Here is a 54,313-nt window from a genome sequence, read left to right on the forward strand (position 1 = left end):
GACCATGATCTCCAAAATCCCCAAGATAGCCTTGCTCATTGGTGCACTCGCTGTCGCAGGCCAGGCTTCAGCCCACGGTGGTGGTGGCTGGGTCGGGCCCGCCGCCTTGGGTGCTGTTGTCGGCGCTGCCGTAGTGGGTTCGGTGATCGCCAACCAGGATCGCCCGGTCTATGTGCAGCAAGCGCCGGTGTATGTCCAACCGCAGCCGGTCTATGCCGCACCGCCACCACTGGTCTACTACCAGCCGGCACCGGTCTATGTGCAGCAACCGGTCTACTACCGCCCGGCACCGGTGTACTACGGGCCACCTCGCGGTTACTACGGCCACCCGCATTACTATTACGGCCCGGGTCCCGGCCGCTGGTAAGCACTGGCAGAATCAAACAACAGGCCCCGCCCCCAAAGCGGGGCTTGTTGCATTTTGCCACTATCCGAATGTCTGAATAATTCTCAAGCATGTCGTGACTGGAACAGTATTTGCGTTTAAATCCGGCAATAGTGTACTGATCCCACGGCTGCGGTGAGCGACATGCGACTGTCATGTTTGTGTCATTCAAGGACGACAAGATCGACACAGTCCGCTCGCCACAGGCCCATAACAACAAGGACGAATCCATGCCCACGCAAAACCCGCACCGCGTCGCCGGCCTCTGCACCTCCAGCCGGGTGTACGACGCCCTGACCGAACTCAAGCACCTGGAAGGCCACCGCAGCGCCAAGTTCCTCTCGCTGCTGGCCCAGAACCTGGTGCGCAAGGGCCTGCTCAACGAGCAGGAAGTGCTGCACATGCTCGACCAGGTGGTGGACTGAACTGCCGGCTGCGGTAGCACCGGCATCAATGTCCACTATCAGATTGGGTGATTTTTCGTAGCACTTGGGGCTTTGTAAGGTAACCCCCTCAGATCGAGGAGGTTGTCATGCCCAAGATTCAGATCATGTCCGTCATTGGCAGCGCGGTCCCCGCATCGCTCAGGGAACTGGGCTTGCTGGCTTGCTGGTACCTGGTGCGCGACGGCGAGATGGTCAGCGGCCCGCTGACCTCCCTGCCCGCCGCCCAGACCCTGTCCCGGCAACTGGCGCTGTGCATCGTCCAGCCCTAGGGCAACTGCACCCGGGGCCGGGTCTCGACGAAAAGGGCCCAGCTGGACATGAACAGCGCGGCAATCAGGGGCCCGATGACAAAGCCGTTGAGGCCGAAGATCGCCAGCCCTCCCAGGGTCGAGATCAGGATCAGGTAGTCCGGCATCTTGGTGTCCTTGCCCACCAGGATCGGCCGCAGCAGGTTATCCACCAGGCCGATCACGAACACCCCGAACAGCCCCAGCACCACCCCTTGCCAGATCGCTCCGCTGATCAGGAAGTAGGCCGCCACCGGCCCCCAGACAATCCCCGCCCCCACGGCCGGCAACAGTGACAGGAACGCCATCAGCACCGCCCAGAGCAAGGCGCTGGGAATGTCGAGAAACCAGAAGATCAAGCCCCCCAGGGCGCCCTGGGTCACCGCCACCAGCACATTGCCCTTGACCGTGGCCCGCACCACTCGGTTGAACTTCAATTGCAGGCGGCGCTTCTGGTATTCCGCCAGGGGCACGGCGGTGCGGATCTTGCGCACCAGCTCCGGGCCGTCGCGCAGAAAGAAGAACAGCAGGTAGAGCATGATGAAGAAGCTCACCACGAACTCGAAGGTGCCCTGGCCGAAGCTGAAAGCCTGGGTCGCCAGGTACTGGCTGCCCTGCATCGCGCTCTTGACCACCTTCTCCTGCAGCCCCTTGAGTTCGCCCAGGCCGAAGCGGTCCAGCAGGTGCTGGAAGTACGGCGGCAGGCTGTGCTTGAACTGAGCCAGGTAGGCGGCGATATCCAGCTGGCCGCTTTCGATTTTCTTGTACAGCTCGGCCCCCTCCTGCACCAGCAGCACGCTGGTGATGATCACCGGCAGAATCGCGATCACCAGGCAGATCAACAGGGTGCACAGGGACGTCAAGTTGCGCTGCCAGCCGAAGCGGGCCTGCAGCCGGCGCTGCAAGGGGGCGAAGACAATGCCCAGGATCACTGCCCAGAACAGCGCACCGTAGAACGGCAGCAGAATCCAGATAAAGGCCAGGGTCACCAGTGCCAGCAACAGCAGCAGGCTTTTGTTTTGCAGGTTGGTTTGGTTCATCTACAGGTCCAGGTCTGTCACGCGGAAAATCAGCGTCCTGAGGCTTAGTCCCCGGCCGCGGCGCCGAGTGCCGTTTTTTCTGCTGTCGGCATAGATCCAGATCAATGAATACCCTAGCGCACTGGCTTACCCTCGCGACCTTTTGCGACCGACAGCCCCATGACGCTCCTCGCCAAACCCGAACTCCTGGCCCCCGCCGGCACCCTGAAGAACATGCGCTACGCCTTCGCCTATGGCGCCGACGCGGTGTACGCCGGCCAGCCGCGCTACAGCCTGCGGGTACGCAACAACGAATTCGACCATGCCAACCTGGCCCTCGGCATCCGCGAGGCCCAGGCCCAGGGCAAGCGCTTCTACGTGGTGGTCAACATCGCCCCACACAATGCCAAGCTCAAGACCTTCCTCAAGGACCTGGCGCCGGTGATCGAGATGGCCCCGGATGCGCTGATCATGTCCGACCCGGGGCTGATCATGCTGGTACGCCGGCACTTCCCGCAGATGCCGATCCACCTCTCGGTGCAGGCCAACACGGTGAACTGGGCCAGCGTCGAGTTCTGGCAACAGCAGGGCCTGACCCGGATCATCCTGTCCCGGGAACTGTCCCTGGAGGAGATCGAGGAAATCCGCCAGCAGGTGCCGGGCATGGAGCTGGAAGTCTTCGTCCACGGGGCGCTGTGCATGGCCTACTCCGGGCGTTGCCTGCTGTCGGGCTACATGAACAAGCGCGATGCCAACCAGGGCACCTGCACCAATGCCTGCCGCTGGAAATACAGCGCCCAGGCGGCCACCGAGAACGCCGTGGGCGACATCGTGCAAAGCTACCAGCCGGAGCCGACCCTGGGCCTGGGCGCCCCCACCGACCAGGTGTTCCTGCTGCAGGAAGCCAATCGCCCGAGCGAGCTGATGCCGGCCTTCGAGGACGAGCACGGCACCTACATCATGAACGCCAAGGACCTGCGGGCGGTGCAGCACGTGGAGCGCCTGACCCGCATGGGCGTGCACTCGCTGAAGATCGAGGGGCGCACCAAGTCGCACTTCTATTGCGCACGCACCACCCAGGTCTATCGCCGGGCCATCGACGATGCCGCCGCTGGCCGCGAGTTCGACCGCCAGTTGATGAGCGATCTGGAGTCCCTGGCCCAGCGCGGCTACACCGAGGGTTTCCTGCGCCGGCATGTGCATGACGAGTATCAGAACTACCAGAACGGCAGCTCGGTGTCGGAGCGCCAGCAGTTCGTCGGTGAATTGACCGGCGAACGCCGCGACCGCCTGGCCGAAGTGAAGGTGAAAAACCGTTTCGCCCTGGGCGATCACATGGAACTGATGACCCCTCGGGGCAACTTCCACTTCGACCTGCACCAGTTGCAGAACGCCAAGGGCGAAGCCATCGAAGTGGCGCCAGGTGACGGCCATACGGTGTACCTGCCGATCCCTGATCAGGTGGACCTGCGCTTTGGCCTGCTGATGCGCGATATCAGCGCCTGAGCCGTGCAGGTGACACCCTGATGTAGCTGCTGACGGGGGCTGTGGGACCTTCTGGTAGGCTGCCTAAAGACCGCCACGCAAGGCCCTTCGGGCCTTTTCGCAGCCTCGCAGGCTCGGCAGCGGCTACACCAGCCCCAGCGCCCCTCAGATACGGAATTGCCCCACCAGCCGCCCCAGGCGCTGACCCAGGTCCGCCAGGCTGCGGGAAGTCTGGGCGCCGCGCTGGGTTTCATCAGCCACACTGTCCACCGCCACGGCAATCTGGTGCACGCTGCGATTGATCTCTTCGGCCACCGCAGTCTGTTCTTCCGCCGCACTGGCAATCTGCGCGTTCATCGAATTGATGGTGCCGATCAACTGGGCCATGGTGTCCAGCGACGCCCCGGCTTCGTTGGCCTTCACCGAGGTGCCGTCGCCCGCATCGCTGGAACGGCGCATGGCGTCCACCGCCACCCGGGTGCCCTGCTGCAGGCGGTCGATCATGCCCTGGATTTCCTGAGTGCTCTGCTGGGTGCGGCTGGCCAGGGCCCGTACTTCGTCGGCCACCACCGCAAAACCGCGCCCGGCCTCCCCGGCCCGAGCCGCTTCGATGGCGGCGTTCAGGGCCAGCAGGTTGGTCTGCTCGGCGATCGAGCGGATCACGTCCAGCACGCTGACAATCGACGTCACGTCCTGCTGCAGGCTGTCCAGGGAAGTGCCGCTGTTGCGGATATCGCTGACCAGCGCATGGATCTGCTGGATGCTGCCATCCACCACACGCTTGGCCGCCTGGCCCTCTTCATCGGTCTGCTGGGCGGCAACGGCTGCGCCCTGGGCACTGCGAGCCACCTCATGGGCTGCGGAAGACATTTCGTTGATCGCCGTGGCCACCTGATCGGTCTCGTGGCGCTGGCGCTCCATGGCCTGTTCCGAACGCTGGGCCTGATCCGAGACCTGGGTCACCAGCTCGGTGAGCTGGCCGGTCATCTCGGTGATCTGGCGCACCAGGCCGTGGATCTTGTCGACAAAGCGGTTGAACGAGCCGGCCAACTGCCCCAGTTCGTCCTGGCTGGTAATGGCCAGGCGCCGAGTCAGGTCGCCCTCGCCGGCGGCGATATCGTCGAGGTTGGCTTTCATCAGGTTCAGCGGGCGCAGCATGGTGTTGGCCACCAGCATGCCCAGGGCGGCGATCACCACCAGCACCACCGCGGCGATCCCGAGGATGCTCAGGACCATGCCTTCCATGCGCTGATTGACGCTGCTCTGCACTGCGGCGACCTGGGCGTCGATGCCATCGAGGTTGACCGAGGTGCCCAGCACCATGTCCCACTTGGGCAGGTACTCGGTGTAGCCCAGCTTGGGCACCAGCACGTCGCTGCCCGGCTGGGTCGAGCTGTATTGCACATAGTGGCTGCCGTCCTTGCCGACCCGCACCAGCTCGCGGTTGACGTACACACCATTGGGGTCGCGGTTGTCCTTGAAGCTCTTGCCCACGCCGTCCGGGCTGTTGCCCTTGAACAGGCGCACAGTCTCGGAGTCGTAGCCGAAGAAGTAGCCGTCCTTGCCATAGCTGATATTGGACAGCAGCTTGACCACTTCGGCCCGGGCGGCCTGATCGCCCTGCGCCGCCTCATCGTAGAGCGGCTTGACGGTAGTCAGCGCGACTTCCACATAACTCTGCAGGGTGGCCTTGGCTTCAGTCAGCAGCCGGTTGCGGGTTTCCTCGACTTCCTTCTGTGCCTGCTGGCGCAGCATGAGCACGGTGCTCAGGCTGATCACCAGGGCGAACAGCAGTACCGGGAGTACTGCCAGGGACAGGACTTTGGCCTTCAGGCTCAAGCGCATAGGGGGCTCACTCTTGGTTTTTTATTGGCGTGATATGCCGTTAACGGCACGCCAAAAAAAAAGTTGAGCCTGACCCCCTAGGAGCCGGCTTGCCGGCGAAGGGGCCCTCGAGCCTTGCACCGAGCTTGCCGATGCCTTCGCTGGCAAGCCAGCTCCTACGACAACCCCCGACGTCTACGAGAGCGAGATGATCAGAGGACCATGGCCGCCACCCAGCCAAAGGCCAGCAGCGGCAGGTTGTAGTGCAGGAAGGTCGGAACCACGGTGTCCCAGATGTGGTGGTGCTGGCCGTCGATATTCAGGCCCGAGGTCGGTCCCAGGGTCGAGTCCGAGGCCGGCGAACCGGCATCGCCCAGGGCACCGGCGGTGCCGACGATGCAGACGATGGCCAGCGGGCTGAAGCCCAGTTGCACACACAAAGGCACGAAGATCGCCGCGAGGATCGGCACCGTGGAGAACGACGAGCCGATACCCATGGTCACCAGCAGGCCCACCAGCAGCATCAGCAAGGCGCCCACGCCCTTGCTGTGGCCGATCCAGGCCGCCGAAGCCTGGACCAGGGAATTGACCTCGCCGGTGGCCTTCATCACTTCGGCGAACCCCGAGGCGGCGATCATGATGAAGCCGATCATGGCCATCATCTTCATGCCTTCGGTGAACAGCTCGTCGGTCTCGCGCCAGCGCACGATGCCCGACACCGAGAAAATCAGAAAACCGCACAAGGCACCGATAATCATCGAGTCCAGCAGCAGCTGGATCACGAACGCCGCGACTATGGCCGCCGCGGCCACCAGCAGGGTCCGCGGGTTGTACTGCACCGCCACCTGCTCGACCTTCTCGATGCGGTCCAGGTCATAGACGCGCTTCTTGCGGTAGCTGAAGAACGCCAGCAGCAAGCCGCAAAGCATGCCCAGGGCGGGAATGCCCATGGCGTGGGTGACGTTGACCTGGCTGATATCGACGCCGCTGCGGGCCACGTTGGCCAGGAGGATTTCGTTGAGGAAGATGTTGCCGAAACCCACCGGCAGGAACATGTAGGGGGTGATCAGGCCGAAGGTGATCACACAGGCGATCAGCCGGCGATCCAGCTGCAGCTTGGTCAGCACATACAGCAGCGGCGGCACCAGCAGCGGAATGAAGGCAATGTGGATCGGCAGGATGTTCTGCGAGGCAATCGCCACCACCCACAGCAGGCCGATCAGCAGCCACTTGACCTGGCCGCCGCCGGTGGCGTCCTGCCGGTCCACCAGCAGCAGGATCTTGTCCGCCAACGCGTGGGCCAGCCCGGATTTGGCAATCGCCACGGCGAAAGCACCGAGCAAGGCGTAGGACATGGCCACGGTGGCACCGCCCCCCAGGCCGCTATTGAAGGCCTTGAGCGTGGCCTCGATGCCCAGGCCGCCGGCCAGGCCGCCCACCAGGGCGCCAATGATCAGGGCGATCACTACATGCACGCGGGACAGGCTGAGCACCAGCATTACGCCAACCGCGGCAATTACTGCGTTAATCATCGTTACCTCATTACTGCGCCGCTAAAAATGGCGCAAAAGCCTGTGACCGACCGGAAGGCAGCGGGCTGCCGACATCGAAATGAAAGAGGTTCTTATTAGGGGGGCGCACTTTGCAGCAGCCGACCCGGCTTGTCAAAATCCCGCACCCCGCCGCCCGCAGGAGCGGGCTTGCTCGTAAAGCCCCCAAGACCAACCCCGTACCCGTGGCGAGGGAGCTTGCCCGCACCGGGCTGCACAGCAGCCCCAGCGCCTCGCGGTTTATTTCGAACAAGCGTTTAAAGAACGCCATTGGTCGGCCGCTACAGTGCAAAGTCTCAGATATTTATCGAATAAAGGACGTCTCCATGTCGCTCAGACAACTTTCCATCCAATGGAAAATCACCTTGCTGGCCGGACTCTGCCTGTTGGGCATCGTGTCGCTGTTGGTGGGGCTTTCGCTGTATCGCATGGAGCACAGCTCCGAGCTGGTGAAGGCCTCGAGCATGGAGATGCTCAACGAAGCCGCCCAGGCGCGGATCGAGGCTCAGGGTGAAGTCCAGGCACTGGGGATCCGCCAGCAATTCATGGACGCCTATCAATACGGCCACGGCTTCTCGCGCCAGGTGCTGTTCCTGCGGGAACAGGCCGAGAAACGCTTCCTCGACGCCTTCGACCTGCGCGAGGACCTGACCCGCCAGGTCAAGTCGGCGCTGCAGGCCAACCCCGACTTGCTGGGCCTGTCCCTGGTGTTCGAAGCCAACGCCCTGGACGGCAAGGACGAGTTGTTCGGCGGCCAGAGCGAACTGGGCAGCAACGAAAAGGGCCGCTTCGCCCTGTACTGGTCCCAACCCACCCCGGGCAAGCTGACCTCCATGTCACTGCCCGAAAGCGACATGAGCGACACCCGCACCGGCCCCAGCGGCCAGCCGGCCAACGCCTGGTTCACCTGCCCGCGCAGCACCCTCAAGCCCTGCGTGATCGAACCCTACTTCTATGACATCGACGGCCAGAAGGTGCTGATGACCAGCATCGTCTTCCCGCTGATGGTGGACGGCAAAGTCATCGCTTCGCTGTCGGTGGACATCAACCTCAACAGCCTCCAGGCCATCAGCCAGAGCGCCAGCAAGCGCCTCTATGCCGGCCAGACCAACGTCAGCATCCTGAGCCCGGTGGGCCTGCTGGCCGGCTACAGCCCGGACGCCAGCAAGCTCAGCCAGCGCCTGGACAGCGTCGACACCACCAACGGCGCCGAGCTGATCCGCCTGCTGGCCAACAGCACCCAGACCCAGAGCCTGCACAGCAACCGTGAACTCAAGGTGCTGGCGCCCTTCACCCCGATCCCCGGTGGCAAGGCCTGGGGCGTACTGCTGGATGTTCCGGAAAAAGTCCTGGTAGGCCCGGCCGAAGCCCTGAAAAGCGAGCTGGATGCGCGCAACAACAGCGGCACCCTGATCGAGCTCGGCCTGGGCCTGCTGGCCGCGGTGGTGGGCCTGTTGCTGGTGTGGCTGATGGCCCGCAGCGTGACCCGGCCGATCCTCGGCGTGGCCCACATGCTCGAAGACATCGCCAGCGGCGAAGGCGACCTGACCCGACGCCTGGCCTACGACAAGCAGGACGAACTGGGTCAGTTGGCCGGCTGGTTCAACCGCTTCCTGGACAAGCTGCAGCCGATCATCGCCGAGGTAAAACGCTCGGTGCAGGATGCTCGCGGCACCGCCGACCAGTCTTCGGCCATCGCCACCCAGACCAGCGCCGGCATGGAGCAGCAGTATCGCCAGGTGGACCAGGTGGCCACCGCTTCCCATGAAATGAGCGCCACCGCCCAAGACGTGGCCCGCAGCGCGGCCCAGGCCGCCCAGGCCGCGCGGGATGCCGACCAGGCCACCCGCCAGGGCCTGAACGTGATCGACCACACCACCCGCAGCATCGACTTGCTGGCCGCCGACATGAGCGCCGCCATGACCCAGGTCGAAGGCCTGGCCGCCAACAGCGAGCAGATCGGCACGGTACTGGAAGTGATCCGCTCGATTGCCGAGCAGACCAACCTGCTGGCCTTGAACGCGGCCATCGAAGCCGCTCGCGCCGGGGAAGCCGGCCGCGGCTTCGCGGTGGTGGCCGATGAGGTGCGCAACCTGGCCCAGCGCACCCAGGAGTCGGTGGAAGAAACCCGCCAGGTGATCGAGCAACTGCAGAACGGCACGCGGGAGGTGGTGGGTTCGATGAACAACAGCCATCGCCAGGCCCAGGGCAGCGTCGAACAAGTGGGCCAGGCGGTCACCGCCCTGCGCCAGATCGGCGATGCGGTAACCGTGATCAGCGACATGAACCTGCAGATCGCCAGCGCCGCCGAACAGCAGAGCGCGGTGGCCGAAGAGATCAACAGCAACGTGGCGACCATTCGCGATGTCACCGAATCGCTGTCGGAGCAGGCCAATGAATCGGCGCGGGTCAGCCAGTCGCTCAACAGCCTGGCCAACCAGCAACAGAGCCTGATGGACCAGTTCCGCGTCTGACCCGGCTGCCGCAGGCTGCGATAGCCGCCCTTGAGGACGCCAAAGGCCCTTCGGGCCTTGTCGCAGCCTTGCCGTGGCTCGGCAGCGGCTACAGGTCGGGGCCGAGCCGTCTGGTGTAGCCGCTACCGCAGGCTGCGGACGGTCTTTCCGGCACTGCGTCGCAGGGACGCAACGCTCCAGAGAGCGCCAGGGTTCGACGCTTGATCGACAGCCGCCACGGGCGCCGAACCTGGCGCCCGGCAAGTTCAGCGTCTGGGCAACTCGATCTCTACCCGCAAGCCGCCCCACTCGCTTTCCCCCAGGTTCAGGGTTCCACCGCAGGCGTCGACGATGTCGCGCACGATGCCCAGGCCCAGCCCGTGGCCGTGGGTCTGTTCATCCAGGCGCGTGCCCCGGCCGAATACCTCATCGCGCCGCGCTTCGGGAATGCCCGGGCCGTCGTCGTCCACCGCCAGGCAGAAGCCCTGCGGCCGCTCTTCCACGCTCAGGCGCACCTGGGCATCCGCCCATTTGCAGGCGTTGTCCAGCAGGTTGCCCAAGAGCTCCAGCAGGTCTTCCCGGTCCCAGGGCAGGCGCAGCCCCGGTGGCGCCTGGTAGCTCAGTTCCAGGTGCTGGCCATGGATCATGTTCAAGGTCGCCAGGAGCCCCGGCAGCTCGGCATCGCACTCGAACAGCACCCCGGGCAGCGCATCCCCCGCCAGCCGCGCACGGTTGAGTTCGCGATTGAGGCGCTGCTGCACCTGCTCCAACTGTTCCTGGAGCATCCTGCGCACCTCGGGGTGGCCGTCGAGCCTGGGGCTCGACGCCAGGCTCAGGAGCACCGCCAACGGGGTCTTCAAGGCATGGCCCAGGTTGCCCAGGGCATTGCGGGAACGGTTGAGGCTGTCTTCGGTATGGGCCAGCAAGTGGTTGATCTGCGCCACCAGGGGCTCCAGCTCCACCGGCACCTGGGCATCCAGTTGCGAACGCTGGCCCTGTTGCAACTGGGCGATCTGCTCGCGGGCGGTTTCCAGCGGGCGCAGGGCGCGGCGCACGGTCAGGCGTTGCAGCAGCAGGATCAGCAGCAGCCCGGCCAGCCCCAGCCCGAGGCCGATCTGGCGCATGCGCTGGAAGCTTTCACGCACCGGGGTGTAGTCCTGGGCCACGCTGATGGAGATCGACTGCCCGAGGCGCTTGTAGTCGCTGCGCAGCACCAGCAGTTGCTGGCCCTCCGGCCCCAGTTGCAGGTTGCCCTGCAGGCCGGCGCGCTCCAGTTGCGGCAGTTCCTGGTCCCACAGTGAGCGCGAGCGCCAGTGCACATCGGCAAAATCGATACGGAAATAGTGCCCGGAAAACGGCCGCTGGTAGGCCGGCGACAGACGTCGTTCATCCAGCTGCAGCCCCTGAGGGCCGCGCACCAGGGCCAGCAGCAGGCTCTCGCTGTCGTTGCGCAGGCCGGATTCCAGGTAGCGTTGCAGGCCCACCTCGAACAGCCAGAGGCTGGTCTGCGCCAGCACCAGCCCGACCACCACCATCACCGTGATCAGGCCCAGGCTCAGGCGGCGCTGGATCGATCTCACGAAGTGGTTCCGCCGAACAGATAACCCTGGCCGCGGCGGGTTTCGATCACACTGCGGCCCAGCTTGCGCCGCAGGTGGTTGACGTGAACTTCAAGGACGTTGGAATCGCGCTCGGTTTCACCGTCGTAGAGGTGTTCGGCCAGGTGGCTTTTGGACAGGATCTGCTGCGGGTGCAGCATGAAATAGCGCAACAGGCGGAACTCCGCGGCGGTCAGCAAGACATCCTGGCCGTCGCGGACCACACATTGCCGGCCCTCGTCCAGGTGTAGCCCGGCGGCCTGCAGGGTCTGCTGGTTGGCCTGGCCATGGGAGCGGCGCAGCAGGGCCTGGACCCGCAGGTGCAGCTCTTCGGGATGGAACGGTTTGCTCAGGTAATCGTCGGCGCCGGCCTTGAGCCCCTCGATGCGCTCGGCCCAGGAGCCGCGGGCGGTGAGGACCAGCACCGGCGTTGCCAGGCCATCGGCGCGCCACTTTCGCAGCACCTCCAGGCCCGGCACCCCGGGCAGGCCGAGGTCGAGGATGATCAGGTCATAGGGTTCGCTGGCGCCCTGGTACAGCGCGTCGCGGCCGTCGGCCAGCCAGTCCACGGCGTAGCCCTGGCGGTTCAGGCCTTCAAGCAGTTCATCGGCCAGGGATACGTGGTCTTCCACCACAAGCAGGCGCATCAGTCGTCTTCCTCATCTTTCAACAAACGCCCGGTGGCGGCTTCCAGGTCCAGCTCGCGAACCACCCCGTCCACGGTCAACAGCTCGACTTCATAGATGTACACATCGTGCTTTTCTTCCAGCTCGGCCTCCAGCAGCTTGGCCCCGGGGTAACGGTCCATGGCCTGCTTGAGCAGTTGCTCCAGGGGCAGGATCACCCCTTGCTGGCGCAGGCGCAGGGCCTCGTCCTGGTCCAGGTCGCGGGCCATGGCCAGGGAGCAGAACAGCAGCAGCGCCAGGGCTGCACGGCTGCCGGCGGTGCGCAGAGTGCGGTTCATTAGGTGTCCTGATGATCCTTGAGTACCTGGCCGCTCACGGCGTCCAGTTCCAGGTCCCATTCCAGCCCCTGCGGGTCGCGCAGTTCAACCTGGTAGATGTACTTGCCGTACTCTTCTTCGAGCTCGGTTTCACTGATGCTCGCTCCAGGATGCCGGGACAGGGCCGTGGCATTGAGTTTTTCAAAGGACACAATGGTACCAGCGTCGCGCAGTCTCAGGGCTTCGTCCGGCCCCAGGTCGCGGGCGTGGGCCAGGCTGGCGGTCAGGGCGACAAGGCTGGCGCCGAACAGCGCGGCAAGGGTCTTCATGGCAGTTCTCCAAAGTCGGTGGCCAAAGGCCGATGCCGCAGACCATACCCAAGGCAACTTAATTGAAACTGAATGGCCAGCATGGCCCCCGACATAAGTTTCACTCGGCCCCCGGCTCCTGGGTTCTCTATACTCGGCGGCTGATTCAAGAGTGAGCCCGGTATGACCGCCATCCATATCAAGTTTCCCGCCCTGACCCTCAAGGCCGGCCCCCGCGCCCTGGCCCGCATCCGCCAGCAAGGCCTGCACCCCCGTGAAGTCGGCACCTTGCCCGGCGCCGCCGGCGGCCCCAAGGCCCTGGGCATCCAGGGCCTGGACCTGGCGCTGTTCGGTGAATGGCTGCCATCGGCGCCCCGGGAACGCTCGCTGATCGGCGCCTCGGTGGGTTCCTGGCGCTTCGCCAGCGCCTGCCTGCCGGACGCCGCCGAAGGCATCCGCCGCCTCGGCCAGTTGTACAACGCCCAGAGCTTTGCCAAGGGCGTGACCATGGCGCAGATCAGCCAGAGCTCCCGGCGCATGCTCGAGGACCTGCTGGAGGGCCGCGACGCTTCGATCCTCGACAACCCTCACTACCGGCTGAACATCATGGTGGTCAAAAGCCACGGCCTGCTCGCCGACGACCATCGCGGGCGCCTCGGCCTGGGGCTGTCCTCGGTGATCGCCGACAATCTGCGGGGCCGCGCGCGCCTGGCCCGGCACTTCGAGCGCCTGGTACTGCACGACCCGCGCCTGGCCCCGCCCTTGCACACCCTGGAAGACTTCCCCTCGCGCTTCGTGCCCCTGGACCGCGGCAACCTGCGCCAGGCGCTGCTGGCCTCGGGCTCGATCCCCATGGTCATGCAGGGCGTGCGCGAACTGCCCGGCGCCGGGGCCGGCACCTTCCGCGACGGCGGCCTGCTGGACTACCACCTGGACCTGCCCTACAGCGGCAGCGACATCGTGCTCTACCCGCACTTCACCGACCGGGTGATCCCCGGCTGGTTCGACAAGACCCTGCCCTGGCGCCGGGCCAGCCCCGAACGCCTGCGGGACGTCTTGCTGCTGGCGCCGTCGAAGGAATACCTGGCGCGCCTGCCCTACGGCAAACTGCCGGACCGCAACGACTTCAAGCGCTTCATGGGCGATGACGCCGGCCGGCAAAAATACTGGCGCAGCGCCATGGACGAAAGCCGGCGCCTGGGGGACGAGTTCCTCGAACTGGCGGCGCAGAATCGCCTGGGCGAACGCCTGCAAAGCCTGTGAGGCTGCCCCAGGCCGCGCACTGACCCTTTAGTCAGGGTTTTTCCGCAAGCGCCGGGGCAAGCTGATAAACTCGCCGCCTGCCTCAACTCGCCCCCGGGCGATAGCCATCTGACAGAGCTGACCGACACTGTGGAAATCTTCAAAGAATTTACCTTCGAATCCGCCCACCGCCTGCCTTTCGTGCCCGAGGGCCACAAGTGCGGCCGCCTCCATGGCCACTCGTTCAAGGTGGCGATCCACCTCAGTGGCGAGGTCGACGCACACACCGGCTGGATCCGCGACTTCTCGGAAATCAAGGCAATCTTCAAGCCGCTGTACGAGCGCCTGGACCACAACTACCTGAACGACATTCCCGGCCTGGAAAACCCCACCAGCGAAGTCCTGGCCAAATGGATCTGGAATGAGCTCAAGCCCCTGCTGCCGGAGCTGAGTGCGATCCGCATCCACGAAACCTGCACCAGCGGCTGCATCTACCGCGGCGAATAAGCCCGCCGAAGAAACCACCCCACGGGGTGGTTTTTTTATGCCTATGATTGCCCCACCCCGCCGTTACCCGAGCACTCGCGCCCATGCCGCCGACCATTCGCCCCGCTGCCCTGCCCGACCTCGCCGCCATCGAAGGCATCGCCAAGCGCGCCTATGCGCCCTATATCGCGCGGATCGGCCGGGAACCGGCGCCCATGCTCGAAGACTATTCGTGCCTGGTGCTGGCCCGGCAGGTCTGGGTCCTGGAGGAGCAGCAGGCAATCGCCGGTTTCGTTGTCCTGCTGGACGCCCATCAAGCCCTGCTGCTGGACAACCTGGCGGTCCACCCCGAGGCCCAGGGCCGGGGCCATGGCCGGCAACTGCTGGCCTTTGCCGAACAACAGGCCGTGGCCGCCGGTCACAGTTGCGTGCGCCTGTACACCAACGCAGCCATGAGCGAGAACATCGCCCTGTACAGCCGCCACGGCTACGTGGAAACCCACCGCGTCGTGGAGCACGGCCTGCACCGGGTGTACATGAGCAAGCCACTGGACTGAACCCAGGAGCCCTCTCCATGCCTCCCCGTATCTACCTCGCCGGCTTCGACGTGTTTCGCGCCGACGCCCCGGCCCATGGCGAATACCTCAAGCAACTGTGCAGCGCCCAGGGCCTGCACGGCCTGTTTCCCCTGGATAACCAGGCGCCACCTCGCCTCACGCCAGAAGCCACCGCGCAGTGGATCTACCGGCAGAACCTGCAGATGATCCGCGGCTGCGATGCATTGCTGGCCAACCTGAATGACTTTCGCGGCCTGGAGCCGGATTCCGGCACCGCCTTCGAAGTGGGCGCGGCGGTCGCCCTGGGCAAACCGGTGTGGGCCTACTTCGAAGGCCCCGCCACCCTGCGCCGGCAGGTGCCCCACGATCACGCCGGGCGCGACACCCAGGGCTTTGCGGTGGAGGACTTCAACCTGCCGCGCAACCTGATGCTGGCCTGCAGCTGGAGCGGCCGCAGCAGCAGCGTGGAAGCCGCCATCATCGACCTCGGGCGCTGGCTGGGCGCTTCCCCTCCATCGGGCTGAGATAGCCGGCAACGTCACTTTCTGCCGAAAACGACCACCCTGGACAAAAGCCTTGTCTTGTCGCGAAAGCCGATGTTATGTTTCTAACACGAGATACAAAAATGAAACACAAATAACATTTCCAGCGAACGCCCGGCGAGATGGTCATGGACAAGAACAGTTTCCAAGTCACCCTGGAACAGCAGTTTGCAAGCCTGACCCCCACCGGCAAGCGCATCGCCACCTACCTGCTGGCCAACCTCCAGCAGTTGCCCTTCGAGACCGCCGACAGCATCGCCCAGCAAGCCGGCACCACGGGAATTTCCGTGGGGCGCTTCCTGCGCTCGCTGGGCTATCGCAACCTGGATGACGTCAAGCAAGGCCTGCGCGGCGATGCCCCGGCCTCCTGGCTGATCACCGACCGGCTCGGCGCCTTTCGCAGCGAAGCCCATCAGGACGATGCCCTGGAGCGCTCGATGCATCGCGAGATCGAGGCCATCCAGCATGTCTATGGCCTGGCCCGCAGCCAGCCCTTCGCCGCCATCGTGCAACAGATCGTCGAGGCCGACGCGGTGTTCATCATCGGCATCCAGTCGACCCGGGGCATCCTCAACGCCTTCCACAGCCACCTGGAATACATCCGGCCCAAGGTCTACTACGTGGACGGGCTTTCAGGCATCTACGCCGAGACCCTGAACTCCGGCTTTGCCAAGCCCTACGCGATCATCTCCGACTTTCGCGCCTACTCCAGCATCACCCAGACCTTCTGCGAAGTGGCCAATGCCAACGCCCTGCCCCTGGCCCTGGTCACCGACCTGCAGTGCCCCTGGGCCCGGGACTACCCGCTGGACCTGCTGCAACTGAAAACCGATGTCGGCCAGTTCTGGGATTCCCTCGCGCCCCTGACCTGCCTGTTCAACCTGATGGTGTCCGCCGTGGCCGAGGGCTATGGCGAGCGCCTGGACCAGCGCCTGGCCAAGAACCGACAGTTGCAGGAAGCCTTCGGCCAGTTCGAGTCCTGACCTTCAAGCGTTAACCCAGATGGAGTGAGTGAGTGAACAACAGCCCCCTTGTCGAAATCGACGCCCAGCGCCATCAGCTTCAGATCGACCTGATCTACGCCGGCGCCGACAACCTGGCCGGCCAGGTGATCTATCGCAACGCCCGCTGCCTGCTGCACAAGGACGCCGCCGCCTGCCTGTACAAGGCCAGCCAGCTGGCACGCATGGCCGGCCTGGGCCTGCGCATCTACGACGCCTACCGCCCGGCCTACGCCCAGCACCTGCTGTGGCAGGCCCTGCCCAACCCGGACTACGTGCGCGACCCGCGCCTGGGCTCGCACCACACCCGGGGCGTGGCCGTGGACCTGACCCTGGTGGATGAAACCGGCCAGCCGCTGGACATGGGCACCGCCTTCGACGCCATGGAGCCCAAGTCGCACCAGTTCTACAGCGACCTGCCGCCCCAGGTGCAGCGCAACCGCCTGATGCTGCTGGGGATCATGCTCAGCGCCGGCTTCGAGGCCATCCCCACCGAGTGGTGGCACTACGAGCTGCCCAACGCCGAGGACTTTCCCCTGATCCAGGAGCACGACCAGCCCTTCGAACACTGATTTCCCGCTCCCCACCGGCCACAACAACAGGCAGCTAACTGCCCCAAGCCGGTCCTACTGCAACACTGCTTCAGCAACAACTGCCCGGTTATAGCTTTTATAAAAAACCTGACGAACTTCCCAACATCGAATGATCAAGGAAACCGGCATGACCCCTAACCGCAATCACCCTGATGTGCGTCTGTCCACCCGTGTCGCCCTGTCCCTGCTGTGCGCCGCCCTGAGCCTGGGCGCGTGGCAGGCAGCCAGCGCCGCCGCGCCCAAGGACACCCTGATGATCGGCAAGGCCGCCGACCCGCAGACCCTCGACCCCGCCGTGACCATCGACAACAACGACTGGGCCGTGACCTACCCGGCCTACCAGAAGCTGGTGACCTACAAGGTCGAGAACGGCAAGGGCAGCACCGAAGTCCAGGGCGACCTGGCCGAGAGCTGGAGCACCTCCGCCGACAACCTGACCTGGGATTTCAAGCTCAAGCCGGGCAACAAGTTCGACGACGGCAAGCCGGTGGACGCCGCCGCGGTGAAGTTCTCCTTCGACCGCCTGATGCAGCTCAAGCAAGGCCCGTCCGGCGCCTTCCCGGATGACATGAGCGTGGCCGTGGTCGACCCGCTGACCGTGCGCTTCACCCTGAAGAAACCCTACGCGCCCTTCCTCTACACCCTGGCCCACAACGGCGGCGGCATCATCAACCCGGACGTGGCCAACAAGGGCGAGGACGTCAACGCCTACCTCTCGACCCACACCGCCGGCTCCGGGGCCTTCCGCCTGAGCAACTGGCAGAAGGGCCAGGCGCTGACGCTGGAACCCAACAGCTATTACGCCGGCCCCAAGCCGAGCCTGAACAAGGTGGTGATCAAGATCATCAGCGAGGCCTCGGTGCGCCGCCTGCAACTGGAACGCGGCGACCTGGACATCATCGAGGACATGCCCGAAGACCAGCTCGGCACCCTGGCCGGCAAGCCAGGCATCGTGATCCAGACCTTCCCCTCGCTGCGGGTCAACTACCTGTACCTGAACAACCAGCGTGCGCCCCTGGACAACGTCGAAGCGCGCCAGGCACTGGTCCAGGCCATCGACTACAAGGGCATCGTCGACGGCATCCTCAAGGGCCAGGCCAAGCTGATGAACGGGCCGATCCCCGACGGCATGTGGGCCCACGATTCGAGCCTGCCGCTGATGCAGCAGAACCTCGACGGCGCCAAGGCCAGCCTGGCCAAGGTCCCGCAGAAAATCAGCAACCTGACCTACCTCTACTCGGACAAGGACGCCAACTGGGAGTCCATCGGACTGACCCTGCAAGCGGGCCTGGCGCCCCTGGGCATCAACCTGAAGATGGAGAAGCTGGCCAACGCCACCATGCGCGAACGGGTGGGCAAGGGCGACTACGACGTGGCCATCGGCTCCTGGAGCCCGGACTTCGCCGACCCCTACATGTTCATGAACTTCTGGTTCGACTCCAGCCTGCAGGGCTTGCCGGGCAACCGCTCGTTCTACAGCAACCCCGAGGTGGACAGCCTGATCCGCGATGCCGCGGCCACCAACGACACCGCCAAGCGCATCGAGCTGTACCAGAAAGCGCAGAGGATCGTCCTCAAGGACAACGTCTACGCCTACCTGTACCAGAAGAACTACAGCCTGCCGATGCGCGATTCGGTGAAGGGCTACGTGTTCCACCCGATGCTGGAACAGGTGTTCAACATCGCCGAAATCAGCAAGTAGGACCGGCCCTGCGTTCCCCGTCGCCTGCCCCTGAAACGGGGTGGCGCCGGGTTGCCGTGTCCCCGGCGAGGGGCCGTCGTGCCCCCTGCCGTTCGTCAAGCGTTAACGAGGTTGCCTCATGGCCTTCCTGAATATGTTGCGCAAACGCCTGCTCGGCCTGTTGCTGGTCGTGGTCGGGGTTTCGCTGATTACCTTCACCATCTCGCACCTGATTCCCGGTGACCCGGCGCGGCTGATCGCCGGCGACCGGGCCAGCGATGCCATCGTGCAGAACATCCGCCACCAGCTGGGCCTGGACCTGCCGCTGTACCAGCAGTACGGGCGCTACATGCTCGACCTGCTGCACGGCGACCTGGGCACCTCGATCCGCACCAGCCGCCCGGTGCTGGAGGACCTGCAGAACTTCTTCCCGGCAACCCTGGAGCTGGCCCTGGCCGCCCTGCTGCTGTCGGTGCTGGTGGGGGTGCCGCTGGGGGTAGTGTCGGCGGTCTATCACAACCGCTTCATCGACCAGATCGCCCGCACCCTGGCGGTCACCGGCATTTCCACCCCGGCGTTCTGGCTGGGGCTGGGGCTGATCGTGCTGTTCTACGGCCACCTCGGCTGGCTGCCCGGCAGCGGGCGCCTGGACGAAGGCCTGGAGCCGCCGCCCACGGTCAGCGGCTTCTACCTGATCGACTCGCTGCTGGCCGGGGACATCCCGCTGTTCCTCAATGCCCTGCAGCACCTGATCCTGCCGGCAGTGACCCTGGGCTTCGTCAACCTCGGGGTGGTGGCGCGGCAGATCCGCTCGGCCATGCTCGACCAACTGGGCGAAGACTACATCCGCACCGCCCGGGCCTACGGCCTGTCGCGCTGGGCGGTGATCCTGCGCCACGCCCTGCCCAACGCCCTGATCCCCTCGGTGACGGTGCTCGGCCTGACCCTGGGCGATTTGCTGTACGGCGCGGTACTGACCGAGACGGTATTCGCCTGGCCGGGCATGGGCGCCTACGTGGTGAAGTCGATCCAGGCCCTGGATTTCCCGGCGGTGATGGGCTTCGCGATCCTGGTGTCGTTCATTTATGTGCTGCTGAACATGGCGATCGACCTGCTGTACCGGGTGATCGATCCGCGCATTGGCGAGGTAAGTTGAGATGTCCGCTCCCTTGAACATTCCCCTGCCACAACCCACCGCCCAGGCCAGCGGCTGGCGCACCCGCCTGGCCTACCTGGGCTACCGCGTGCGGCAAAGCCCGCTGACCATCGCCGGGCTGTGCATGACCCTGCTGGTGCTGTTGTGCATGGCCTTCGCCCCCTGGCTGTCGAGCCATGATCCCAATGCCCTGAACCTGGCCCAACGCCTGGCCGCTCCCAGCGCCGCCCATTGGTTCGGCACCGACGAAGTGGGCCGCGACCTGTTCAGCCGGGTGCTCCATGGCAGCCGCCAGTCGGTGGGCGTGGGCCTGTTCGTGGCCTTCGCCTCGTGCCTGGCCGGGGGCCTGTTGGGCTGCCTGTCGGGGATCATCGGCGGGCGCTTCGATAGCCTGATCATGCGCCTGATGGACATCATGCTCTCGGTGCCATCGCTGGTGCTGATCATGGCCCTGGCCGCCGCCCTGGGCCCGAGCCTGTTCAACGCCATGCTGGCGATCACCCTGGTGCGCATTCCGTTCTATGTGCGCCTGGCCCGGGGCCAGGCCCTGAGCATCCGCCAGATGGGCTACGTCAAGGCGGCGCAGACCTACGGCGCCGGGCGCTGGCACATCGTCAGCTGGCACGTGGGGCGCAACGCCATGCCGCCGCTGCTGGTGCAACTGAGCCTGGACATCGGCAGCGCCATCCTCATGGCCTCGGCCCTGGGCTTCATTGGCCTGGGTGCGCAGCAGCCCACCGCCGAATGGGGGGCGATGGTGGCCACCGGGCGCAACTTCATCCTCGACAACTGGTGGTACTCGACCTTTCCCGGGCTGGCGATCCTGTTCACCGCCACCGGTTTCAACCTGCTGGGTGACGGCATCCGTGACCTGCTCGACCCACGGCAACAGGGGAAATGACCATGAGCTCATCCGCCGTTCTCAACATCGACAACCTGAGCCTGGAATTCCCCGCCTACCGCAGCAATGTGCAGGCCCTCAACGGCGTGTCGCTGCACGTCAACCCGGGGGAAATCGTCGGCGTGGTCGGCGAGTCCGGCTCGGGCAAGTCGGTGACCGCCATGCTCAGCCTGCGGCTGCTGCCCGAGCGCAGCTACCGCATCACCTCCGGCAGCCTGAGCCTGCTGGGCCGCGACATGCTCACCACCCCGGAAAAACAGCTGCTGCAGATCCGTGGCCGCGATGCGGCGATGATCTTCCAGGAACCGATGACCGCCCTCAACCCGACCCGGCGCATCGGCCGGCAGATGCTCGACGTGATCATCCATCACCAGCGCCTGAGTCAGGACGAGGCCCGGGCCAAGGCCATCGCCCTGCTGCGCGACATGCACATCGCCGACCCCGAGCAGGTGCTCCAGGCCTACCCCTTCGAGCTGTCCGGCGGCATGCGCCAGCGGGTGATGATCGCCCTGGCGTTTTCCTGCGATCCGCAGTTGCTGATCGCCGACGAGCCGACCACCGCCCTGGACGTGACCGTGCAGCGCCAGGTGCTGCTGTTGCTGCGCGAGAAAGCCCGGCAACGGGGCACCGCGATCCTCCTGATCACCCACGACATGGCGGTGGTCTCGCAGTTCTGCGACCGGGTCTATGTGATGTACACCGGCGCCGTGGTGGAGCAAGGCAGTACTGCCCAGGTCATGCTCGACCCGCAACACCCCTACACCCGCGGCCTGCTCAGCGGCCTGCCGGAGCAAGTGCGCCCCGGCGAGCCGCTGCTGACCATTCCCGGGCAGGTGCCCAACCTTGCTCACCTGCCCGGCGGCTGCACCTTCCGCGAGCGCTGCAGCCAGGCCATGGCGGTGTGTGCCCAACGGCCGCCGCTGCATTCGATCAATGCCAGCCAGCAGCACAAGAGTGCCTGCTGGCTGGCTGCCCCGGAGTCCGCCCAATGAATGCTTCGCAACCCCGGGCCGGCAGCGAGCCGCTGCTGCGCCTCAACGATGTACAGGTGCGCTTTCCCCTGAGCAACGACTGGCTGGGCCGGCCGCGGGCCTTCGCCCATGCCCTGAACGGCATCGACCTGGAGCTGCGCCCCGGGGAAACCCTGGGCATCGTCGGCGAATCCGGCTGCGGCAAGAGCACCCTGGCGCAACTGCTCATGGGCCTGGTCAAGCCCAGCAGCGGCGACCTGCGCTGGGCCTACGCCAGCGACCGAGAGCGCCACAGCCACGTGCAGATCGTGTTCCAGGACCCGCAGTCGTCCCTCGACCCGCGCCTGCCGATCTGGAAGATCATCACCGAGCCGCTGTTCGCCCTGGGCAACACCCCGGTGGCGCACATGCGTGAGATCGCCGCCAAGGTGGCGCAGCAGGTAGGCATCCGCGGCGAATACCTGGAGCGCTACCCGCACCAGTTCTCCGGCGGCCAACGCCAGCGCATCGCCATTGCCCGGGCCCTGGCGTCGAACCCGGACATCATCGTCCTCGACGAGCCGACCTCGGCCCTGGACATCTCGGTGCAGGCGCAGATCCTCAACCTGCTGGCGGACCTGCAACGCAGCCGCGGCCTGACCTTCGTGCTGATCTCCCACAACGTCTCGGTGGTCCGGCACATGGCCGACCGGGTGGCAGTGATGTACCTAGGGCAGATCGTCGAGCTGGGCAGCGCCGAACAGGTGCTGGAGCGCCCGCGCCACCCCTATACCCAACTGCTGCTGGAGGCGATGCCGCGCCTCGGTGCGCCCCTGGCGGACAGCCAGCTCTCGGCGCCCACCGAACTGCCGGGCAACCGCAAGCTGCCCGCCGGCTGTTTCTTCTTCGACCGCTGCAGCCGCCGCGGCCCGGGCTGCGAGCTGCCGCAACAGCTGCTGGGCGATGCGACGCAGCAAGTGCGTTGCCATCGGCAACAGCTCACCGGGTGATCCCACCGCGCCACGCCGCCGACCACGGCGTGGTGCTTGCTCCCGGCGCGCCCAGGGCTTAAAACAAGCGCCTTCTCTCTGACGTTGCAGGAACCTCTCTCATGGAAAGCAGCTGGCTGACCCACGCCAAACGCCTGCAAGCCATCGCCTCCACCGGCCTGCATTTTTGCCGCGACGTGCATGATCGCGAGCGCTACCAGGAAGTCGCCGAGATCGCCCACGACATGCTCGCGCAGCTGGGCAACGTGCCCCTGGAGCGCATCAACGAACTGGTCTCGGACTTCGCCCAGCGCTACTCGACGCCGATGGTGGAAGTGCGCGGCGCGCTGATCGAGGACGGCAAGATCCTCCTGGTGCGCGAGCAGCACGACGGCCTCTGGGCCCTGCCCGGGGGCTACGCCGATGTGGGCCTGTCGGCGGCGCAGAACATCATCAAGGAAATCCGCGAAGAAGCCGGGCTGCAGGTTTCGGTGCGCCAGCTGTACGGCCTGCGGCACAAGGCCAAGGGGCCCTACAAGCCCGATCACCGGGACTTCTACAAGCTCTACTTCCTCTGCGAACGGCAAGACGCCGAGGCTCCGATGGCCGGCAGCGAAACCAGCGACGCGGCGTTCTTCGCCCCGGACCAGTTGCCGCCGCTGTCCCAGGGACGCACCGTGGAACGGGATATCCAGGAGGCCTTCGACTTCCACGAAGGCCGGCGCAGCGTGGCCCTCTTCGACTGAGCGCGACGGCGCCGATGTAAAGCACCCTTGACATGAAAAAGCGCCCCGCCTAATGTAAAGGACACTTTACTAAAAGGAGATCGCCCATGGGCACCAAACGCTATTTCAGGGAATTCGGCCTGGCCTTGCTGGCCTACATCGCCTGCGTGCTGCTGAGCAGCCACTGGTTGGCGGACATGAACCCGGGCCCGGGCAAGATCGCCCTGGCCCTGGTGCCGGTGATCCCCATGGTTGCCATGGCCCTGGCGGTGGTGCGCCAGTTGCGACGCATGGACGAACTGGCCCGGCGCATCCAGCTCGAAGCCCTGGGCCTGTCCTTTGTCTGCACCGCGCTGATCACCTTCAGCTACGGCTTCCTGGAAACCGCCGGCCTGCCCCGGCTCTCGATGTTCTACGTATGGCCCGTGATGGGCCTGGTCTGGGCCCTGGCCACGGTGGCCGGCGTGCGGCGCTACCGATGAACAACCAACTGCGCGAACTGCGCACCCGGCAAGGCTGGTCCCAGGCCGAACTGGCCACCCGCCTCGAGGTGTCACGGCAGACGGTGAATGCCATCGAGACCGGGCGCTACGACCCCAGCCTGCCCCTGGCGTTCAAGATTGCCCGGGCCTTCCAGCTGCCCATCGAAAGCATTTTCAGCCCCGACGAGGACTGAACCGCCGGTGAACCAATCTGGCCCAAGGGTGCACCGCTTTCGCCCCCGGGCCACAGGCACCCGGTGCAGGGGCACGGGCATCGGCTATAACTGCTGGGGCGCCCGGCCCTGCCGTCAAGGATTGGCACGGCGCCTGCAACAGCGTGGCATCACTGCGACCAGGGACAGGCCCATGACCCAGCACGAACCCGGCAACGACTACCCCTTGAGCGAAGTTCCGCAGCACGCCCGCAAGGGCCTGGCCTCCATGGCCATGGTGCTGCTGGGCTTCACCTTCTTCACTGCCACCATGTTCGCCGGCGGCAAGCTGGGGGTGGCCTTCGACTTCACCACCCTGCTGGTGGTGATCCTCGTCGGCAACCTGCTGCTGGGGATCTACGCCGCCAGCCTCGGCTACATCGCCTTCAAGAGCGGGCTGAACACGGTGCTGATGGGGCGCTTCTGCTTCGGCGAACGGGGCAGCAAGCTCAGCGACCTGATCCTGGGTTTCACCCAGATCGGCTGGTACGCCTGGGGCACCGCCACCGCCGCGGTGGTGCTGGGCAAGTATTTCCAGCTGGATCCGGGTGCGGTACTGGGGCTGATGCTGCTGTTCGGCATGGCCTTCTGCGCCACCGCCTACATCGGTTATCGCGGCCTGGAGATCCTGTCCTGGATCGCGGTGCCGGCCATGGGCCTGCTGTTGCTGCTGTCGATGTGGGTGGCCACCCGGCAGGTCGGCGGCCTCGACGGTTTGCTGAGGGTCACGCCAAGCGCCAGCCTGGACCTTTCCAGCGCCATCACCCTGGTGTTCGGCACCTTCGTCAGCGGCGCCACCCAGGCCACCAACTGGACCCGTTTTTCCCGCTCGGCGCGGGTGGCGGTGAGCGCCAGCCTGATCGGCTTCTTTATCGGCAACGGCCTGATGGTGCTGATCGGTGCCTACGGCGCCATCGTCTACCAGCAGCCGGACGTGGTCGAAGTGCTGCTGCTCCAGGGTTTTGCCATGGCGGCCATGGCCATGCTGCTGTTGAACATCTGGAGCACCCAGGACAACACCATCTACAACTTCGCCGTGGCCGGCTGCAACCTGTTGCGCACCGACCGGCGCAAGACCGTGACCCTGGTGGGCGCGCTGATCGGCACCCTGCTGGCGATGCTCGGCATGTACGACCTGCTGGTGCCCTACCTGATCCTGCTGGGTACGGTGATTCCGCCGATTGGCGGGGTGATCATGGCGGACTTCTTCTACCGCTGGCGCGGCCGCTACCCGCGCCTGGCCGACAGCCAGTTGCCGGCCTGGAACTGGCCGGGTCTGGCCGCCTATGGCCTGGGCACCCTGGCGGCCTTCTGCTCGCCCTGGGTCGCGCCGCTGGTGGGCATCGGCGTGGCCAGCCTGAGCTATGTCCTGCTCAGCGCCTGGCTCGGCGCCCGCACCAGCGCCACCCTCGACGCCCGGGCCTGAACCCGGGCCTTGCCCTCCCGGCGCGTTCAGGGTCTATCATGACCCGCCCCGAACCAGTTGCCTGCTTCGACCGGTACCGGTTGAAGCACAGCCCAATGACCGAGGGACAAGGGCCGCCGCCCGGATCCCACGGCTGAACCGCTGATTGCCCGACCCGAGGAACCGCTCCGATGCTGATCACCAACGCCCGCCTGCGCCACCGTGAAGGCCTGCACCAACTGCACCTGGAAAACGGCCGCATCGCCCGCATCGTCCAGCAGGGCCCGGACGCCCCCACCGCCGCGCCGGCCTTCGGCCCCGAGCACCTGGATGCCGGCGGCAACCTGGTGGTGCCGCCCTTCGTCGAACCGCACATTCACCTGGACGCCACCCTCACCGCGGGCGAGCCGCGCTGGAACATGAGCGGCACCCTGTTCGAAGGCATCGAGTGCTGGGGCGAACGCAAGGCCACCATCACCGCCGAAGACACCCGCGCCCGTGCCCACAAGACCATCCGCGCCCTGGCCGCCCACGGCATCCAGCATGTACGCACCCATGTCGACGTCACCGACCCGGACCTCACCGCCCTCAAGGCCATGCTCGAAGTGCGCGAGCAAAGCGCGCACCTGATCGACCTGCAGATCGTCGCCTTCCCCCAGGAAGGCATCGAATCGTTCCGCAACGGCCGCGAGCTGATGGAAGAAGCCATCCGCCTGGGCGCCGATGTGGTGGGCGGTATTCCGCACTTCGAATACACCCGGGACCAAGGCGTGAGCTCGGTGAAGTTCCTCATGGACCTGGCCGAACGCACCGATTGCCTGGTGGACGTGCACTGCGACGAAACCGATGACCCGCATTCGCGCTTTCTTGAAGTGCTGGCCGAAGAAGCGCGCAGCCGGGGCATGGGCTCCCGGGTCACCGCCAGCCACACCACCGCCATGGGCTCCTACGACAACGCCTACTGCGCCAAGCTGTTCCGCCTGCTGGGGCATTCGGGCATCAGCTTCGTCTCCTGCCCCACCGAAAGCATCCACCTGCAGGGGCGCTTCGACAGCTTCCCGAAACGCCGCGGCGTGACCCGGGTCAATGAGCTGCTGGAGGCCGGGATGAACGTGTGCTTCGGCCAGGACTCGATTGTCGACCCCTGGTACCCCCTGGGTAACGGCAACATCCTGCGGGTACTGGAAGCCGGCCTGCACATCTGCCACATGCTCGGCTACCGCAACTTGCAGAACGCCCTGGACCTGGTCACCGACAACAGCGCCAAGGCCCTGGCCCTGGGCGAGCGCTACGGCATCGAAGAAGGTCGCCCGGCGAACCTGCTGATCCTGTCTGCCGACAGCGATTACGAAATGATCCGCAGCCAGGGCCTGGCGCTGTACTCCATCCGCCACGGCAAGGTGCTGATGCAACGGCAAATGGCCCAGGTGCAATGGCAAGACGCATGACCTGCAAAAAACCGTAGGCGCCAGCTTGCCGGCGAAGGCGCCCGTCAGATCGCCTTCGCCGGCAAGCCGGCTCCTGCAAGAAGCTACAAGCGCACGGCCTGACCAAACAGGCAGACCCGGCGCAGCTCGCCATCCTGTTCCTCCAGGCGCAACGGCGCGGTGCCGCCGGGCATCACCACCTGCACCTCGCCAGCCTTGACCCAGCCCACCCGCCACGCCGCGCTAGCCACGGCGCTGGCGCTGGTGCCCGACGACGCGGTCGGCCCTTCGCCCCGTTCGAACACCCGGGCGACGATGCGCTGCGCCGATTCCCGCGCCGCCCATTGCAGGTTGACCCCCGCCGGGCAGGGTTCGCCGCTGCCCAGGGGCAAGGCAAAAGCAGTGGCCGTCAGCCCTTCGGCCAGGGGCGCTTCGAGCATCTGCGGGTTGCCGGGCAAGGCCTCGGCATCCTCCAGCAGGGTCACGCAGTGGGGGTTGCCGATGCGCACGAACTGGCTGTGCTCCCACCGCGGGTCGAGTGCCTGCAACGGCGCCACCCGGCTCAGTTCGCGTCCGTTCAGGGTCACCGTCTCGACGCCAATGGCGGCCACCGCCTCGGGCCCGAAGGACGGCTGGCCGAGGTCCAGCCAGAACCCTGGCACCCCCGCCACCCGGGCCGGCTCCACCACTGTGGCCACCGGCGAGGTACCGGTGGGCTGGTCATGGTGCACCTGCAACAGGGTTGGCCCCTGCTCGGCCAGCAACCCCTGCTCGGCCAGGGCCTGGGCAAAGATCGTCAAACCATTGCCACTGCGCTCGGCCAGGGTGCCGTCGGTGTTGACGATCAGCAGATCGAAGGGCGCCACGTCCTGGAACGGCCCCACCAGCAGACCGTCGCTACGGTGGGCCTTGGCCCCCGGCGGGCGGGTGCCCGGAGCCCAGTCACAGAGGGCGGCGATGGCCTGCTCGCTCCACAAGCGCCGGTCCCGCGCGGCCTGGGCGGCGCTGCCGGGCAAGGCGACCCCCAGGCTGCGCAACCGCGCGGGTGTCACCACCCCATAGATGTTGCCCCGTGCATCGTAGAACGCCGCCATCACACCGCCTCCTGGAAAACCGAGCCGCTGACATTACGGAGAAACCGGCGGCTCGACCAGAGGCCTGGAGACTCCCGGTGAGCGCGCGGGGCATCGCCACGCCTCGGCTCAGCGGATCGGCAGGGCCATGGGCCGGATCGGCGCGGCGTCCGCGCCACGCAACTTGAGCGAGGCACCGATAAAGGCGAACTGGTAGACCTTGTCCCGGGCCAGCCCTTCCAGGTTCACCAGCTCCATGATCGGCGCGCCCTGCATCGCCAGCAGGTAAGTGTGCAGCGGCAGGTAGTTGCCCTCGACCTCGGACGGGAAGGTTTCAAAGCTCAGGTTGTCCGCCCCCACCACCATGGCGCCGCCCTCTTCCACCAGGAACTTCGCCGCGTCCAGGCTCAGGCCCGGCGGGTTGGCCATGTAGCGCTGGGCATTGTCGTAGTCACGCATGCGCCCGGTGCGGATCAGCACCACGTCGCCCTTTTCCAGCGCCACCTTCTGCCTGGCCAGGGCCTGCTGCAGGTCGGCGCGGGTGACCCGGTAGCTGTCCGCCAACTGCTCCAGGCCCTTGGCCGCGGGCACATCGATCAGCACACCGCGAGCAATGATCGGCGGCAGTTTTTCCGCACCAGTGACGTTCCAGCCGCGGTCCCCCAGGTGCTGGTCGGCGCGGTAGCCGTTCCAGATCTTGCCGTTGAGGCCGAAGTGGTTCAGGGCATCGATATGGGTGCCCATGTGGGCGTACATCGACACCGCCGAACCGCTGTAGCTGACGTGCTGGTTCATTGGCTCGCCCACTTGCATCGGGTCGGCGATCACGTTGCCGTGGGGGGTGTGGGTCATCCACATCTGGTAAGGCGGGTCGCCGGCGGCCTGCCAGCTGGGCATGCCGACAAAGTAATCCACCGCCAGGTCATAGGCCTGTTCACCAGTGACCCGGGCCATGATCGCCGCCCGGGACTGGGGGGTGATCAGGTTCAGGCGACCGATCTCGTCCTTGGGGCCCCATGGGCTGATGCCCACCTCGGGCCGGGCCGCCTCGGCGGCACTGCACAGCCCGCTGACCAGGGACAGGGCCAGTAGCCCGGAAACCATCTTCGACATTGCGCGAATCGCCATGACAACACTCCTGTGAAATGAGGTGCCCATGGTATTGAGTGGCAGATCAGAGATAATCAGCCATTTCGTGGATACATATTCAACCCGGGAGAAACAATATGGATGTGTTGTTGGCCATGCGCACCTTTCGCCGGGTGGCGGAACGCTCCAGTTTCAGCCAGGCCGCCACCGACCTCGGGCAGTCCACGGCGGCGGTGAGCAAGCAGGTGCGCCAGTTGGAAGAGCGCCTGGGCAGCCTGTTGATCCTGCGCACCACCCGACGCATGAGCCTGTCGGAGGCCGGGCAGCGCTACTTCAGCGAGTGCTGCCACCTGCTGGACGAACTGGACGCCCTGGAGCGGGCCACCCAGGCCGGCCTGCACGAACCCGGCGGGCGCCTGCGAGTGAATGCGCCACTGTCCTTCGGGCTCAAGGTGCTGTCGCCGATCCTGGTGGCCTTCATGCAGCGCTACCCGCAATTGCAGGTGGACCTGACCCTCAACGACCAGGTGCTGGACGTGGTGGGCGAAGGCTTCGACGTGTCGCTGCGGATTCGCCGGCAACTGGAGGACTCCTCGCTGATCGCCCGCCAGCTGGGGCAGGTGGAGCAGATCATCTGCGCCGCGCCGGCCTACCTGCAGGCCGCGGGCACGCCGGCAAGCATCGCCGACCTGCATCAGCACCGCTGCCTGGCCTACCGCCTGGCGGAACACCCGGGGCGCTGGCACCTGCAAGGCCCGGAAGGCCAGACGCGGCTGGAGCTGCCGGTGCATTTTTCCGCGGACAACAGCCTGCTGCTGGCCGACATGCTGGTGGCCGGCCTGGGCATCGGCGCCCTGCCGGGCTTTGTCGCCCAGCCATTGCTGGACAGCGGCCAACTGCTGCGGGTGCTGCCGGACCAGCACCTGCCCGGGCGGCATATCTATGCGCTGTACCCCAGCCAGCGGCACCTGTCGCAGAAGGTCCGGGTGTTCGTGGATTTCCTGGTGGAAGCGCTGCAGGCCCCCTGAACCTCAGCCGGCCGTGGGCACTTCCAGGCCGACCTTGACCCGGTTCATCGCCACCAGGGTCTTGAAGCGCTTGACGTTGGGGTTGTCGAAGAACAGTTCGCGGGTCAGCTGGGTGTACTGGGCCATGTTGCGCACGCAGAAAATCAGCACGAAATCGCACTCGCCGGCCACGTAGTAGCACTGCTGGACCTGGGGGCAGGCCTGGAAGTTGCGCTTGAGGGCGTCGATCTGGTCGATGCGCTCACTCTCCACTTGCACCTCGACGATGATGCTCAGTTCGTGCCCCAGGGCATCCGGCGCGACGATGGCGCTGTAGCGCTCGATCACCCCCTCGTCGCAGAGGCGCTTGAGCCGCCGGTTGACCGCCGCGGTGGACAGGTTGACCCGCAGCCCCAGCTCGCTTTGCGCGGTGCTGGCGTCACGTTGCAGCTCGGCGAGCAGCTTCAGGTCGTAGGCGTCGAGGCTGGCATTCATGGGCAGGAAAACTCCGGGAAGGAACGGCACGCACTGCAACGTTTTTGTGCACAGCCGCCGATTATGCGAAACAAACCGCCGGCCCGCGCAAATTTATTTCACCCGCAACCCTGTGCAGAAGCACTGCGCTGCGGATTTCTGCAACCTTCGAGGGCCAGATTTGTCACAATCCCCACCCGGCCGCCATCACGCCATGGGGGCATCAGGCGGCCGGCAGCGAGTTCGATCGCCAAGGATTTTTATGACTGCCAGCAACACCCACTTCCAGGCCACCCCCGGCCGCCTCGAACAGATGTCCACGCGCATCGCCTTTTTCATCGCCGGCTTCGGCATTGCCGCCTGGGCCCCGCTGGTGCCCTACGCCAAGGCCCGGGCCGGGCTCGACGAAGGCACCCTGGGCCTGTTGCTGCTGTGCCTGGGGGTGGGTTCGATCCTCGCGATGCCGATTGCCGGCGCCCTGGCCGGGCGCTTCGGCTGCCGCAAAGTGATGGCCGGCGGCACCCTGCTGATCTGCCTGGCCCTGCCCTTGCTGGCCACCCTGACCTCGATTCCGCTGCTGATGGCCGCGCTGTTCATGTTCGGCGCCGGGCTGGGCGGCGTGGATTCCACGGTCAACCTGCAAGCGGTGATTGTCGAGCGGGCCAGCGGCAAGACCATGATGTCGGGCTTTCACGGGCTGTTCAGCCTGGGCGGGATCGTCGGCGCCGCGGGGGTCAGCGCCCTGCTCGGCCTGGGCCTGTCGCCACTGGGCGCGACCCTGGTGGTGATCGCCCTGATGCTGCTGGCGCTGCTCAAGGCCGCGCCGCACATGCTGCCCTATGGCAGCCAGAGCTCGGGCCCGGCCTTTGCCGTGCCCCATGGTGTGGTGCTGTTCATCGGCTGCCTGTGCTTCGTGGTGTTCCTCGCCGAAGGCGCGGTGCTGGACTGGAGCGCGGTCTTCCTCACCGCCGAGCGTGACCTGGATGCCGCCTACGCCGGCCTGGGCTACGCCGCCTTCGCCCTGACCATGACCCTGGGCCGCCTGACGGGCGATGCCATCGTCCATCGCCTGGGCGCGCGCCGGGTGATCATCATCGGCGGCACCACGGCCGCCGCTGGCCTGTTGCTGGCGACCCTGGCCCCGGCCTGGGAGGCGGCGCTGGTGGGTTATGCCCTGGTGGGCGCGGGTTGCTCGAACATAGTGCCGGTGCTCTACACCGCCGTGGGCAAGCAGAACGTCATGCCCGAAAGCATCGCCGTGCCGGCCATCACCACCCTGGGTTACGCCGGCATCCTGGCCGGGCCGGCGGTGATCGGCTTCATTGCCCATGGCAGCAGCCTGAGCGCGGCCTTCGGCCTGATCGCCGTCCTGCTGCTGGCGGTGGCCGCCAGCGGCAAGGTACTCAAGGTCTGAGCCACTTAAGCACAGCATTGCACCAGGGATTCGCCGCCCTCCATGCAGGAGCTGGCTTGCCAGCGAAGGGGCCGCCAATCAGGGCTCATCCTCCAGAACCTGTGCCGCTCGGGGGATTCGCCGGCAAGCCGGCTCCTACAGGGGCCGCCAGCCATGGCCCATCTCCCAGAACCTGCGCCGCTCTGGGGATTCGCCGGCAAGCCGGCGCCTGTTGCGGGGGTCAGAAGCCGACGCTGGCCTGGACAAAGAAGGTCCGGGGCGCGCCCACGTAGATCCCCGAGTTGTTGTCGCTGGAACGGGTGAAGTACTGGCGGTCGAAGACGTTCTTCACGCCGGCCCCCAGCTTCAGGTTCGACAACTGCGGCCCGAAGTCATAGCCACCACGGATGTTCCACAGCACATAACCCGGCATGTCGCCGTACCGGCCATCGGCGCTGCCATCGGTGATGTAGTTGCCGTTGAAGCTGCCGTTGGCGTTCACCCCGGTGCCCGGCGAGTGCTGCTTGGACTGGGCGAAGGCGTCGATGTTGTAGGTCCAGCGGTCAATGTCGTAGCGCAGGCCGACAGTGGCCACCTGGCGCGAGTAGAACGGCAGGTCGCGGCCCTTGAAGCCGGGGATCTCGCCTTCATAGCTGGCGCGGGTGTAGGTGAAGCCGGCGTTGGCGGTCAGGCCGTCAAGGCGTGGGTCCAGGGCGGCCAGGTCGTAATGCATCGAGGCTTCCAGGCCCTGGTGCTTGGTGGCCCCCAGGTTGGTCCAGCCCACGTCGTTGCTGATGTATTGCAGCTCGTCGTCGAAGTCGATGTAGAACAGCGTCACTTCACCGCCCCATATATCGTCGTTGTAGCGGGTGCCGATCTCGTAGGTCTTGGCCTTCTCCGGGCTCAGGCCGTTGGCCGTCTGGTCGCCCTTGCCGCCCTGGCCCAACTGGAAGTACTGCAGGCTGCCAAAGGAAGTTTCGTAGTTGGCGAACAGCTTCCAGGCATCGGACAGGTGATACATCACGCTCAGGGCCGGCAACGGTTCGTTGCTGTCGATGCTGCGGCGCTTCTCCTGCACTCGCACGCCGTTGGTGCCCGGGACCGGCCGGTCGTGCCAGTTGGTGCTGATGTCCTCGAAACGGATGCCCGGGGTGATGGTCCAGTTGCCGACGTCGATCTTGTCGTCGATGTAGTAGGCATTGGCCTCGGTGCCGCCGGTACGGTCCTGGTAGACATGGCCGTCGGAATCCGCGGTGAGCACCGGCTGGTTGTTCACCAGGGCCACGCGGCTGGCCTGTTCATGCATGCCTTCCTTGAGGTAGCGATAACCCACGCTGACTTCCTGGGTGGTGGGCCCCAGGTCGAACACATGGGACACCCGCGGCTCGATGCCGAAGGTGTAGTAGGTGCGCGGGTAGGAGACCAGGGTCTTCTGGTCGCTGGCGGCAATGTTGCTGCCGCGGAAGCTGTCGGAGTAGTAGGTCAGCACTTCGAACTGGGTGCGGTCGTCGACCTGGCGCTGGTACTTGAAGGACACATCCTTGCGCCGGCCGCTGAAGTTGTCCCAGTCGCGATCGGAGTCGTAGGGCTTGGCGTCGTACTGCTTCTGGGTCAAGCCGCCGGGCATGTCGGCGGTGGCGTCGTAGTAATGCAGGTTGAACCAGAACTCGTCCTGCTCGGTGGGTGCCCAGTGGGTCTTGAGGATCACGTCGTCGATGTCGTTGCCGTTGTTGCCCTCGCGGTAGCCATTGCCGTTGACCCCGGAATACAGCAGCGCCACCCCCAGGCCGTTGTCCGCAGTGCCGCCGAGGAAAGCCGTGTCGATGTGCTTCCAGCCGCCCTGCCGGGAGGTTTCCAGGGTGGTGCCGATTTCCCCGGTGGCCTTTTCCGGAATCGCCCGGGTCACGAAGTTGATCACCCCGCCGACGTTCTGCGGCCCGTAGCGTACGGAACCGGCGCCGCGCACCACATCGATGCTGTCCAGGTTGCCGGAGGAAATCGGCGCCATGGACAACTGCGGCTGGCCATAGGGTGCAAAGGCCGCCGGCACGCCGTCGATCAGCACCGTGGAGCGCGGCGACAGGCGCGAGGTCAGGCCGCGCACGCCGACGTTCAGGGAAATATCGCTGCCACCGGTGCCGTTGGCATCCTGGACCTGCACCCCGGGCACCCGGCGCAGCACGTCGCCGACGTTCATCGCGCCCTGCTCCACCATGGCCTCACGGCGGATCACTGTGCGTGCACCGGGGTGGTTCTGGACCTTTTGCACATCGGCATCGCCCAGCCAGTCGCCCACCACGCTGATGCTGCTGGTGCCCAGTTCCAGGGCACCGCCCGTGGCTGCCGGAGCCGGGCTCAGGGTCACCGAACCGCCGTCGATCCGGTATTGCAGGCCACTGCCCTGGAGCAACTGGCCCAGGGCCTGTTCCGGGGACAGGTTGCCGTCCACCGCCGGGGCCTGCTTGCCGGCCACCAGCTCGGGGCTGAAGAACACCTGCAGCGAGGTCTGCAGGCCCAACTGGCTCAGGGCCTGGCCCAGCGGCTGGGCCTGGATGTGAATGGCGGCGGCTTGCCCGGCCTGGGCCTGGGGCAAGGCCGCACTGACCGCCAGGGCCAGGGCCAGGGGCAGCCAGCGGCGCGCGGGCAACGGGGATACGGCGGGAGAAACGGCTATTTTTTTCACGTCGGCGGCAGTCCTGTCGATCACACTAAGATGCGTCTGTTAATGCAAACCAGTTGCAGTTGGACAAGAAGACGATGAACTGAAAAAAAACCTGAATCTAACGTGAAAAAATTTCCTGGCTACCGTCGGCAAGGGTCCGCACCTCCACCGGCAGGATGCTCGGCAGGGCCTTGAGCAGGGCCTGGGTGTCGTCGGACTTGAACACGCTGGTCAGGCGCAGCTCACCCACTGCTGCGCTGGCCACCCGCAGGGGCTGTTCGCGATAACGCGAGACTTCGGCCACCACCTCGGCCAGGGAGGCGTTGTTGAATACCAGCTTGCCGCTGCGCCAGGCCGTGAGCGCCTCGGGGTTCACCGCGTAGGCCTGAGCCACCTTGCCGTGCTCATCGACATGGGTGCCCTGGCCCGGGGTCAGGGCAATGAAATCATCCGTCGCGGCGTCGCGCCCCTGCACCTTGACCCGGCCCTGCTCTACCGCCACCCGGGTCTGGCGTTCATCGCGGCGCACATCGAAGCGGGTGCCGGTGACCGTGACCCTGCCCGCTCCCGCCGCCACCACGAAGGGCCGATCCGTGTCGTGCTCGACGTTGAACAGGGCTTCGCCTTCCACCAGCTCGATCAGCCGCTGGTTCCTGGCATAACGCACCTGCAGGTGGCTGCGGCTGTTCAGGTCGATCTGCGAGCCATCGGGCAAGGCCACATGGCGGCGCTCGCCCAGGGCGGTCATGAATTGCGCGCTGTAGGAAACCGGTTGGTTGAGGCCACTGAACAGCCCCAGGCCCACGGCCAGCGCCGCCACCCCGGCAGCCAGGGCAAAGCGCAGCAGCGGGCGCCGCCGGGCCTTGGCCGGCGGGGTGGCGCACAGCGCTTGCAGGCGCGCCCTGGGCACCAGGTCGGTGGCCGCCCACAGGGCTTCGAGCAACTGGAACTCGTGCCGGTGCTGCGGATCTTCGGCCAGCCACTGCTGGAACCGCAGTTGCTGCTCCGGGCTCACCTCGGGCTCCTGCAGCCGCGTGAACCAGGCCGCCGCCTCGTCACGAATCCTGGCCTGCGCGCTGGCGCAATCGCGGCTGTCCATCATGCAAATTCCTGTTTGGCAGAGGGTGAGAAATCGCCACGACTGATCATGGGGCCGACCCGTCCAGACGGTCGCGCAGATGCCGCAGGGTGCGGATCATATACTTTTCCACCATGTTCTTTGACAGCCCCAGGCGCTCGGCGATCTCGGCCTGGGTCAGGCCTTCGATCTTCTGCCAGACAAACACCTTGCGACAGTTGACCGGTAACTCGCCAAGCGCCCGTTCGATGGAATCGGCCAACTGGATCGCGTGCATGAAATGCTCCGGGTCGCCGCTGGGCGACACGCTGAGGTGGACCCCCTGTTCTTCCAGGGCACCGCGCCGGTCTTCTCGGCGAAAGGCATCCACGGCGATATTGCGCGCGGTCTGATGCAGGTAGGCGCGCGGCTGCTGCACCGTGGCGGCATCGGATTCCAGCACCCGGACAAAGGTGTCGTGGGCCAGGTCCTCGGCCTGCTGGCGATTGCGCAAGCGCCGGGTCCAGGTGCCGATCAACTCTTCGTAGTGCTCGAAAAAGCCTGGTCTGCGGGGCGGCTTGGCTGTCATCGCGGGGCGCTGGGGAAGTGGGGCGTGAATAGTAATGCTTCGCATTAATGCAGGCAATGGATTCACCGCCCACCTCGCGCCCGGCGGTCGGCCCTAGCGGCTGTACCAGCGCGGCGACTCGACAAACAGGTGAGTCTGCCCCGCCACCAGCCAGTCCCCCAGGCACTGTTGCAGGTGGGCCAGGCAATGCACGGCCAGGTAGATTTCGTGGTACGGAATGACCATCAGGCGCAGGCTCAGGCCCATGGGCCCGCCTTGTACAATCGGTTCATCTCGGCGCCCTTGTTTTATTTATACCGAACAATTAACCGATATAATGAACGGCGAAATTTATCTGCGTCAAGAGAATCAAGGATGATTTAATAGAGATATGAACGATAAAACGAACGACCCAACCTCCCTGTCGCCCATCGGCCTGCTGGCCATGGCCATCAAGCGCGAGCGCCTGAACGCTGGTTTCTCCGTTTCGGAACTGGCCAAGCGGGCTGCGGTGGCCAAGTCCACCCTGTCCCAGCTGGAAGCCGGGCTGGGCAACCCGAGCATCGAGACCCTGTGGGCCCTGGCCCAGGCCATGGGCTTGCAGGTGACGCGGTTTTTCCAGCAACCGGCGCATCAGCTGAAGGTCATCCGTGCCCACGAAGGCACCACCGCCCATGCCGAGGATGCCCACTACGCGGCGACCCTGCTCGATGACTGCCCGCCGGGGGCGCAGCGCGACCTGTATCGCCTGAAGGCGCAACCCGGCCAGGCGCGCCAGTCCAAGGCCCACCTGCCGGGCACCGTGGAACACCTGGTGATCTGCAGCGGGCGGGCCCTGGCCGGGCCTGCGGACAGCCCGGTGAGCCTGGAGGCCGGCGACTACATCCGCTACAGCGCCGACCTGCCCCACGTGTTCGAAGCCCTGGAGGCCGACACCACGGCGATCCTGGTCATCGAACATCGCTAGAGCCCGGGCATTTATCTGCAGGGCCAAGTCTGGAATCATGGCCCCCCGCCTCAACAGGAGTGAGCATCAATGCCGTATTTCTCCCGCCGCGCGCCCCTCCTCGGCCTGCTGCTGGCCAGCCTTGCCGCCCAGGCCGCCCCCAAGCAGGACCAGGACCTTCACATCTACTACAGCATGGTGCCCGGCCAGTTCATGCTGATCGGCAAGGAGCCCGATGGCGGGCCGACCTACTCGGGCACCGCGGTGATCCGCTACGAGAACCAGGCCCTGACCCTGGTCAAGACCATCGACGGCAAGACCACCACCGCCACCGGCAAAGTGGAACGGGCCACCATGGCCGAGGCCGATGTGCTGCGTTTCAGTTGGCCAGGGCACAACGCCACCTGCCTGGTGCGCGGCGACCTGGACAACTATTCACGCTTGAGCTGCTACTGGACCCGGGACGGGGTGGACCACAAGGAGCCGGGGCTGGAGGCCTATTTCCCCACCGAAACCTGGCCCGGCCATCAGGACTGAAACCCGCCCTTCTGTGCTCCCCCACTTTAGCGAGCCACGCCATGATCCAGATCGTCGAATACAGCAACCCCACCATCGCCAGCCCGTGATCGACCTGTGGAACCGCAGCTTCGGCTACGACACGGCCCACAACACCCCGAGCCTGGCCATCGACCGCAAGCTCGCGGTGGATGACGCTCTGTTCTTCGTCGCCCTGGACCAAGGACAGGTCATAGGCACCCTGATGGCCAGCTATGACGGCCACCGCGGCTGGCTCTACGCCCTGGCGGTGGACCCGCAACAGCGCCGGCTCGGCACTGGCCGGGCCCTGGTGCGCCATGGCGAACAAGCCCTGCAGGGCCGCGGCTGCCTGAAGATCAACCTGCAGATCCTCAGCAGCAACGCCGCCGTGCAAAGCTTCTACCAGGCCCTGGGCTATCAGGTCGAACCACGGATCAGCATGGGCAAGGTAATCAGCGCCAACCTCCCCGAACACCTGCGTGGCTAGGGGCCGCCGCCCCACCCTCACCAGTTGTGCCGGTTGCTGCGCGGTGGCGCCAGCAGTTGCTGGGCCAGGCTGGCGGCCGCCAGCGGCGAGGCACTGTGCAACAGCGGATAACCCCAGAACTTTTCATAGGTATCGGCAAAGGCCTCGACCCCGGCCTGGGCCTCGGGCTCCGGGGCGATGACGATCATGGCTTTGATCCAGCGACGGATCGCCGCCTTGTTGCGTTTCATCCATAACGCCCCCTGCTTGAGCAATGCCTTGCTCTGCTCGGTGTTGCGCTGCGCAGGATCGGGCATGGCATCGCTCATCAGGACAAAGGCCTGACCGCGCTGCATCAACGATTCCAACTGCTGGAACGGCTCGACTCCCGGCTGCCCGGCGCCTTTGGCGGGGCGCATCCAGACCAGGGGAAAATGCTGATGATCGAAGTACATGGGAACACCTCAAGAAAGCTGATAAACAAGAATGGTTATCATCTTCCCGTATAAACCTGTCCGCATCAGTCGAGATTGACAAATTATTGATCAATCCGGCCAAACGACCGCAGTGATGGAGGTGGCCGCGGCGGTTTCGCAGGCGCTGGTGTGCGTCAAGCAAGGCCCTGCGAGCCTTTGCGCAGCCTCGCGGGCTCGGCGGCTACAGGGGTAGGTCGTGTTCCAGGGCCTGGCGGCGTTCGGCAAAGAAGCGCCCCGGCGGCTGGCCGACGGCTTTCTTGAACATGCGGATAAAGGCGCTGGCGCTGTCATAGCCCAGGGTCAGCGCGACCCGTTCCACCGAGTCGCCCCGGCCCAATTGCTTGAGCCCCAGAAGAATGTGCAACTGGCGCTGCCAGCGGCCGAAGCTCAGGCCGGTCTCGGCCACAATCAGACGGCTCAGGCTGCGTTCGCTGAGGCCGATCTGCTCGGCCCATTGCCCAAGGCTCAGGCGGCGTTCCGGCTGTTCAAGGATCTGCCCGGCCAGGCGCCGCAGCTGTTCATGCCGGGGCATGGGCAGGTGGATCTGCTCCCGGGGCGCCGCCGCCAGCTCGTCCAGGGCCACGGCCATCAGCCGCCCCTCGGCTCCCTGCTGGTCATAGAGATAGGGCAATTGCGCGCAGCGCTGCAGCAGTTCCTGCAATAGGGGCGACACTGCCAGGGTGCAGCAGGCCTGCGGCAGTGAGCGGGCATGCTCGGGTTCGACGAACAGGCAATAGCCCAGGGCGTTCTCCAACCCCTGGACCCGATGGTCGGTGGCGCTGGGGATCCATACCGCGCATTGCGGCGGGGCCAGCCACAGGCCCTCGGCGCTCTCGCAACTGAGCACGCCGGACAATGGGAACAGCAGCTGGGCCTTGCGATGGCTGTGCCACGGCCGCTCCCAGCGCTGTTCCTGAGTCGAGATGCGCAAGGCGCACACCGGGCGCGCAATCGCATCCGGATCCTGGGGCTGATCCTGTTCGTTCAAGACGGGCATCCACCTTCCTCCACGGCGTCGGGCCATGCCCGCCATCCGTCTGACGGCCAGGCAAGCCCTGCAAGGTCGAGGATTGTGCCGGGCCCCTGGGGGGTTAGCCAAGAACCGCGGGGCACACCGCTCTTCATCCCAGTGCCCTAGCGGTAATAGCCATAGCGATAGCAGCAGCCGTGGTAGTGCCCGGGGTAAACCACGCAACCGCCCAGGGAGAGCATGGTGGCCATGACAATCAGCAGTGCAATGCGACGGGACATGGTGAATTCCTCATGGGTTCAGTGATACGACCGGCAAACGCCACTGGCGACCATCGCCAGCCGTGGCTGCACGGTTACTGATTCAACGGCGCAGCGCGCAGAGATCCGTCGCCGCCCCTGCACAAATATTTCCAGCCGCCGCTGCCCGCGCCCTGCCCCCGCCAGCTGAACCCGGGTTGAACCGGGCGCGGATATAAATTTCATTTGCCCGCGACGGATTCCCAGCCCATCTATCGTTGAACCCATCAGCTGCGTTCATCAGCGAACGCAGGCCTGAAGGAGTCATCATGAAGCTTGTCCGTTCCCTGCTGCGTCTGCGCACGTTGCTGCTGATCCCCCTGGCACTTGGTGCGCTGGCAAGCACGCCCTCCTATGCCGAAACCATCATCATCCAGCAGGCACCACCGCCCATGCGCTATGAGCCGATGCCGGTGGCCCGCCCCGGCTACGCCTGGGACCGCGGCAACTGGCGCTGGCGCGGGCACGGCTACGTCTGGGTGCCCGGCCACTGGCAACCGGTGATGCAGCCCGGGCGCTGGATGCCCGGGCATTGGCAGGCCCATGGGCCGCGCTGGTACTGGGTCGAAGGCCGCTGGGTGCGCTGATGCCGTGATGCCCTGGACTACCCCGTTAGCGCACCGAAACTTGCCCACTTGAACGAAACCGACCCGGATCTGGAGTTGCTCAAACGCATCGGCAACAACGACGCGCAGGCCGTGAAGGAAATGGTCACGCGCAAGCTGCCGCGCCTGCTGGCCCTGGCCAGCCGGCTGCTGGGGGATGCCGACGAAGCCCGGGACATCGCCCAGGAGAGCTTCCTGCGGATCTGGAAACAGGCCGCCAGTTGGCGCAGCGAACAGGCACGGTTCGACACCTGGTTGCACCGGGTGGCGCTGAACCTGTGCTACGACCGCCTGCGCCGGCGCAAGGAACATGTGCCGGTCGATAGCGAGCACGCCTGCGAGGCCCTGGACACCCGCCCGGCGCCCGATGAACAACTGGAGGCCAGCGCGCAGAGCCGGCGCATGGCCCAGGCCCTGGACCAGCTGCCGGATCGCCAGCGCGAGGCGATCGTCCTGCAGTACTACCAGGAACTGTCCAACACCGAGGCCGCGGCGCTGATGCAGATCAGCGTCGAAGCCCTGGAAAGCCTGCTGTCGCGGGCCCGGCGCAACCTGCGCAGCCACCTCGCCGAGGCCCCCGGCGCGGACCTCTCAGGAAGGAGAAAACCATGACCCCCGAACGCTTCGTGCACCTGGCCGACGCCTATGGCGCCGACCTGCAACGCTGGCCCAGCGCTGAACGCACCGCCGCCCAGGCCCTGCTCGACTGCGGTGATGCCCAGGCCGTGGCAGCCCTGCGCCAGGCGCACTGGCTCGACAGCCAGCTGGACCGCTACCAGGTGCCCGCACCGAGCCCGGCCCTGGCCCGGCGCATCATCGCCGCCGCGCAGCAGCCCGGCGCGCCGTTCTGGAGCCGCTACGCCGGCTGGCTGGCCTCCCTGGGCTGGGTCGGGGTCGGCCTTACCGGAGTCGCCGCCGGCATGCTTGCGGTGGCCCTGAGCCTGCCGCTGTCGACCTCCGCCGAGGCCCTGCCCAGCGTGTTCGACCAGAGCGACGCGGAATTCGTCCTGAGCATCAATGCCGAGGAGGCCGAACAGTGAGCCTGTCCATGCGTGCACTGAAAACCTGCCTGGTGCTGTCGTTGCTGATCAACGTGTTCCTGATCGGCGGCGTGGCCGGCGGCCTCTATCAGTGGCTTGGCCACCCCAAGCCGGCCCAGGCCCTGGCGGTACCCCAGCACGGCCTGCGCCAGGCCATGGCGCAGATGCCGGAAGAGCGCCGGCGCCAGTTGCGCCAGTTGCTGCGCCAGACTCGCATCGATAGCCAGCCGCTGATCATCGCCGGGCGCGAGGCGCGCCAGGCGGTGGTGCGTGAACTGGGGGCCGAACCACTGGACCGCAATGCCCTGGATGCCCAACTGGGCAAGTCCCGGGATGCCGACATCGCCCTGCGGGCCCGGGTCGACGAGGTCCTGGCCGACTTTGCCGGCGGCCTGTCGCTCAAGGAGCGCCAGCAACTGGTGGACGCCATGTACCTGCGGGGCCCGGGGAAAAACCGCGCAGCCAATAGAGATTGAAGGCCCGGCGACGGATTTCGCCCCGGGCCACGTTCAACCCTCAACCGCCCGCGATGGCCGCGGGCCCACTGCCCCCTCAGGAAACCGCCCATGCTTCGTACGATCCAAAGCATTCTCATCGCCACCTTGCTTGGCACCACCCTGGCAGGCTGCGTGGTGGCCCCGGCCCATCCTCGCCGGCCGCCACTGCCGCCGCCCATTGTCGAGGTGATTCCGATGGCGCCGGCGCCGAGCTATCACTGGGTTGCCGGGCATTACCGCTGGCACGCCGACCAGTGGGTCTGGACACCGGGGCATTGGCGCTATTGATGGCTAGCCGGCCACCGCTTCCAGCAGCCAGGCCTTGAACGCGCCCATGGCCGGGGTTTCGGCCCGGGATTGCAGGCGGGTCAGCCAGTAGCTGCCGGTGACAATGCCGATGTCGAAGGGCTGCACCACCGCGCCACTGGCCAACTGGCGCTGGAACATCAAGGGCGGCGCCAGGGCCACGCCCAGGCCTTGCAGCGCCGCTTCGAGCATGCCCAGGGACGAGTCGAAGACCACGCTCTGGGGCAACAGGCTGTTGGCCCCCAGCCCCGCCGCCTGGAACCACTGCGGCCATTCGTCGGTGCGGTAGGAGCGCAGCAAGGTCTGCCCCAGCAGGTCCGCCGGGCTGTGCAACTGGCGGGCAAGTTCCGGCACGCACAAGACCGACAGTGGCGCCTGCAACAACGCCAGCGCCTCGATGCCGTGCCAGGCCCCGGTGCCAAAGCGGATGGCATAGTCCAGGCCTTCCGCCGCCACGTCCACCCGGTTGTTATTGGTGCTCAGGCGCAGGTCGACATAGGGATGGCGTGCCTGGAAGTCCTCCAGCCGCGGCAGCAGCCAGCCCACGGCGAAGGTGCCCACCGCGCCCACCGTCAGCACTTCACGATAGTGCCCACCCTCGAATCGTCCCAGGGTCTGGGCGATGCGGTCGAAGCATTCGCGCAGCACCGGCAGCAGGGTCTCGCCTTCGCTGGTGAGCATCAGGCCCCTGGGCAGGCGCTTGAACAGGGTGACGTTGAGCTGGGCCTCCAGGCTCTTGACCTGGTGGCTGACCGCCGCCTGGGTCACGCACAGCTCGATGGCCGCACGGGTGAAACTCAAGTGCCGCGCCGAGGCTTCGAAAGCCCGCAGCGCATTCAGGGGCAGATGGGGACGGAGCATGGGCATTCCCTAGTTTTTCTAATGGCTCGTGCGAAATATGGTCGTTTGTCGATGCGCCGTAAACTGCCTACATTGGCCTCGCTCGCGCAGCACCGGCCACGCCCTCCTGTGCCAGGAAGGCTTCGCGGGCAGGCCGCCTGAGGCGCTCCCACGAAGAACGCCGGGGCCGCAAAGCCGCTGGGACAAACGCGGCGTACATAACCAGAACCCAGGGAAACCAACCAATCATGCGGCACACAACCTTGACCGGACTAAGCGTCATCAGCGCCTGCGCACTGCTACTGGGCGCCTCCAGCGCCTTCGCCGAGACCACCGCGGACAGCGCGCTGAAAACCACCGTGGACGCCACCATCCGCCCGCTGATGCACCAGCAGGGCATTCCCGGCATGGCGGTGGCGATCATCGCCAACGGCAAGCGACATTACTTTAACTACGGGGTTGCCTCCAAGGACAATCAACAGCCGGTGGACAACGACACCCTGTTCGAGGTGGGTTCGGTGAGCAAGACCTACACCGCCACCCTCGCCGGCTACGCCCAGGCCAGCGGCAAGCTGGCCCTTGAGGACCACGCCAGCCAGTACCTGCCGGCCCTGCGCGGCAGTGCCTTCGACGGCATCAGCCTGCTGCAGCTGGGCACCTACACCGCTGGTGGCCTGCCCTTGCAGTTCCCCGACGAGGTGCAGGGTGAAGACAAGACCCTGGACTACTACAACACCTGGAAACCCACCTTCAGCCCCGGCACCCAGCGCCAGTATTCCAACCCCAGCATCGGCCTGCTCGGCTACCTGGCCGCCCGCAGCCTGGGCCAGCCCTTCGACCGGCTGATGGAGCAGACGCTGTTTCCCAAATTCGGCCTCAAGCACAGCTACATCCATCTGCCCAAGGACCAGCTGGGGCACTACGCCCAGGGCTACGACAAGCAGAACCGGCCGATCCGCCTCAGCCCCGGGCCGCTGGACGCCGAAGCCTACGGGGTCAAGACCAGCGCCCCGGACCTGCTGCAATTCATTGCCGGCAACCTGCAACCGGGCCAGTTCGACCGCCCCCTGCAACAAGCCATGGTGGCGACCCAGAGCGGCTACTACCAGGTCGGCGACATGACCCAGGGCCTGGGCTGGGAGCGCTACGCCTACCCGGTGCCCCTGGCGCGCCTGCTGGCGGGCAACTCATCGGCCATGGCCCTTGAGCCGCACCCGGTGCAATGGCTGACCCCGGCCGCAGCCCCCAAGGCCGACGCGCTGTACAACAAGACCGGTTCCACCAGCGGTTTCGGCGCCTATGTAGTGTTCGTGCCGAGCCAGCAGATCGGCATTGTCCTGCTGGCCAACAAGAACTACCCCAACGAGGAACGGATCAAGGCCGCCCACGCCATCCTCACGGCCCTGGAGACCGGGAAGTAATCAACCCGGCAGCCCCTCCGGCGCCTGCGCCTGCCCGCAACGCCACCTGACCTTCGGTCACGTGGCGTTTTTCCTGTTGCCTCGTCCAGAGTGGCGCCTAGACTCAAACCAGCCCCCTCGACCGCGCACTCGGGCCAGGCCAGCCACTGGCCCGGCGCTTGCGACGCCGGGCCTGATTCAAGGTTCGCGCTGAACCTTCTGCCAGGCTTTCCGGTCGATAACTGCAACCTGGCCAGGCTTGCCGGCGCTGCTGCGCCGGTCATCGCCCGGGCACCACAGCCGCTGGAGAAACGTCCGTGATATCGACCCTGCAGATCGCCAGAATCAAAGCCTGGGGCGCCCATGGCTTCACCGCCACCGGGGTGGTCAGTGCCTTGCTCGCCACCCTGGCACTGTTCGACAACCAGCCCAAGGCCTGCCTGCTATGGCTGGGGGTGGCGCTGCTGGTGGATGGCGTCGACGGCTCCCTGGCGCGCAAGGTCAAGACCAGCTCGGTGCTGCCCAACATCGACGGCTCGGTGCTGGACCTGGTGATCGACTACCTGACCTATGTGTTCATCCCGGCGCTGTTCATCTACCGCTACATTCCCCTGCCGGAATACAGCGCGCTGCTGGCCACCTCGCTGATCCTGCTGTCGTCGCTGCTGTGTTTCTGCAACGTCAACATGAAGAGCCACGACAACTACTTCCAGGGCTTTCCCGCGGCCTGGAACGTGGTCGCCCTGTGCTTCTACCTGATCGAGCCCGGCCCCTGGCTGAGCCTGCTGAGCATCTTCGCCCTGGCCCTGCTGACCGCCACCCGGGTGCAGTTCCTGCATCCGTTCCGGGTACGCAAGTGGATGGGGCTGAACATCATCGTGACCTTCGTCTGGCTGCTCAGCGGCGCATTGCTGATCCTCAGCCACCCGCTGCACAGCCCGCCGATCATGGGCTTGTGGCTGGCAGCCTCGGCCTACTTTCTCGGCGTGTGCCTGTGGCGTTCGGCCCAGGAATGGTTCAGCAAGGCCAACTGAACCCGGGCCGCGCGAACCATTGCCGGGGCCCGGCAAGCATGCAAGACTCCTGCGCCCAAGCCTCTGCAGCAGAGGCTTGGCGACTATTTGCCCGCCGCCCGCCGCGGATGAGTACCAGGCCAGCCCCCCATGACCCACCTTCCCCTGATCGACCTCTACCCCATCAGCGACAGCCCTCCGGATGAGCGGGAACGGCTGTATCACGAGGCCGCGCTGAAGAACAACTGGCCAACCCGGCCCTTGCGCGTGCAACAGACCGTGCGTAACGCCAGGGACTTTGTGCTGCATACCCTGGGCCACTACGGCGGTTCGGGCGTGGTCAACGAATTCCGCCGCCAACTCCATGTGCACCCCCAGCTCAGGCACGCCAAGGCGGCCATGCCCTACTTCAAGGATTCCGCACCGCTCAAGGAGTATCAAAGGGCATCTGGCAAGTTCACTGCGGACACCTTGAATACCGAGGTCAGGCACTTCGGACGGTTTATCGCCCCCGGCCAGGTGCTGTTCCACGGTGGTTCCTGCCGCCCGAGCGAGGTAGCAACCTTCGTCACCAACAAACCGCTCTCGACCTCTTTGTGCCCGCAGATTGCCGCCTGGCATGCGTACAACGACCTGCTCCCGGCCCCCAACCCCGCCCCGGCGATCTGGATCCTCAGCGCGCCCTACGGCAACCGCAAGGCCGTGGTCTATCGCAAAGGCGGCGCCGGCATGGAACATGAACAGGAAGTGCTGATCGAAGCAGGCTCCACCATCAGCCCCACGCGTTGCTTCAACGTGCGCACCGCCAGCGCCAATGTCCTGGTGATCGAAGCCAGCCTGAGTTGAAACGGGTGCCTACGGCACCTCGGGCTGGCCGATCGCCGCGCTCAGGGCCAGGGCCAGTTCCGCCACCGAGTAGGGCTTTTGCAGGAACACGAATTCCCGGGTCTGGCCCTGGGCCAGGGCTGGGCTGTAGCCGCTGGTGAGGATGACCGGCAACCGCGGGTAGTCGCAACGGATCCGGCTGGCCAGTTCGATACCGCTCATGCCCGGCATCACCACATCGGAAAACACCGCCTGGAATCGGGTCCGCTCCTCGCCCAGGCGGCGCAGAGCCTCCGCCGCGCTGGTGGCCCATTCGGTCTGGTAGCCCAGCTCGTTCAGGGACTGGGCCAGCAGCACGCCGACTTCGGGATTGTCCTCCACCACCAGCAGGGTCATGCCCTGGCCGTCGATCATGGGCACCACCGCCTGGGTTGGCGTCGGCAAGCCGGCCAGGGCCTCCGCGCGCGGCAGGTACAGGGTAAAGCACGTGCCCTGCCCCGGCTGGCTGTGCACCGCCAGGCCGCCGCCCGATTGCTGGGCGAAACCGAACACCTGGGACAAGCCCAGGCCGGTGCCCTTGCCCACCTCCTTGGTGGTGAAGAAGGGTTCGAAGATCCGTTCGATCTGCTGGGGGTCGATGCCGGCGCCGGTATCAGTCAGGGATACCGCGACAAAGTCCCCGGCCTGGGCACCCTGGCTGGCACTGGGGGGAATCTGCGCCACCCGCTCCACAGCCACCACCAGCAAGCCTTCGCCCTGCATGGCGTCCCGGGCATTGACCGCCATATTGATCAGCGCCGTGTCGAACTGGCCGGCATCGGCGTGGATGTAGCAAGGCTGCTGCGGCAACTCGATACGCAGTTCGATGCAGGCGCCGATCAGTGGATTGATCATCTGCGCCAGCAACTGCACGCTGGCGCCGACGTCGAAGGTCTCCGGGCGCAGGTTCTGCTGGCGGGCATACGCCAGGAGCTGGCCGGTGAGCTTGCTGGCGCGGTCGACGGTGTCGGAAATCGCCTTGATGTACAGCTGCCGGCGCTCTTCGCTGAGGTTGCGGCGCAACAGGTCGGTGGAAGAACGGATCACCGTCAGCAGGTTGTTGAAGTCGTGGGCCACGCCACCGGTCAGTTGCCCCACCGCCTCCATCTTCTGCGCCTGGCGCAGGATGTCCTCGGTCTTGCGCAGCGCCTGGGCGGCCTCGCGCTCGGCCTGCATGTCACGGCCCACGGCGTGAATGTGGTGCGGGTCCGGCACGGCGCTCCAGGCCATCCAGCGATAGGAACCGTCGCGGTGGCGAAAGCGATTCTCGAAGCGCGAAAAGCTCTCGCCCCGGGACAGATCGGCCGCCGCCCCCGCTGCGGCCAGGCTGTCCTGGGGGTGGATGAAATCGTAGAAACTGCTGCCTTCCAGTTCCTCGCGCTGCCAGCCCAGGAGCTGGGTCCAGGCCGGGTTGACGGCGACGATGCGGCCATTGAAGTCCGCCACCAGCATCAGGTCCGTGGACAGCTGCCAGATCCGGTCGCGCTCCTGGGTACGCTCCTGGACCCGCTGCTCCAGAGACTCATTGAGCCGCCGCAGTTCCTCCTGCGCCTCGCGGGTGGCGCTGATGTCCCGGGAAATGCAGAGGATCTTCTCCGGCTGGCCGGCCGCGTCGAGCATCGGCGTAACCTGCACATCCCACCATTTGGTGCGCCCCTGGAGGGTATCGGCGGCGCCCTGGAACCGCGCCGAGCAACCCAGGCGCGCGGCAGCAATGGCATCCCGGGCCTCCTGGTGGCCCTGGCCCTGCCAGAAGTCCGGCCAGGGGCAACCCCGCACCGCATTGAAATCACTGACCTCCATGACCCGCAGGCCACCTTCGCTCATGAACGACAGCTGGCCATCGAGGTCCAGCACCTTGATGCAGTCGTTGCTGGCGGCCAGCACCCGGGTATTGAGCTCGCGGGTTTCGCGCAGGTGCGCCTCGGTCTGCCGGGCGTGCCGGGCCAGCAGCACGCGATCGGTGGTCTCCACGGTGTGGCACAGCACTCCGAGCACCTGTTCGTCGTCCTCGTCATACACCGGGCTCATGGAGAACGACCACCAGGTCAGCTCTTCGCCAGGGTAGCGCTGCATGTTCACCGGCAGGTCTTCGTGGCGGCAGGAGTAACCGAGAAACGCCTGCTCCACCATCGGCTGGACATCCGGCCAGGCATCGGCCCAGAGGGTCTGGATGGTCTGCCCCAGGGCATTGGCCAGGCGCGGGCCGAGGACCGGGCGGTAGGCATCGTTGAAGAAGAACTGCATCTGCGGCCCCCACAGCAGGTACAGGCTCTCCGGGGACTCGAGCATCTGGCTCAAGGTACTGCGCAGCAGGCCGGGCCAGCCTTCACGAGGGCCCACCGCGGTCTGCGACCAGTCGAAGCGACGGATTGCAGCGCCGATCTCGCCGCCGCGGGAGGTCTTGGGCGCTGCACCACGAGGTGGGGAAGTAGTCATGAACACATCACAGAAAAGGAAAAAGGCAACACTGCCATCCAATGGCCAGCGCAGGATAACTGACCCCGTGGATCCGCAGAAGTTGGCAAGCGGCAACGCTGATTCGACAACGGCGGCCAAAGTGCCCGGCGAATGCCTTTAAACCCGCGCCGGCCTGGGGCATTCTGCACCGGCATTGCCACCTGCCCGCCGAGAACCGCGCGATGAATACCACCACCTTGCTGCTCTACACCTCCAGCTGTTTTATCGGTGCCCTGATTCCCGGGCCGACCTCACTCCTGGCCATGGCCAACGGCACCTCGCGCAATCGCCAACTGGTGGCGGTAGGCATGGCCGGTGCGGCGCTTTCGGATGTGCTGATCATCGCTGCCGTGGGCCTCGGGCTGGGGGCCATGCTGATGGCCTCGCAGCAGTTGTTCATGGCCTTGAAATGGCTCGGGGTGTGCTACCTGGCCTGGCTCGGCATCCAGCTCTGGCGCAGTGCGCCCCAGGCCCTCGGAGCCCAGCAGGTGCAGGCCGGGTCACGGCGCGTCGAGGTGTTCCGGCGCAGCTTCTCGGTGGCCATGACCAACCCCAAGGTGCTGCTGTTCTTCACCGCGTTCCTGCCGCAGTTCGTCGACCCCGCCCAGCCGGTCCTCATCCAGTACGCCACTCTGGCGCTGGTCACTGCGGTGGTGGAGGTGCTGGTGATGGGGCTGTACGCCGCGGGTGGCGTGCAGGCGGCGAAGTTCCTGACCGCCAGCGGCATGCGCCGGCTCAATCAATGCTGCGGTGCGGCGATGCTGGCGCTGGCGGGGTTTCTGGCGCTGTATCGGCGCAGCTGAAACGCCGCGCCAGGTTTCAGAAGGCCAGCTTGTAACCGATGGAAAACAGCATGACCGCCAGGCACGGGCGCAGGATCTCGTCGGAAATGCGCCCGGTCATGTGGCTGCCGATCCAGATCCCGGGCAACGAGCCCATCAGCAGGAAACCCAGCAGGTGCCAGTCCATGTTGCCCATGCTGGCGTGGCCCAGGCCTGCCACCAGGGTCAGGGGCACGGCGTGGGCGATTTCAGTGCCCACCAGGCGCTTGGTGGCCAGGAACGGATAGAGGATGAACAGCGCCACGGTGCCCAGGGCACCGGCGCCGATGGAGGTCAAGGCGACCATGGTGCCCAGGATCACCCCGGTGACCACGGTCAGGCCATTGAGCCCGCCGGGGCTGGGCTGGTAGTCGCTGCCATGGCGCTGGGCGAAGGCCATGAGTTTCTTCTTGAAGACAATGGCCAGGGCCGTGAGCAGCAGGACGAACCCCAGCCCCTGCTTGATCACCGCGTTCAGGGCCTGGGGGTCGGTGTCGAGATTCTTCAGGAACCACAGGGTCAGCGCCACCGCCGGCACGCTGCCCAGGGTCAGCCAGCCGGTGATGCGCCAGTCGATGTTGCGGTTCTTCTGGTGCACCAGCACCCCACCGGATTTGGTGATGGCCGCGTACAGCAGGTCGGTGCCCACGGCCGTGGCCGGGTTGATGCCGAACCAGAGCAGGATCGGGGTCATCAGCGAACCGCCCCCCACACCCGTCATGCCTACGATGAAACCCACTACCAGGCCCGCGACTACAAAACCGAAGTTACCCACATCCATCAATAAAGCCCTACAAATCACGCGGCCAGGTCAAAAACTGGCGGCAGCATAGCGGCTAAAGCTTATGTCCATTTATATGAATAAAATCTAACGTTATAACCAGGCCCATTTTTCTCATGCACAAGGCGCATGGCAGCCCCTGCGCAATTGCAGCCGCCACATGCCACGGCGCCCCTGGCACGCGGCTAAAAAAACACTTGCCGACAGACGCCGAACGCTCTGCGCTGCACATCAGGGCCGCGGCATCCGGTATTCTGCCGGTCGCTTGCCGGGGCACCCGGCCTGGCACTCCCCCTGGCTCGTGCCTCACACCCGATTCCAAGGAAGGCCCATGACCTCTGCCGACACCTCGTACCAGATCGAGCACCAACGCATCCGCTTCAGGCGCCAGAGCCTGCAACAGGAAGCCCCCGAAACCGGCGCACCCGGCCGGGGCAACTGGGGGCTGGCACTGTCCGGTGGCGGCATTCGCAGTGCAACCTTCGGCCTTGGGGTGCTGCAGGCCATGGCCCGGGCTCCGGCCCCCGTCGAGGCGCAACCACAGCCTGCGGGCGCACGCGAACACAGCCTGCTGTCGCGCATCGACTACCTGTCCACGGTCAGCGGCGGTGGCTATATCGGCAGTTTCTTCAGCAGCCTGTTCCTCCCCGGGCGCCTGCAGCCGCAGGCTCCCCAGGACCCGGTGGCCCATGCCGCCCACAGCGCCTACCAGGCCCTGCGCTTCGAGCCGCCGGGGCGCATCAGCACCGGCGTCGACTACGCCACCCGGCCACCGGGCCAGGGCCCCGCGGCCTGGCTGCGGGAAAACGGCCGCTACCTGACCCCCACCGGCTCCGGCGACATGCTCTACGCCCTGGCCATGACCTGGCGCAACTGGCTGTCGCTGCAGGCCATGATCGGCCTGCCCATCGTGCTGCTGCTCAGCCTGCTGAGCCTGTTCCAGGTCCTGAGCCAGGCCAGCCTGCTGCTCTGGCCGCTGATGGCCGGTGTGCTGTTCGCCCTGCCCTGCGCCGTGGCGTACTGGCTGGTCATTCCCCAGGGCGACCTGGACCGGCCGCCGAGCATGGGCAACGCGGCGTACCGGATCATGCTCGGCATAGTCATCGGCCTGTGGCTCAGCGGCGCCCTGGCCTACTGGCTGGCCCAGTGGCAGGCAGTGGGCGCCCTGACCCTGGGCTGTGCCCTGGTGGGCAGCTGCGCCTTGCTGATCACCCGGCAACTGGTGCGGCGCCTGGCCGACAACCGCGACCCGGCCAAGGACAACGCCTGCGCCAACAGCGTGCGCAACTATCGGGTGCAGATCACCCGCGCCCTGGGCCGGGCGATGGCCGCGGTGGCGGTGCTGGGTTTTCTCGCCCTGCTGGTGACTGCGGCCCAGGCGCTGTACAGCTACCTGCACGACCTGAGGGCCCTGGGCAGCCTACTGTTGCTGGTGGGCCTGGTGTGGCTGGTACGGCGCCTGGCCCTGCTCAAGGATGAAAAACGCCTGCCGGGCTGGATGCACAAGCTGCCGCTGGACGTGCTCGCGCTGATTGCCGGCGGCCTGCTGCTGAGCCTGCTGTGCCTGTGCTGGGGCTTGCTGGTGCAGTGGATCGCCCACGACGGCGGGGTGGTGTCCGGCGACCACGCGGTGGCCTGGCGGCTGGCGGCGCTGAGCCTGCTGGCGGCCGTGCTGACCCACATCAGCGGGCGCTTCATCGGCTTCCTCAATACCTCATCGCTGCAGGCCTTCTACTCGGCGCGGCTGATCCGCGCCTACCTGGGCGCCTCCAATGGCCGACGCTTCAACGGCCCGGCCGCACAGCGCCGCACCTACATGAGCGTGGCCGAGCCCATGTCCAGCGACGACCTGTCGCTGCAGCAGTACTACGCCAGCCCCAGTGCCGGCCCGGTGCACTTGATCAACGTCACCATGAACCTGACCGTCGACCCGGCCGAACAACTGGTGCAGCGCGACCGCAAGGGCAAGCCGCTGTGCATCGCGCCGAACTGGGCACCCGACAGCCCGGCCCCCAGCGCCGAATGCCCGGCAGAACGCTACATTCTCGATGGCACGGCCTATCGTCGCGACCTCGACCATGGCCCGGCCTCGGAGATCATGAGCCCGCTGACCCTGGGTCAGTGGATCGGCGTCTCCGGCGCCGCCTTCAGCACCGGCCTGGGTCGCGCCACCAGCCTCGGCATGTCGCTGGTGCTGGGGCTGGCCAACGTGCGCCTGGGCATCTGGTGGCCCAGCCACTTCCTCGACCCCGGGCAACAGCACTGGGTGCCCCGGGACCTCAAGCCCTGGACCCGCTACGGCACCCAGGCCTACCTGTTCTATGAACTGACCGCGCGCTTTCACGGCTACCGCCGCGACTACCAGTACCTGTCAGACGGCGGGCACTTCGAAAACACCGGTACCTACGAACTGCTGCGCAAGGAGCGCAAGGTGGAATTGATCGTCACCTGCGACGCCGGCTGCGACCCCGACTACCAGTTCGACGACCTGGCCAACCTGGTGCGCCTGGCACGCATCGACCAGGCGCTGGAGATCCGCGAAGACCCGGGGGTTCTGAGCCATCCGCAGCTCAAGACGGTGTTTGCCAGCCTTGAGGAATTCCGCCAGCCACCGAGCGCCGAGAACCAGAAATGCGCCCTGCTGCTCAACGTCCATGCCCACTCCCCGGGCAGTGACGATGACCTGTGCCAGACGCCCCACTGCCGAATCCTGGTGCTCAAGCCCCGGCTGATCGCCGGACTGACGCCGGACGTGCTGAACTACGCCCGGACCAATCCGGGCTTTCCCAACCAGAGCACCGTGGATCAGTTTTTCGACGAGGCGCAATTCGAGAGTTACCGGCAACTGGGCCTGAGCATTGGCCAGGCAGTCTTCGGCACCCAGTGCCAGCCCAGCGAGATTGCCCAGGCGTTGTGGCGGTATCTGCAATAGCCCCGGCAGCGCCGGGGCCTGCCGGTCAAGGGGTCTTGTGCCGCTTCACCGCTTCCAGCCATTGCGCTTCAAGGCGTTCCTGGTGCGGGTCGATGCCATGCTCGGCCAGCAGCGCCAGATGCCGCTCCACCTCACCGTGCATCTGCCCGTGGGCGCTGGAGTTGGCGTCCAGCTGGTGCATCTGGATCAGCCCCAGGTGATAGAAGCGCAGCAGCTTGAGGGCCGCAGGATCACCCGCCGCCACCCCGGCGGTGACCTGGTGCATGACGTTGGTCACCCGCATCAAGCTGCGCTTGAGGCGCCAGCCATAGACCGCCGCCGCCATCCACGGCTTGCTCCAGAACACACTGCGCAACAACGCCGCGCTGATCAGCAGGCCGGTGAATACACCTGCCGCGTTCCACAGCAGGTTGTCCCCGCCGGGCTGGCCGAACAGCGCCACCGCCGCGCTGGAAAACAGCATGGCCAGGGCAATGAACACCAGCGCGATGATCAAGGTGCTGCGCCGGGTTTGCCGACGGTAAGTCTCAGGGTCCTGCGGGGTGATGACGAACATGGGCGCGACGGGCTCCAATGGCTGAACGTGAGTGGCTGGTGCGCATTATCACCGCTGGGGGCAGTGGCGGTGGCTTAAATTGCCGCAGGAAAAGCAGAAGCATGATCCGGGTCATGACTTTGGGGGCTGCCTCGGTGCTCCGCTATTCATGCTGCCGGATGCTGTGAGTCAGCTTGAGAAAGCGCGGGATGACTTCCTCCGGCGGCGGTGTGTGCTCGGCCAACCCGTCCTTGCCCTTCTGGAAGGTAATCATGTGCACCGCCAGCAAAGGCCGCGCCAGGCCACCGGTATGAGCCATGGCAAACCAGGCGCGTTCCCGTTCCCCGGAGTCGGGACGCGGGTCCAGGCGCCAGCCTTCCAGCAAGGTGGCCTTGTCGCCCAGGTAGAACTTCTGCAGTAACTTGGATTTGGTCCATTTTTTGGCGTCGTAGCCAGGGTATAGATCGGTGGTGTAGATGCCACTAGTGGGCTTGGCGTCGGGATGAGCACGGGAGGCATTGATCATGCTCATGATGACGTTGGGAGTGCGAGTGA

Annotated in this window: 56 protein-coding genes and 1 pseudogene (1 of these 57 cut by a window edge); 36 read left to right on the top strand and 21 right to left on the bottom strand. The window is 66.0% G+C overall.

The window, feature by feature from the left end:
* The 3 genes from BLS75_RS30330 to BLS75_RS30340 form a co-directional block, all read left to right on the top strand.
* Nucleotides 1–367 carry the 3' portion of a hypothetical protein gene (locus BLS75_RS30330; protein ID WP_072452652.1) on the top strand. 2 nt of this gene lie to the left of the window's left edge, so only the last 367 of its 369 coding nucleotides appear in the window; the start codon is cut by the window's left edge — 1 of its three bases falls inside, at nucleotide 1; its stop codon occupies nucleotides 365–367.
* Between the two features lie 248 nt (nucleotides 368–615).
* On the top strand, nucleotides 616–810 hold the full coding sequence (locus BLS75_RS30335; RefSeq protein ID WP_011062291.1) for a hypothetical protein: 195 nt from the start codon (nucleotides 616–618) through the stop codon (nucleotides 808–810).
* A 107-nt stretch (nucleotides 811–917) separates the two neighbouring features.
* Nucleotides 918–1,100 carry a hypothetical protein gene (locus tag BLS75_RS30340; RefSeq protein WP_072452650.1) on the top strand — a complete coding sequence of 61 codons (183 nt, stop codon included), beginning with the start codon at nucleotides 918–920 and terminating at the stop codon, nucleotides 1,098–1,100.
* Here the strand turns inward: BLS75_RS30340 and BLS75_RS30345 are convergent.
* On the bottom strand, nucleotides 1,097–2,158 hold the full coding sequence (locus BLS75_RS30345; RefSeq protein WP_011062293.1) for an AI-2E family transporter: 1,062 nt from the start codon (nucleotides 2,156–2,158) through the stop codon (nucleotides 1,097–1,099). The two genes, BLS75_RS30340 and BLS75_RS30345, sit on opposite strands and share 4 nt — an antisense overlap.
* Nucleotides 2,159–2,317: 159 nt before the next feature.
* Between BLS75_RS30345 and yegQ the strand changes: the two genes are divergently transcribed.
* Nucleotides 2,318–3,643, top strand: coding sequence for a prephenate-dependent tRNA uridine(34) hydroxylase TrhP (yegQ, locus tag BLS75_RS30350; protein ID WP_072452648.1), 1,326 nt, complete (start codon nucleotides 2,318–2,320; stop codon nucleotides 3,641–3,643).
* A 144-nt stretch (nucleotides 3,644–3,787) separates the two neighbouring features.
* Here the strand turns inward: yegQ and BLS75_RS30355 are convergent, their stop codons facing one another.
* Together BLS75_RS30355 and BLS75_RS30360 are read right to left on the bottom strand one after the other, a co-directional pair.
* On the bottom strand, nucleotides 3,788–5,467 hold the full coding sequence (locus BLS75_RS30355) for a methyl-accepting chemotaxis protein (protein WP_072452646.1): 1,680 nt from the start codon (nucleotides 5,465–5,467) through the stop codon (nucleotides 3,788–3,790).
* Nucleotides 5,468–5,658: 191 nt separating this feature from the next.
* The gene (locus tag BLS75_RS30360; RefSeq protein ID WP_176876785.1) at nucleotides 5,659–6,975 is read right to left on the bottom strand and encodes a Na+/H+ antiporter family protein; all 1,317 of its coding nucleotides are present in this window, start codon (nucleotides 6,973–6,975) and stop codon (nucleotides 5,659–5,661) included.
* 347 nt (nucleotides 6,976–7,322) lie between these two features.
* Between BLS75_RS30360 and BLS75_RS30365 the strand changes: the two genes are divergently transcribed.
* Complete coding sequence (locus BLS75_RS30365) at nucleotides 7,323–9,470, top strand: methyl-accepting chemotaxis protein (protein ID WP_015636363.1); 2,148 nt, start codon at nucleotides 7,323–7,325, stop codon at nucleotides 9,468–9,470.
* A gap of 245 nt (nucleotides 9,471–9,715) precedes the next feature.
* On the opposite strand, the gene BLS75_RS30370 is transcribed toward BLS75_RS30365, so the two are convergent.
* Genes BLS75_RS30370 through BLS75_RS30385 form a run of 4 tightly spaced genes read right to left on the bottom strand, consistent with a single transcriptional unit; the run spans nucleotide 9,716 to nucleotide 12,319 of the window.
* Nucleotides 9,716–11,029, bottom strand: a complete 1,314-nt coding sequence (locus BLS75_RS30370; RefSeq protein WP_072452642.1) for a sensor histidine kinase — start codon at nucleotides 11,027–11,029, stop codon at nucleotides 9,716–9,718.
* Entirely contained in the window at nucleotides 11,026–11,694 is a 669-nt protein-coding gene (locus BLS75_RS30375; protein ID WP_041119167.1) for a response regulator transcription factor, read from the bottom strand. Before BLS75_RS30375 ends, BLS75_RS30370 begins: the two co-directional genes overlap by 4 nt.
* Entirely contained in the window at nucleotides 11,694–12,011 is a 318-nt protein-coding gene (locus tag BLS75_RS30380) for a PepSY domain-containing protein (RefSeq protein ID WP_011062300.1), read from the bottom strand. The genes BLS75_RS30375 and BLS75_RS30380 overlap by 1 nt, the downstream gene beginning before the upstream one ends.
* Entirely contained in the window at nucleotides 12,011–12,319 is a 309-nt protein-coding gene (locus BLS75_RS30385) for a PepSY domain-containing protein (protein WP_011062301.1), read from the bottom strand. The genes BLS75_RS30380 and BLS75_RS30385 overlap by 1 nt, the downstream gene beginning before the upstream one ends.
* Before the next feature lie 162 nt (nucleotides 12,320–12,481).
* Between BLS75_RS30385 and BLS75_RS30390 the strand changes: the two genes are divergently transcribed.
* The 16 genes from BLS75_RS30390 to codA all read left to right on the top strand — a co-directional run bounded on the left by BLS75_RS30390 (nucleotide 12,482) and on the right by codA (nucleotide 26,668).
* Nucleotides 12,482–13,561, top strand: coding sequence for a patatin-like phospholipase domain-containing protein (locus BLS75_RS30390; protein WP_072452640.1), 1,080 nt, complete (start codon nucleotides 12,482–12,484; stop codon nucleotides 13,559–13,561).
* A 129-nt stretch (nucleotides 13,562–13,690) separates the two neighbouring features.
* Complete coding sequence (gene queD / locus BLS75_RS30395) at nucleotides 13,691–14,047, top strand: 6-carboxytetrahydropterin synthase QueD (protein WP_011062303.1); 357 nt, start codon at nucleotides 13,691–13,693, stop codon at nucleotides 14,045–14,047.
* An 83-nt stretch (nucleotides 14,048–14,130) separates the two neighbouring features.
* Nucleotides 14,131–14,583, top strand: coding sequence for a GNAT family N-acetyltransferase (locus BLS75_RS30400; protein ID WP_176876784.1), 453 nt, complete (start codon nucleotides 14,131–14,133; stop codon nucleotides 14,581–14,583).
* 17 nt (nucleotides 14,584–14,600) lie between these two features.
* Entirely contained in the window at nucleotides 14,601–15,107 is a 507-nt protein-coding gene (locus tag BLS75_RS30405) for a nucleoside 2-deoxyribosyltransferase (protein WP_072452632.1), read from the top strand.
* A gap of 140 nt (nucleotides 15,108–15,247) precedes the next feature.
* Nucleotides 15,248–16,108, top strand: a complete 861-nt coding sequence (locus BLS75_RS30410) for a MurR/RpiR family transcriptional regulator (RefSeq protein WP_015636369.1) — start codon at nucleotides 15,248–15,250, stop codon at nucleotides 16,106–16,108.
* A gap of 32 nt (nucleotides 16,109–16,140) precedes the next feature.
* Complete coding sequence (gene ddpX / locus BLS75_RS30415; protein ID WP_019092933.1) at nucleotides 16,141–16,698, top strand: D-alanyl-D-alanine dipeptidase; 558 nt, start codon at nucleotides 16,141–16,143, stop codon at nucleotides 16,696–16,698.
* A 148-nt stretch (nucleotides 16,699–16,846) separates the two neighbouring features.
* A complete protein-coding gene (locus BLS75_RS30420) occupies nucleotides 16,847–18,421 on the top strand; it encodes an ABC transporter substrate-binding protein (RefSeq protein WP_072452832.1) in 1,575 nt (524 codons plus the stop codon).
* Between the two features lie 118 nt (nucleotides 18,422–18,539).
* Nucleotides 18,540–19,556: an ABC transporter permease gene (locus tag BLS75_RS30425; protein WP_072452629.1), complete on the top strand. Its 1,017-nt coding sequence runs from the start codon at nucleotides 18,540–18,542 to the stop codon at nucleotides 19,554–19,556.
* A gap of 1 nt (nucleotide 19,557) precedes the next feature.
* Complete coding sequence (gene ddpC, locus BLS75_RS30430; protein ID WP_015636372.1) at nucleotides 19,558–20,457, top strand: D,D-dipeptide ABC transporter permease; 900 nt, start codon at nucleotides 19,558–19,560, stop codon at nucleotides 20,455–20,457.
* On the top strand, nucleotides 20,454–21,449 hold the full coding sequence (locus BLS75_RS30435) for an ABC transporter ATP-binding protein (protein ID WP_072444587.1): 996 nt from the start codon (nucleotides 20,454–20,456) through the stop codon (nucleotides 21,447–21,449). The genes ddpC and BLS75_RS30435 overlap by 4 nt, the downstream gene beginning before the upstream one ends.
* Nucleotides 21,446–22,417, top strand: coding sequence for an oligopeptide/dipeptide ABC transporter ATP-binding protein (locus BLS75_RS30440; protein ID WP_072452627.1), 972 nt, complete (start codon nucleotides 21,446–21,448; stop codon nucleotides 22,415–22,417). Before BLS75_RS30435 ends, BLS75_RS30440 begins: the two co-directional genes overlap by 4 nt.
* Nucleotides 22,418–22,518: 101 nt before the next feature.
* Complete coding sequence (locus BLS75_RS30445) at nucleotides 22,519–23,142, top strand: NUDIX hydrolase (protein ID WP_011062313.1); 624 nt, start codon at nucleotides 22,519–22,521, stop codon at nucleotides 23,140–23,142.
* A gap of 86 nt (nucleotides 23,143–23,228) precedes the next feature.
* Nucleotides 23,229–23,603, top strand: a complete 375-nt coding sequence (locus BLS75_RS30450) for a hypothetical protein (RefSeq protein ID WP_011062314.1) — start codon at nucleotides 23,229–23,231, stop codon at nucleotides 23,601–23,603.
* A complete protein-coding gene (locus tag BLS75_RS30455; RefSeq protein WP_015636377.1) occupies nucleotides 23,600–23,797 on the top strand; it encodes a helix-turn-helix transcriptional regulator in 198 nt (65 codons plus the stop codon). The genes BLS75_RS30450 and BLS75_RS30455 overlap by 4 nt, the downstream gene beginning before the upstream one ends.
* 172 nt (nucleotides 23,798–23,969) lie before the next feature.
* The gene (gene codB, locus BLS75_RS30460; RefSeq protein ID WP_072452625.1) at nucleotides 23,970–25,241 is read left to right on the top strand and encodes a cytosine permease; all 1,272 of its coding nucleotides are present in this window, start codon (nucleotides 23,970–23,972) and stop codon (nucleotides 25,239–25,241) included.
* Nucleotides 25,242–25,411: 170 nt separating this feature from the next.
* Nucleotides 25,412–26,668 carry a cytosine deaminase gene (gene codA, locus BLS75_RS30465; protein WP_072444590.1) on the top strand — a complete coding sequence of 419 codons (1,257 nt, stop codon included), beginning with the start codon at nucleotides 25,412–25,414 and terminating at the stop codon, nucleotides 26,666–26,668.
* Between the two features lie 83 nt (nucleotides 26,669–26,751).
* Here codA and BLS75_RS30470 read toward each other — a convergent pair whose 3' ends face one another.
* Both BLS75_RS30470 and BLS75_RS30475 read right to left on the bottom strand, forming a co-directional pair.
* Nucleotides 26,752–27,741, bottom strand: a complete 990-nt coding sequence (locus BLS75_RS30470; protein WP_072452623.1) for a diaminopimelate epimerase — start codon at nucleotides 27,739–27,741, stop codon at nucleotides 26,752–26,754.
* A gap of 108 nt (nucleotides 27,742–27,849) precedes the next feature.
* Nucleotides 27,850–28,848: a cyclase family protein gene (locus BLS75_RS30475; protein ID WP_019092926.1), complete on the bottom strand. Its 999-nt coding sequence runs from the start codon at nucleotides 28,846–28,848 to the stop codon at nucleotides 27,850–27,852.
* A gap of 98 nt (nucleotides 28,849–28,946) precedes the next feature.
* On the opposite strand from BLS75_RS30475, the gene BLS75_RS30480 reads away from it, so the two are divergent.
* Entirely contained in the window at nucleotides 28,947–29,837 is an 891-nt protein-coding gene (locus BLS75_RS30480) for a LysR family transcriptional regulator (RefSeq protein ID WP_019092925.1), read from the top strand.
* A 3-nt stretch (nucleotides 29,838–29,840) separates the two neighbouring features.
* Here BLS75_RS30480 and BLS75_RS30485 read toward each other — a convergent pair whose 3' ends face one another.
* Nucleotides 29,841–30,311, bottom strand: coding sequence for an Lrp/AsnC family transcriptional regulator (locus BLS75_RS30485; protein WP_011062321.1), 471 nt, complete (start codon nucleotides 30,309–30,311; stop codon nucleotides 29,841–29,843).
* 241 nt (nucleotides 30,312–30,552) lie between these two features.
* Between BLS75_RS30485 and BLS75_RS30490 the strand changes: the two genes are divergently transcribed.
* The gene (locus tag BLS75_RS30490; protein WP_011062322.1) at nucleotides 30,553–31,704 is read left to right on the top strand and encodes an MFS transporter; all 1,152 of its coding nucleotides are present in this window, start codon (nucleotides 30,553–30,555) and stop codon (nucleotides 31,702–31,704) included.
* 220 nt (nucleotides 31,705–31,924) lie between these two features.
* Here the strand turns inward: BLS75_RS30490 and BLS75_RS30495 are convergent, their stop codons facing one another.
* The 4 genes from BLS75_RS30495 to BLS75_RS32465 form a co-directional block, all read right to left on the bottom strand.
* Nucleotides 31,925–34,366 carry a TonB-dependent siderophore receptor gene (locus BLS75_RS30495; RefSeq protein WP_072452621.1) on the bottom strand — a complete coding sequence of 814 codons (2,442 nt, stop codon included), beginning with the start codon at nucleotides 34,364–34,366 and terminating at the stop codon, nucleotides 31,925–31,927.
* A 97-nt stretch (nucleotides 34,367–34,463) separates the two neighbouring features.
* Nucleotides 34,464–35,447, bottom strand: a complete 984-nt coding sequence (locus BLS75_RS30500; RefSeq protein ID WP_072452619.1) for a FecR family protein — start codon at nucleotides 35,445–35,447, stop codon at nucleotides 34,464–34,466.
* 43 nt (nucleotides 35,448–35,490) lie between these two features.
* Nucleotides 35,491–35,991, bottom strand: a complete 501-nt coding sequence (locus BLS75_RS30505; RefSeq protein WP_011062325.1) for a sigma-70 family RNA polymerase sigma factor — start codon at nucleotides 35,989–35,991, stop codon at nucleotides 35,491–35,493.
* Nucleotides 35,992–36,084: 93 nt separating this feature from the next.
* The gene (locus tag BLS75_RS32465; protein ID WP_011062326.1) at nucleotides 36,085–36,237 is read right to left on the bottom strand and encodes a hypothetical protein; all 153 of its coding nucleotides are present in this window, start codon (nucleotides 36,235–36,237) and stop codon (nucleotides 36,085–36,087) included.
* A gap of 124 nt (nucleotides 36,238–36,361) precedes the next feature.
* Between BLS75_RS32465 and BLS75_RS32775 the strand changes: the two genes are divergently transcribed.
* From BLS75_RS32775 to BLS75_RS30520, 3 genes are all read left to right on the top strand, one after another.
* Nucleotides 36,362–36,937 carry a helix-turn-helix domain-containing protein gene (locus BLS75_RS32775; RefSeq protein ID WP_011062327.1) on the top strand — a complete coding sequence of 192 codons (576 nt, stop codon included), beginning with the start codon at nucleotides 36,362–36,364 and terminating at the stop codon, nucleotides 36,935–36,937.
* A gap of 69 nt (nucleotides 36,938–37,006) precedes the next feature.
* Nucleotides 37,007–37,453 carry a hypothetical protein gene (locus BLS75_RS30515; protein WP_015636386.1) on the top strand — a complete coding sequence of 149 codons (447 nt, stop codon included), beginning with the start codon at nucleotides 37,007–37,009 and terminating at the stop codon, nucleotides 37,451–37,453.
* 85 nt (nucleotides 37,454–37,538) lie between these two features.
* The gene (locus BLS75_RS30520; protein ID WP_239690697.1) at nucleotides 37,539–37,940 is read left to right on the top strand and encodes a GNAT family acetyltransferase; all 402 of its coding nucleotides are present in this window, start codon (nucleotides 37,539–37,541) and stop codon (nucleotides 37,938–37,940) included.
* Between the two features lie 17 nt (nucleotides 37,941–37,957).
* On the opposite strand, the gene BLS75_RS30525 is transcribed toward BLS75_RS30520, so the two are convergent.
* Both BLS75_RS30525 and BLS75_RS30530 read right to left on the bottom strand, forming a co-directional pair.
* Nucleotides 37,958–38,374 (bottom strand): hypothetical protein, encoded by a 417-nt coding sequence (locus BLS75_RS30525; protein ID WP_072452617.1) that lies wholly within the window; start codon nucleotides 38,372–38,374, stop codon nucleotides 37,958–37,960.
* Nucleotides 38,375–38,576: 202 nt separating this feature from the next.
* Nucleotides 38,577–39,392, bottom strand: a complete 816-nt coding sequence (locus BLS75_RS30530; RefSeq protein WP_011062330.1) for an AraC family transcriptional regulator — start codon at nucleotides 39,390–39,392, stop codon at nucleotides 38,577–38,579.
* Between the two features lie 541 nt (nucleotides 39,393–39,933).
* On the opposite strand from BLS75_RS30530, the gene BLS75_RS30535 reads away from it, so the two are divergent.
* The 5 genes from BLS75_RS30535 (at nucleotide 39,934) to BLS75_RS30555 (ending at nucleotide 42,094) form a co-directional block, all read left to right on the top strand.
* On the top strand, nucleotides 39,934–40,251 hold the full coding sequence (locus BLS75_RS30535; protein WP_072452615.1) for a YXWGXW repeat-containing protein: 318 nt from the start codon (nucleotides 39,934–39,936) through the stop codon (nucleotides 40,249–40,251).
* A gap of 48 nt (nucleotides 40,252–40,299) precedes the next feature.
* Complete coding sequence (locus tag BLS75_RS30540) at nucleotides 40,300–40,881, top strand: RNA polymerase sigma factor (RefSeq protein ID WP_015636390.1); 582 nt, start codon at nucleotides 40,300–40,302, stop codon at nucleotides 40,879–40,881.
* Nucleotides 40,878–41,309: a hypothetical protein gene (locus tag BLS75_RS30545; protein ID WP_072452613.1), complete on the top strand. Its 432-nt coding sequence runs from the start codon at nucleotides 40,878–40,880 to the stop codon at nucleotides 41,307–41,309. The genes BLS75_RS30540 and BLS75_RS30545 overlap by 4 nt, the downstream gene beginning before the upstream one ends.
* Nucleotides 41,310–41,317: 8 nt before the next feature.
* Nucleotides 41,318–41,785 carry a periplasmic heavy metal sensor gene (locus tag BLS75_RS30550; protein WP_239690698.1) on the top strand — a complete coding sequence of 156 codons (468 nt, stop codon included), beginning with the start codon at nucleotides 41,318–41,320 and terminating at the stop codon, nucleotides 41,783–41,785.
* A 90-nt stretch (nucleotides 41,786–41,875) separates the two neighbouring features.
* On the top strand, nucleotides 41,876–42,094 hold the full coding sequence (locus BLS75_RS30555; protein ID WP_072452610.1) for a YXWGXW repeat-containing protein: 219 nt from the start codon (nucleotides 41,876–41,878) through the stop codon (nucleotides 42,092–42,094).
* 3 nt (nucleotides 42,095–42,097) lie between these two features.
* Here the strand turns inward: BLS75_RS30555 and gcvA are convergent, their stop codons facing one another.
* Complete coding sequence (gene gcvA, locus BLS75_RS30560) at nucleotides 42,098–42,973, bottom strand: LysR family transcriptional regulator (RefSeq protein WP_011062336.1); 876 nt, start codon at nucleotides 42,971–42,973, stop codon at nucleotides 42,098–42,100.
* Nucleotides 42,974–43,200: 227 nt separating this feature from the next.
* Between gcvA and ampC the strand changes: the two genes are divergently transcribed.
* The 3 genes from ampC (at nucleotide 43,201) to BLS75_RS30575 (ending at nucleotide 46,211) form a co-directional block, all read left to right on the top strand.
* Nucleotides 43,201–44,373 (top strand): class C beta-lactamase, encoded by a 1,173-nt coding sequence (gene ampC / locus BLS75_RS30565; protein WP_011062337.1) that lies wholly within the window; start codon nucleotides 43,201–43,203, stop codon nucleotides 44,371–44,373.
* A 296-nt stretch (nucleotides 44,374–44,669) separates the two neighbouring features.
* Nucleotides 44,670–45,386, top strand: a complete 717-nt coding sequence (gene pcsA / locus BLS75_RS30570) for a phosphatidylcholine synthase (protein ID WP_053152815.1) — start codon at nucleotides 44,670–44,672, stop codon at nucleotides 45,384–45,386.
* Nucleotides 45,387–45,515: 129 nt separating this feature from the next.
* On the top strand, nucleotides 45,516–46,211 hold the full coding sequence (locus BLS75_RS30575) for a hypothetical protein (RefSeq protein ID WP_072452608.1): 696 nt from the start codon (nucleotides 45,516–45,518) through the stop codon (nucleotides 46,209–46,211).
* Between the two features lie 9 nt (nucleotides 46,212–46,220).
* On the opposite strand, the gene BLS75_RS30580 is transcribed toward BLS75_RS30575, so the two are convergent.
* Nucleotides 46,221–48,668, bottom strand: a complete 2,448-nt coding sequence (locus tag BLS75_RS30580) for a PAS domain-containing protein (RefSeq protein ID WP_072452606.1) — start codon at nucleotides 48,666–48,668, stop codon at nucleotides 46,221–46,223.
* A gap of 203 nt (nucleotides 48,669–48,871) precedes the next feature.
* Here BLS75_RS30580 and BLS75_RS30585 point away from each other — a divergent pair, with 203 nt between their 5' ends.
* A complete protein-coding gene (locus BLS75_RS30585; protein WP_015636393.1) occupies nucleotides 48,872–49,492 on the top strand; it encodes a LysE family translocator in 621 nt (206 codons plus the stop codon).
* A 16-nt stretch (nucleotides 49,493–49,508) separates the two neighbouring features.
* Here BLS75_RS30585 and BLS75_RS30590 read toward each other — a convergent pair whose 3' ends face one another.
* On the bottom strand, nucleotides 49,509–50,291 hold the full coding sequence (locus tag BLS75_RS30590) for a sulfite exporter TauE/SafE family protein (RefSeq protein ID WP_011062341.1): 783 nt from the start codon (nucleotides 50,289–50,291) through the stop codon (nucleotides 49,509–49,511).
* A 331-nt stretch (nucleotides 50,292–50,622) separates the two neighbouring features.
* Here BLS75_RS30590 and BLS75_RS30595 point away from each other — a divergent pair, with 331 nt between their 5' ends.
* On the top strand, nucleotides 50,623–53,223 hold the full coding sequence (locus BLS75_RS30595) for a patatin-like phospholipase domain-containing protein (RefSeq protein ID WP_072452603.1): 2,601 nt from the start codon (nucleotides 50,623–50,625) through the stop codon (nucleotides 53,221–53,223).
* A gap of 25 nt (nucleotides 53,224–53,248) precedes the next feature.
* On the opposite strand, the gene BLS75_RS30600 is transcribed toward BLS75_RS30595, so the two are convergent.
* Nucleotides 53,249–53,779, bottom strand: coding sequence for a DUF3087 domain-containing protein (locus BLS75_RS30600; RefSeq protein ID WP_011062343.1), 531 nt, complete (start codon nucleotides 53,777–53,779; stop codon nucleotides 53,249–53,251).
* A 142-nt stretch (nucleotides 53,780–53,921) separates the two neighbouring features.
* Nucleotides 53,922–54,313, bottom strand: a pseudogene (locus BLS75_RS32470) (hypothetical protein); the annotation flags it as partial.

Source organism: Pseudomonas sp. NFPP12 (genome assembly GCF_900103205.1).
Lineage (GTDB): Bacteria > Pseudomonadota > Gammaproteobacteria > Pseudomonadales > Pseudomonadaceae > Aquipseudomonas > Aquipseudomonas protegens.

Excerpts from the sequence above, each read along its gene's own strand:
- BLS75_RS30525 (WP_072452617.1), bottom strand. The coding sequence starts at position 38,374 with ATGTACTTCGATCATCAGCATTTTCCCCTGGTCTGGATGCGCCCCGCC.
- BLS75_RS32775 (WP_011062327.1), top strand. The coding sequence starts at position 36,362 with ATGAACGATAAAACGAACGACCCAACCTCCCTGTCGCCCATCGGCCTG.
- BLS75_RS30545 (WP_072452613.1), top strand. The coding sequence starts at position 40,878 with ATGACCCCCGAACGCTTCGTGCACCTGGCCGACGCCTATGGCGCCGAC.
- BLS75_RS30340 (WP_072452650.1), top strand. The coding sequence starts at position 918 with ATGCCCAAGATTCAGATCATGTCCGTCATTGGCAGCGCGGTCCCCGCA.
- BLS75_RS30500 (WP_072452619.1), bottom strand. The coding sequence starts at position 35,447 with ATGATGGACAGCCGCGATTGCGCCAGCGCGCAGGCCAGGATTCGTGAC.
- codA (WP_072444590.1), top strand. The coding sequence starts at position 25,412 with ATGCTGATCACCAACGCCCGCCTGCGCCACCGTGAAGGCCTGCACCAA.
- BLS75_RS30440 (WP_072452627.1), top strand. The coding sequence starts at position 21,446 with ATGAATGCTTCGCAACCCCGGGCCGGCAGCGAGCCGCTGCTGCGCCTC.
- BLS75_RS30355 (WP_072452646.1), bottom strand. The coding sequence starts at position 5,467 with ATGCGCTTGAGCCTGAAGGCCAAAGTCCTGTCCCTGGCAGTACTCCCG.
- BLS75_RS30380 (WP_011062300.1), bottom strand. The coding sequence starts at position 12,011 with ATGAACCGCACTCTGCGCACCGCCGGCAGCCGTGCAGCCCTGGCGCTG.
- BLS75_RS30445 (WP_011062313.1), top strand. The coding sequence starts at position 22,519 with ATGGAAAGCAGCTGGCTGACCCACGCCAAACGCCTGCAAGCCATCGCC.
- BLS75_RS30375 (WP_041119167.1), bottom strand. The coding sequence starts at position 11,694 with ATGCGCCTGCTTGTGGTGGAAGACCACGTATCCCTGGCCGATGAACTG.
- BLS75_RS30400 (WP_176876784.1), top strand. The coding sequence starts at position 14,131 with ATGCCGCCGACCATTCGCCCCGCTGCCCTGCCCGACCTCGCCGCCATC.
- BLS75_RS30365 (WP_015636363.1), top strand. The coding sequence starts at position 7,323 with ATGTCGCTCAGACAACTTTCCATCCAATGGAAAATCACCTTGCTGGCC.
- BLS75_RS30425 (WP_072452629.1), top strand. The coding sequence starts at position 18,540 with ATGGCCTTCCTGAATATGTTGCGCAAACGCCTGCTCGGCCTGTTGCTG.
- BLS75_RS30600 (WP_011062343.1), bottom strand. The coding sequence starts at position 53,779 with ATGTTCGTCATCACCCCGCAGGACCCTGAGACTTACCGTCGGCAAACC.
- BLS75_RS30535 (WP_072452615.1), top strand. The coding sequence starts at position 39,934 with ATGAAGCTTGTCCGTTCCCTGCTGCGTCTGCGCACGTTGCTGCTGATC.
- BLS75_RS30345 (WP_011062293.1), bottom strand. The coding sequence starts at position 2,158 with ATGAACCAAACCAACCTGCAAAACAAAAGCCTGCTGCTGTTGCTGGCA.
- BLS75_RS30515 (WP_015636386.1), top strand. The coding sequence starts at position 37,007 with ATGCCGTATTTCTCCCGCCGCGCGCCCCTCCTCGGCCTGCTGCTGGCC.
- BLS75_RS30580 (WP_072452606.1), bottom strand. The coding sequence starts at position 48,668 with ATGACTACTTCCCCACCTCGTGGTGCAGCGCCCAAGACCTCCCGCGGC.
- yegQ (WP_072452648.1), top strand. The coding sequence starts at position 2,318 with ATGACGCTCCTCGCCAAACCCGAACTCCTGGCCCCCGCCGGCACCCTG.
- BLS75_RS30505 (WP_011062325.1), bottom strand. The coding sequence starts at position 35,991 with ATGACAGCCAAGCCGCCCCGCAGACCAGGCTTTTTCGAGCACTACGAA.
- gcvA (WP_011062336.1), bottom strand. The coding sequence starts at position 42,973 with ATGCTCCGTCCCCATCTGCCCCTGAATGCGCTGCGGGCTTTCGAAGCC.
- BLS75_RS30410 (WP_015636369.1), top strand. The coding sequence starts at position 15,248 with ATGGTCATGGACAAGAACAGTTTCCAAGTCACCCTGGAACAGCAGTTT.
- BLS75_RS30405 (WP_072452632.1), top strand. The coding sequence starts at position 14,601 with ATGCCTCCCCGTATCTACCTCGCCGGCTTCGACGTGTTTCGCGCCGAC.
- BLS75_RS30575 (WP_072452608.1), top strand. The coding sequence starts at position 45,516 with ATGACCCACCTTCCCCTGATCGACCTCTACCCCATCAGCGACAGCCCT.
- ddpC (WP_015636372.1), top strand. The coding sequence starts at position 19,558 with ATGTCCGCTCCCTTGAACATTCCCCTGCCACAACCCACCGCCCAGGCC.
- BLS75_RS30480 (WP_019092925.1), top strand. The coding sequence starts at position 28,947 with ATGGATGTGTTGTTGGCCATGCGCACCTTTCGCCGGGTGGCGGAACGC.
- BLS75_RS30470 (WP_072452623.1), bottom strand. The coding sequence starts at position 27,741 with ATGGCGGCGTTCTACGATGCACGGGGCAACATCTATGGGGTGGTGACA.
- BLS75_RS30335 (WP_011062291.1), top strand. The coding sequence starts at position 616 with ATGCCCACGCAAAACCCGCACCGCGTCGCCGGCCTCTGCACCTCCAGC.
- ampC (WP_011062337.1), top strand. The coding sequence starts at position 43,201 with ATGCGGCACACAACCTTGACCGGACTAAGCGTCATCAGCGCCTGCGCA.
- BLS75_RS30595 (WP_072452603.1), top strand. The coding sequence starts at position 50,623 with ATGACCTCTGCCGACACCTCGTACCAGATCGAGCACCAACGCATCCGC.
- BLS75_RS30455 (WP_015636377.1), top strand. The coding sequence starts at position 23,600 with ATGAACAACCAACTGCGCGAACTGCGCACCCGGCAAGGCTGGTCCCAG.
- BLS75_RS30485 (WP_011062321.1), bottom strand. The coding sequence starts at position 30,311 with ATGAATGCCAGCCTCGACGCCTACGACCTGAAGCTGCTCGCCGAGCTG.
- BLS75_RS30475 (WP_019092926.1), bottom strand. The coding sequence starts at position 28,848 with ATGGCGATTCGCGCAATGTCGAAGATGGTTTCCGGGCTACTGGCCCTG.
- BLS75_RS30585 (WP_015636393.1), top strand. The coding sequence starts at position 48,872 with ATGAATACCACCACCTTGCTGCTCTACACCTCCAGCTGTTTTATCGGT.
- BLS75_RS30530 (WP_011062330.1), bottom strand. The coding sequence starts at position 39,392 with ATGCCCGTCTTGAACGAACAGGATCAGCCCCAGGATCCGGATGCGATT.
- BLS75_RS30390 (WP_072452640.1), top strand. The coding sequence starts at position 12,482 with ATGACCGCCATCCATATCAAGTTTCCCGCCCTGACCCTCAAGGCCGGC.
- BLS75_RS30385 (WP_011062301.1), bottom strand. The coding sequence starts at position 12,319 with ATGAAGACCCTTGCCGCGCTGTTCGGCGCCAGCCTTGTCGCCCTGACC.
- BLS75_RS30590 (WP_011062341.1), bottom strand. The coding sequence starts at position 50,291 with ATGGATGTGGGTAACTTCGGTTTTGTAGTCGCGGGCCTGGTAGTGGGT.
- BLS75_RS30435 (WP_072444587.1), top strand. The coding sequence starts at position 20,454 with ATGACCATGAGCTCATCCGCCGTTCTCAACATCGACAACCTGAGCCTG.
- BLS75_RS32465 (WP_011062326.1), bottom strand. The coding sequence starts at position 36,237 with ATGGGCCTGAGCCTGCGCCTGATGGTCATTCCGTACCACGAAATCTAC.
- BLS75_RS30450 (WP_011062314.1), top strand. The coding sequence starts at position 23,229 with ATGGGCACCAAACGCTATTTCAGGGAATTCGGCCTGGCCTTGCTGGCC.
- codB (WP_072452625.1), top strand. The coding sequence starts at position 23,970 with ATGACCCAGCACGAACCCGGCAACGACTACCCCTTGAGCGAAGTTCCG.
- BLS75_RS30550 (WP_239690698.1), top strand. The coding sequence starts at position 41,318 with ATGCGTGCACTGAAAACCTGCCTGGTGCTGTCGTTGCTGATCAACGTG.
- BLS75_RS30490 (WP_011062322.1), top strand. The coding sequence starts at position 30,553 with ATGACTGCCAGCAACACCCACTTCCAGGCCACCCCCGGCCGCCTCGAA.
- BLS75_RS30555 (WP_072452610.1), top strand. The coding sequence starts at position 41,876 with ATGCTTCGTACGATCCAAAGCATTCTCATCGCCACCTTGCTTGGCACC.
- BLS75_RS30420 (WP_072452832.1), top strand. The coding sequence starts at position 16,847 with ATGACCCCTAACCGCAATCACCCTGATGTGCGTCTGTCCACCCGTGTC.